The organism is Streptomyces sp. NPDC018947, assembly GCF_044390505.1.
In the GTDB taxonomy this organism is placed as follows: Bacteria; Actinomycetota; Actinomycetes; order Streptomycetales; family Streptomycetaceae; genus Streptomyces.
Genome location: NZ_JBIRZD010000015.1, coordinates 1 through 55,069, shown reverse-complemented (window position 1 = coordinate 55,069; position 55,069 = coordinate 1). Strand labels below are relative to the sequence as shown.

Here is a 55,069-nt window from a genome sequence, read left to right as displayed (position 1 = left end):
GGCGAAGTCCCGCACGGGGGCCCTGCCGTCCCTCCTGCGCGGCCCGAACGCGTACTCGGGGACACCGTCCGACGCCGTGGCGGCCTCGCTGCCGGTCCTCGTCCAGCGCACCAGGTCCTCGTCGGCGGCCGGGTTCATCAGGTCGCGGCTCTCGGCGTCACGGACCAGATCGAGCAGGGTCTCGACATGCCAGCGGCCGGGGAAGAGCAGCACCGCCTCCTCCCGCGCCGCGGCCTCCCGCAAGGCGGCCCGGACGTCCTCGGGGACGTCCTCCTCGGAGAAGGGGTGGCGGCTGGTGCGCCGCTGCGGGATCGCGGCGCGCAGCCGCCGCAGGTCCTCGTCGCGCGAAGCCTCCCCCGGGTCGGCCAGACGCACGGCGGCGAGCAGCAGGCGGTCCCGCGGGTCGGGAAGCAGCCGGGTCCGCGGCGCGCAGGAGGCGTGCGCGGCGGCGACGCGCAGGTTGAACAGCGCCGCCCCGCAGCCGATGTGCAGCGCCCGGTCGCCGGGATCGGACCGGGGCATGGCCCGCTCCGGGTCGGCGTACAGGAGCAGCAGACGCTCGGCGGCCACGTAGCGGAAGCGCCACGGCTGGGCGTTGTGCATGGACGGCGCGGCGGTGGCCTCGGCCACGAACGCGGTCACCGTCTTCTCGTCGAGGTGGATCCGGGCCATGGTGTCCTCCTTGCGCCCCGGCCGCGGTGGGCGCGCACCGGGTGTCCGCGTACTCCGCCTGTTCCGCCGGTGCGACGCCGGCGGCCCGGGTCCGGCCCCGGTGTGCGCGGGCGGCCCGCGGCGTCACCACACCTGCGGGACGACCGCCACCGGGCAGGCCGAGTGCTGGAGCAGGGTGTGGGCGACGCGCCCGAGCTGCAGGCCGAAGTGCCCCGGCCCGCGCCGTGTGCCGACGACGACGAGGTCGGCGGCGGCCGAGCGGTCCACCAGCACCCTGCGCGCAGGCCCTTCGACGGCCGCCGTGCGCAGCCGTACGTCCGGGTGTTCCGCCGCCGCCTCGGCGACGAGCTTGTCGATCACGGCCTGAGCGCGCTCCTCGTGCTGCTGCCCGGTGCCCTCACCCGGCGCACCGGGGTCGGCGGCCTCGTACACCGGGCGTTTCCAGGCGCGTACGACGTGCAGTTCACCACCGCGCGCGTCGGCCTCCCGGAAGGCGAACCGGACGGCCTCCCGGCTCGTCACGGGGTCCCCGGCGCCCAGCAGGACGCGCTCGTGGGAGCCGGACAGTGCGGCCCGGTCGCCCCTGACCACCACCACGGGGCAGGAGGAGCGGGCGGCGACGGCCAGGCCGACCGAGCCGAGCAGGGCCCCCTTCAGTCCTCCGCGGCCGCGCGAGCCGGTGACCACGGCGGTGGCGTACCGCCCTTCGTCCAGGAGTGCGGACGCCGCCTCGGCGGGCACCGTCGCGGTGGACACCTTCAGGGCCGGTTCGTGGTGCCGGACGCGTTCCACGGCGGAGCCGAGGATGTTGTCCGCCATCACCCGTTCCGCCGGGCGCCCCTGGCCCGTGCTCGGCAGCGCCCCCTCGTACCGCTCCCACAGGGACGCGTAGACCAGGCGCAGCGGAAGGCCGCGGCGCACGGCCTCGTCCACCGCCCAGTCGACGGCCCGGAGGCTGCCGTCCGACCCGTCGACGCCCACGACCAGGGGAAGTGTCATCGTCCCCACCGCCTTCTCTCTGTCACCTCGTGCGGGAAGGGGCTGTCCCTTCACGGTCCCACCGCGGCCGCCCGTATCGGCAGAGGCGATCAGGCCCCTGTGCGGGACCTTCGGCCCGGGGCACGAGTACCGAAGGTGTTGCCGCCGAAGCATCCGCGTTCCCCCCGCCGCGGCGCGGGCCTCGCCCGGGCGGCCCGGATCGTCCGCCAGGAGGCCGTGGGCGGGCTCCTCCCCCGCCCGTCGACTGGCGCGGCCGGGCGGCGCCGGGCAGCGTGGACACACGGCCCACACTTCTGCGAGGTGACCATGCAGTCCTCCGAGGCGGTACCAAGAGTGGTCGTCGGTGTCGACGGGTCCCCGTCCTCGCACGCCGCGCTGCGCTGGGCGGACCGCTACGCGCGGACCGTCGGCGGCGTCGTGGAGGCGGTCCACGTCTGGGACACCCCGTCCGCCGCGGGCTTCACCGGACCGGCCATCGACCCGGACTTCGACCTCCAGCAGGCGCGGGAGCGCTTCGCGGAGGAGCTGGGCGCGGTCTTCCCGGACGAGCGGCCGCCGGGGCTGAAGGAAGTCCTCGTCGAGGGCGACCCCTCGGAGGCGCTGATCCGCGCGTCGGAGGGGGCCGACATCCTCGTGGTGGGGCGTCGGGGCCGGGGCGCCTTCGCCAGGGCGATGCTGGGTTCGGTGAGCCAGCGGTGCGCCCAGCACGCGGCCTGTCCCGTGGTCGTCGTCCGCCAGGAGAAGGATCCGGCGCACTGATCCCTCCCGCCGCCCGCCCCGCCGTCCCCCGGCACGCCCGGACCGGGGCCGATCGGCCCGGACGGACCGTGAACCGTGCCCGAACGGCCCCTGCACCCCGGCCCGTCCCGGCGCCAGGCTGGAGACGACGGCCGGAGGTGGGCACGATGCGTGAGGACACAACGATGCGGCGGTTCCTGTGGCGGTGGCGCCGCAATCCGCTGCGCCGCCGCGAGGACGTGCTCGAGGGCTGGATCCTGCTGATCACCTGGCTCGTCGTCGTGGTGGCGGGCCCCGTCGCGGGAGTGCTCGGATCCCAGGCCACCGCGAGCGCGGCGGCACAGCGGCGCGCGGAGCGCCACGAGGTCACGGCCACCCTCGCCGCGGACGCCGTCGGTCACGGCAGGGTCGGCGCGGCGACGGGGGACCGTGCCGGGGCCACCGTGCGCTGGACGGCGCCCGACGGGACCCGGCACTCGGGCAGGGCCTCGGTCGACGAGGGGCTGAAGGCCGGCTCGCGGGTGACGGTGTGGATCGACCAGCGGGGCCACCTGGCCGCCGCGCCGCCCACAGCGGCCCAGGCGGAGGTGGACGCGGCCTTCATGGGTGCCGCCTCGTCCGTCGCCGTGGTGGCCGCGGCGGCCGCCGGGTACTACGGGGCGCGGGTGGTGCTGGACCGGCGGCGCCGTGGCACCTGGGAGAACGAGTGGCAGCGGATCGGGTCCCTGTGGGGGCGGGCGGCGAGCTGAGCGGGGTGCACCGCGAGGCGGTCGCGGGGCACCCCGGTGCGGACGTGGGTACCCGTGGGCGCGACGGGACGTCCGGTCGGCCGCTCCGAAGGAAGGGGCACGGTCATGACGCGACCAGTGGTGGCGGGAGTCGACGGCTCCCCGTCGAGCCGGAAGGCGGTCGGGTTCGCGGCGCACGAGGCGGCACTGCGCGGCGCGGAACTGCGGCTGGTGCACGCCTTCGGCGGGGCCGTCCCGCACGTGACTCCCGGCGCCCCGCATTGGCATCCCGGCGCGACGGGCACGCGTGAGCTGGTGGACGGCACCCTCACGGAGGCGGAACGGCTGGCGCACCGGGTGGCTCCGCGGGTCGAGGTGTCCCGCGAGGTCACCGTGGGCGAGCCGCTGACGGTGCTGGAGATCGCCTCGCGCACGGCGTCCCTCGTGGTGGTCGGCAACCGTGGGCTGAGCACCTTCGGCAGCCTGCTGCTCGGCTCGACCGCCGGGCACCTGGCCGCCCACGCCCGCTGCCCGGTCCTGGTGGTCCGGGGACGGGACGACCCGGACGGGCCCGTCCTGGTGGCCGTCGACGAGGGATCCGCCTCCGCGGCCGCCGTGGGGTTCGCCTTCGCCGAGGCGTCCTTGCGCCGGGCGGACCTGCTGGCGGCGCACGTGACCGGGGAAGGCGATCCGGACGCCTACGACGGCCCCGCCGACCCGCCGTTCGTGACACGCGACGAGAGGCGCCTCCGCGCGAACGCCGAGCACGTGATCGACGCCGCGCTGGCCGGAGCCCGCGACCGGTATCCGGACGTGCCCGTGCGTCGCCTGCCGCTCGTGGGTCACGTACGCCGGTCCCTCATCGACGCGAGCGCGGACGCCCAGCTCATGGTCGTCGGCGCGCGCGGCAGGGGCGGTTTCGCCGGCCTGCTCCTGGGGTCGGTCGGCCACGCGCTCCTGCACCACGCGCGGTGCCCCCTCGTCGTCGTACGGGTGGCGCCCGCCGCATCCGGCTGAGCGGCGCCGCGGGGACCCCACGGACGGACCTCGGGCGTCTCATCCGGTGCCGGTGGCGACCAGGTCCCGCCGGGGGCCGCCCAGTACGACCTTGAGGGCGCCGGTGTCGGCGGCGCGGGAGAAGACGTCGTAGGCCTCCTCCATGCGTTCGAGCGGGAAGGTGTGGGTCACCAGTTCGGCGAGGGGCAGCCGGCCGGCCGCGGCCATGCGCAGCAGCGTGGGGGTGGAGTGGGTGTCGACGAGACCGGTGGTGATGGTCACGTCCTTGATCCACAGGTCTTCCAGGTGCAGCGTCGCCGGCTTGCCGTGCACACCGACGTTGGCGACGCGTCCGCCGGGACGCACCATGCGCGTGCACGTCTCGAAGGTCTCCGGCACGCCCACCGCCTCGACGACGACGTCCGCGCCGAGTCCCCCGGTGAGGTCCATGACCAGTTGCTCGGGCGCCTCCCGGGTGTCGGCCACGGCCTCCGCGCCGAGGCTCCTGGCCGCCTCCAGCCGGGCGGGGGCCACGTCCACGGCGATGACGCGTTCCGGCGCGAACAGGCGGGCCGTGGCGACGGCGGCCAGTCCCACGGGCCCGGCGCCCACCACGACGACCGTGTCCCCGGGGCGTACGCCTCCCTTGAGGACACCCACTTCGTAGGCCGTCGGGAAGATGTCCGCGAGCAGCACGGCGTCCGCGTCGGTGACCGTGCTGGGCAGGGGGTGCACGGAGAGATCGGCGTACGGAACGCGGACGTACTCCGCCTGGGTTCCGTCGATCAGGTGTCCGAGGATCCAGCCGCCGTCCTCCAGGCACTGGCCGTACACGCCCTCCCGGCAGTAGCGGCACCTGCCGCAGGCGGTGATGCAGGACACCAGCACCCGGTCCCCCGGGCGCACGGTGCGCACGTCGCCGCCCGCCTCGACCACCTCGCCGACCGCCTCGTGGCCGAGGACGGTGCCGGGACGGACCTCGGGGACGTCCCCCTTCAGGATGTGCAGGTCGGTCCCGCAGATCGTGACGGCGTCGACCCGGACGACCACGTCGGTGGCCTCCTTGAGCTGCGGGTCGGGCACTTCCTCCCAGGCGGAGCTCCCGGGACCGTGGAACACGTAACCCTTCATCTCGTTCCTCACCCTCTCGCTGATGGTCCGAGGTGCAGGGGAGGCATCGCCGCCGAGGGCTCCCAGGGAGCCGGCGCGACGGCGGACGCCCACCCCTCCAGCTTCACGGAACCGGCGGAGGTCCGCTCGCCCGGGGCCCCGAAGGCCCGTCGCCGGCGCACTCCGGGCCCCTGTGACGCGCGCCCGGGACCGCGCGAACCGATCGCTCAGGCCCCGACGCCCCCTGTATCCGCGGGGGACGCGGCCGCCGGGGCCGACGCCGGCTCCTCCGGTCAGGAGAAGCGCTGGTGACGGCCGTTGGAGCGGACATGGGGCCTGAGTGAGGTCGTGAGTCCGGTCGTCGGTCTGTGGACGGGATCCACGCGACGAGGTGTGCTCGCCGGCCGGTCCGACGCCCCGTGCTCGTCGTCGCGGGCGGGCGCGGGCGGCGGTCGGGCGGGCCGTCTTCGGCACGGCGGCCCTGTGCCCGCGCTCCCTCGGCCTGGGCCGATCGGGCCTGCCGGGGCGACGTTCTGTGCCACGATTCGACCAGGTTCGAAGGGGAGGGTCGCGGGCCGGCGCGACCGGGCAGCGGGAGGGTCATGATCGAGCTCACCGTCGACGCCGCGGGGCTCGCGCGCTCCCGCCTCGCCGTCTCGCCGTTGCACGAGGTCGTCGCGACGCTGCTGCCCTGGGGCCTGGAGCCGTCCCCCGACGCCGATCCGTGGGTCGCCCGCGCGCGGCGCGTACTGCGCCGGGCCCGCCTGCCGCTGCTGTCCGAGCTGGCCCTGGACGGGTCCGGATACGTGCCCGACTTCCTCAGCCCGCATCCCTCCGGGCCCTCCCCGACGGTCGAGGAGCAGTTGGAGCAGGTCCGGTGCACCCCGCCCGAGCGCGTCCTGAGCGAACTGGAGGCGTTGCGCGTCGGGCGGCCGCTGAACGGTCTCGCCGGTTCCGAGCTGCCGACGGGCGTGCGGCGGGCCATGGCGCGCGGCGGTGCGCACGTGGCCCGGCAGGCCGCGACGGAGATGCGGCGCTACTGGGAACTCGTCTTCGCCCCGCACTGGGAGGCCGCCAAGGCCGCCCTCGACGCGGAGGTCGGCCGCTGTGCCGGGGTCCTGGCCGGGCACGGCGCGGCGCGGCTCTTCAACTCCCTGCATCCCGACATCGCGTGGGCCGACGGAACCCTGCGTGTCGAGAGCCGTCTGCGGATCGCGCTGCCGGTGCCCCTGGTGGTCGTCGTGCCGTCGCTCGTCGCGCCCCGGCCGGGCGTGGGCGTGGACCCGACGCGCGAGGAGAGCCGGCCCCCGACGCTGGTCTGTCCCGTACGTGCCGGGGCCATCGCCGGCACCATCGCCCCGGCCGCCCCTTCCGTCGAGATGGCCCAGTTGCTCGGCCCGACCCGCGCCGGGCTGCTCGCCGCGCTGACACACCCCGCCTCCACCGCGCAGTTGGCGGCCCGTCACTTCCTGAGCCCGGCGACGGTCTCCTACCACCTGGGTGTGCTGCACCGGGCGGGCCTCGTCGTCCGCGCCCGGTCCGGCCGATCGGTGCTGTACCGCCGTACGCCCGAAGGGTCCCGGCTGGCGAAGAGCCGGTAGGCGGGCGCGGAACGGCGGGCCCGCCCGCTTCCCCCCGTGCTCGCAGCGGCGGCCGGAACACGGCTAAGATCCTCGACGCCGAACGGGCGAAGGGGGATCGGGTGGTCGACGTGCCGCGGCTCGAGATGAGAATCCCACGGGGGAAGTCGCCCCGTCGGAGGCTGTCGGCGTTCCTCGGGCTCTGCGCCGGGTGCGGCGTGCTCTCGGTCGTGCTGAGGGTCTTCCACGTGCCCGGCAGCACGGCGGCGGGTGCGTGCGCCGCGGCCCTCCTGCTCGCCTCCGCGCTGGCCGCGGCCGCGATGCGGGGCGGCGACCCCGCGTTCACCACGGACGGTGTCCGCCTGAAGGCCTTCGCCTGGGACCGGCGCCAGGTGCTCGTGCCGTGGTCGGAGGTCGACCGCCTGTGGATCGCCCGGCTCGGGGGCGGGGGGTTCGACTACCTGTACGTCCTGCCGCGGGACCCGGACCGCTACCGGCGCGGCGGCGGCTTCCTCCGTGCCGCTCTCATGGCCCGGCTCGCGGCCGACCAGGGCAGCGCCCTGCAGATCCACCTCCCGGCCGACGGCCTCCCCCAGGACCGCGTCCGCGCCGCGGTCCGGGAACTCAGCGCGGGGCGTTGTCACGTGGACTGACCGGCACGTGCCGAGGCCCGGCGCGGCGGAACGTGCGCGGCGCGCCGGGCGGGGCGTGGCGGCAGTCACCGGCCCCGTGGTTCAGGACCCGTGCGTCCGCGGGTCAGCGCGCCCTTCCCCGCGGCTTCAGCGGTGCGTTCGGCAGCTCCGGGGCGGGCAGTGAAGCCCCGTCGTACCCCTCGACCTCACCGAAACGGCTGCCCTTCATCCAGTCCTCGCGGGCCTGGACGATCTCCTCGTGGGTCCGGGCGATGAAGTTCCACCACATGACGATCTCCTCCTCGAACGGCGGCCCGCCGAGCAGCACCGTGCGCGCCCGCTCGTCGGAGTCGTTGCGGAGGGTCAGCGTCGCGGTGCCGGGGGCCACGTAGCCGAGTTCCGCGGGCTTCAGCGGGGTGCCGGCCAGCCGGACGTGCCCGCGGTCCACGAGGAGCCCGTGCTCGAAGCCGGGGTCGACGGGCAGGGTGAGCGTGGCGTGCGGTTCGAGGGTGATCTCGGCGCCGAGGAGGGGCGTGAAGGTCCGCACCGGCGAGACGGTGCCGGCCAGGGAGCCCAGGAACACGCTGATCACGGCGCCGTCGATCCGCACGGGCTCGGGGACGTGGTGCTGGAAGTCCCGTGCGGTGTGCCGGTGTTCGTCCGGGAGGGCCACCCAGAGCTGGACGCCGTGCAGGACCGTGGTGCGCGGGGTGGAGACCTCCGAGTGACTGATGCCGTGGCCGCCGGTCATGAGGTTCAGCTCGCCGGGCCGCACCATGGCGTGGCTGCCGAGGCTGTCGCGGTGCTCGATCTCGCCGCTGAACAGCCAGCTCACCGTCTGCAGGCCGGTGTGCGGGTGCGGGGCGACGTCCATGCCGCCCGTGAGCGCGACGTCGTCGGGGCCGTAGTGGTCGGCGAAGCACCAGGCGCCGATGAGGCTCCGGGACCGCTGCGGCAGCGTACGCCTGACCGTCATGGCGCGCGGCCCGCCCAGCGGCACGTCGCGCGGCGTGAGCACCTCGACGCGTGCCGCGCCGTCCCGTTCGCCGTCGTCGGCCGCCCCACAGCGGACTTCCACGGGGCTTGTCTCAGTATTGCTCATGGAAAGCACCTCCCACGCTCATGATATTTTTATTTTCAACTATCCGCAATGGTGAACCATGGCGGTCGCGTCCGAAGGAGCCCCAGGTTGAGCAGCCCAGAGCAGAAGTCCGAGGACCGGCGGATCTTCATCGACAAGCAGAGTCCCGAGCCCTACCAGGCCCTGCTCGGGGTGTCTGAGGCGGTCCGCGCGACGGCCACCGCGGTGGGATTCGACCGCACCTTGGTGGAGCTGGTCAATCTGCGCGTCTCCCAGATCAACGGCTGCGCGTACTGTCTGAGCCTCCACACCCGGGCGGCGCTGCGCGCGGGCGAGACCACGCAGCGCCTCGGCGTGCTGGCCGCCTGGCGGGACACCGAGGTGTTCACGCCCGTGGAGCGGGCGGCGCTGACCCTGGCCGAGGCGACGACCGCCCCGGCCGACACGGCGGCACGCGAGGCCGCAACGAGGGCCGCCCGCGAGGTGCTGACGGACGACCAGATCTCGGCGGTGATCTGGGTGGCCGTCACGATCAACGCGTTCAACCGGGTGTCCACCATGAGCGGACACCCGGTGCGGCCGGAGCGGTGACCTCCCCGTCCGGCCCGCCCGGCGGGACCGGGTGACCGCACGGGGCCGGTGTCAGTGGCCGGCGACGGGGTCGAGGGCCAGTGCGGCGAAGGTCGCCAGCCAGTGGTCGGTGGTGAAGTCGCCGCGCTCCACCGCCGGCAGGCCTGCCGCGAGATGGGCCTCGGCCGCGGCGCCCAGGCGGTCGCGGACCGGGCCGTCGGGCAGGGCGCCCGCGACGGAGCGCAGCGCGGCCGCCCTGGAGAGGGCCAGCCCCAGCAGATGGCCGATCTGCGGGTCGGCGTGGTCGGAGACGACCGGTACGTCCAGCAGCGCGCAGGGGCCGCCGGTGCGCAGCGCGGGCAGGAAGCGGTCGAGCCACGCCGCGAAGCCCTCCCGGGGCAGCACCCTGCGCATCGCGTCGGCCTCGCTCAGGGCCGGGGACAGGAAGTCCTGTCCCGACGGTTCCCAGTGCGCGGGCGCGTCGTGGTCGTCGGCGAACCAGGACAGCAGGCGCTCCCGTACGGCCTGGTCGGTCGCGGCGGACAGCTCTCCCGAGTCGAGCGCGAGGCCCAGCGCGAACGCGCTGTTGGGATGGTTGCCGTGGCGCACCGGGTACGTGGCCTTCGGCAGCCAGTCGGCCAGCAGCCGGTCCACGACCGCCACGGCCGGGGTCAGGGCCCCGGTCCAGCGGGCGCCCGCCTCTCCCCCGTGTGCCCGGCACTCGGCGGCGAGCGCGAGCAGCCAGGCCCAGCCGTAGGGCCGCTCGAAGGAGGGGCGGTCGCGCAGGTAGGCGGCCTCGACGGCGAGGTTGTCCGGGGTGAGGTGCCGGTCGAGCACCTCGACGGCCGGCCCGGTGTCCACCAGCGCGGGCGTGCCGCCGTGGCGGCGCAGCAGGCGGACGAGCAGCCAGTGCATGTGCACCGAGGAGTGCCAGTCGTAGGCGCCGTAGAAGGCCGGGTGCAGGGAGCTCGGCTCGGTCCGCTCGTCGGCGGAGGCGGTCAGGTGGGCCGGGAAGTTGGGGTACTCGCGGGTGATGTTGGTGAGGGCGAGGCGGGCGAACGCGGTCGCGTGGGTGCTGAGCGGCATCAGTGGGTGGCTCCTCCGGTCACCTTGAGGTCGTGGCCCGCGGGGGTGCGGGCGGCGGTGGCCAGCAGGGCGCGCAGGCCCTGGGCGACGGTGGCGGGCGGCAGGGACGGCGCATGGCCGTCGGTGACCTGTTCCGGCGCCCAGGGGACGTGCACGAAACCGCCCCGGACGTGCGGGAACTCGGTGGCGATGAGGTGGCCGAGTCCGTAGGCCACGTGATTGCAGACGAAGGTGCCGGCGGTGTGGGAGACGGCGGCCGGGACTCCGGCCTCGCGCATCGCGGCCACGCAGGCCTTGACGGGGAGGGTGGAGAAGTAGGCGGCGGGGCCGCCCGGCACGACGGGTTCGTCGATGGGCCTGCGTCCCTTGTTGTCGGGGATGCGGGCGTCGTCGATGTTGACGGCGACGCGTTCGACGGTGACGCCGGGGCGCCCGCCCGCCTGGCCCAGGCAGAGCACCAGGTCGGGGCCGGCCGCGCGGACGGCGTCGCGCAGGGCGTCGAGGGACTCGCCGAACACGCAGGGCAGTTCGACGGCGGTGACGGAGAGCCCCTCGGGCGGTTCGGCGGCCACCAGGGACGCCGCCCGCCAGGACGGGTTCACCTCCTCGCCGCCGAAGGGGGCGAAGCCGGTGATGAGGACGCGGGTCAAGGAACTTCCTTACGGGGAGGGTGCGGGCCCGGCGCCGGTTCGCGGCGGGTCAGAACGCGAAGACCGCCATGATCACGGTGCAGCAGACGAGGAGCGCGAGCCCCGTGGGGAGCTGGGCCTTGATCGGTCCGTACTGGTCCTTCAGTTCGAGCAGGGTGGCCGGGACGATGTTGAAGTTGGCGGCCATCGGCGTGCAGAGGGTGCCGGCGAAGCCGGCGAGCATGCCGATCGCCAGGACGGCGGGCTCGTTGCCGTGCATCTGCTGGATCAGCACGGGCCAGCCGATCGCCGCGGTCATCACCGGGAAGGCGGCGAAGGCGTTGCCCATGATCACGGTGAACAGGAACATGCCGACGCAGTACGCGATGACGGCGAGGTACTTGGAGTCGTCCGGAAGGACCTCGTTCACCAGGTCCCCGACCTGGTCGCCCACGCCCGCGGCGGCGAAGATCGAGCCGAGCACGGCCAGGAGCTGGGGCAGCAGCAGGGCGGAGCCCATCGCCTCCAGCATGGAGCGGCCGGAGTGGACCGGAACCGAGACCTTCTTCTCGCCGGTGACGGCCATGCCGACGACCAGGGCGGCGACGCAGCCGAGGCCGAGTCCGAGGAGCGTGGCCTTGCCGGTCTCGAACAGGCCGGACTCGTCCAGCACGGAGGCGCAGACGATCGCCACGAGGGGGATCGTCAGGGCCGGGATGAAGATCTTGTTGCCAAGCCTGGCAGCGGAGGCCTCCCGCTGCTCGCCGGTGGTGGTGACCGGGACGCCCTTGCCGAGGAAGTTGAACCCGGCGAGCACGATCAGGGCGAGGACGGCGACGCCGAGCGGCTCGGCGGGCAGGGTCCAGCCGCCGTTGTCCGCGGTGGCGTTGGCGACGCCGGTGCCGTAGGGGAAGGTGAGTCCGAGCAGGCCCCAGAAGGCGGCGGACGTCCACCGCTTGGGGTTGCTGCGGTCACCGGCCATCTGCACGGCCATGACGACGAAGACGAGGCCTATCAGCCAGTACAGCCATTCGACCTTGATCACTTCTCGGCCCCCTCGGGAAGCGGCAGTTCGTGCTCGGCCTTGGCGAGCGCCATCTCGCGCTCCAGTTGCCGGTCCATGAGCAGCAGGCGGGCGCCGTGGATGAAGAAGGCGCACACGGCGAGCGGGATCGCCCACAGGGCGAGCTGGACCGGTTCGATCTCCTGGTGGTACGTGGAGTTGACGAAGCCGGTGATCAGGAGGATGGAGCCGATCGCGATGAAGCAGTCCTCTCCGAAGAAGACGCCCACGGTGTCGGCCGACGCGGAGTAGGAGCGGACCTTCTCGCGCAGGCGGTCGGGAAGCTTCGCGCCCGTGGAGCGTTCGGCGGCGGCCTCGGCCATGGGTGCCACCAGCGGCCGCACGGTCTGCGCGGGGCCACCGATGCTGTTCAGGCCGAACGCCGCGGTGACCTGGCGGACCAGCAGGTAGACGGTGAGGAAGCGGCCGGCGCTGAGCTTGCCCAGGCGGCCGATGAGAGTGCGGGCCTGCTCGCGCAGGCCGTAGCGCTCCAGCAGGCCGATCACCGGGAGCACGATGGCGTAGACCGTGACCGAGCGGCTGTCGGCGAAGGACCGGCCGAAGGCCGCGAGGACCTCCATCGGGTCCATCTTGCCGAGCAGTCCGGTGACGATACCGGCGACACCCACCACGAGGACGGGGTTGCGGCGCGTGACGAATCCGAGGATCACCACGACCACACCGAGCAGAACGATCATTCGGTGGCCTTCTTCAGGCATCGGGGGCAGGACACGGCCCCGGGAGCTGCTCAGTCGGCGCTTCGGCGGTCTCGGACCGCCACCCGGGTACGTGGTAGATGCACGGACACTAGACGATCGTTCAACGATCTAACAAGAGGTGACGGCTAGATCCTCGACTCTTGTGGAATCGTTCAACAATCCATTACGTTCAGGGCGTGATCGACCTCAACGCAGACCTCGGTGAAGGCTTCGGCCGCTGGACCCTCACCGACGACGACGCCCTGCTCTCCGTCGTCACCAGTGCCAACGTCGCCTGCGGATTCCACGCGGGCGACCCCTCCGTGATGCGGCGCGTCTGCGACCTCGCCGCCGAACGCGGAGTGCGCATCGGGGCCCAGGTCTCCTACCGCGACCTCGCCGGCTTCGGACGGCGCGCCATGGACGTCCCCGCGGAGGAACTGGCCGCGGAGGTCGCCTACCAGATCGGCGCCCTCAGGGTCTTCGCCGAGGCCGCCGGGGCCGAGGTGGCCTATGTGAAGCCGCACGGCGCCCTCTACAACCGAACCGTCCACGACGACGGGCAGGCCCGCGCCGTGGTGGCGGGCGTGCGTCTCGCGGGCGGATCGCTGCCCGTGCTCGGACTGCCGGGCTCACGGCTGCTCGCCGCCGCGGGGGACGCCGGCCTCACCGGCGTCCCCGAGGCCTTCGCTGACCGCGCCTACACGCCCGGGGGCACGCTCGTCCCGCGCCGCGCGGCGGACTCGGTGGTGACGGACGGGGACGCGGTGGTGCGGCGCGCGGTGGCGTTCGCGGTGGACGGCGCCGTCGAGGCGGTGGACGGGACGACCGTCGCGGTCGCCGCCCGCTCCCTGTGCGTGCACGGCGACACCCCGGGCGCCGCCGGGATCGCGGCACGGGTGCGCGAGGCGCTGGAGGCGGCCGGGGTCGGGGTCGGGGCGTTCGCATGAGCGGCACCCCGGCGTCCACGCCTGCCTCGCCGCGCACGGACCGCGCCCCGGTCTCCACGCTCTCCGCCCCACCGCTCACCGACCGCGCCCCGGTGTCCAGGCCCCCCGCCCCTCCGCTCACCGACCGCGCCCCGGCGTCCACGCCCCCCGCCCCACCGCGCACGGACCCCACCCCGGCGCTCACCATCCGTCCCGCCGGGCACCACGCCCTGCTGGTCGAGCTGCCCGACGCCGAGCGCACCGCGGCGTTCCACGCGGAGCTGCTGCGCCGCCGCGCGGCGGGGACGCTGCCGCCGGTGGAGGAGATCGTGCCCGGCGCCCGGACCGTGCTCCTGGACGGGGTGCCGGACCCGGAGGCGCTGGCCCGCCGGATCGCCGGCTGGGACATCGCACCGGGGACGGCGGACGACGGGGAGACGGTGGACATCCCCGTGCGCTACGACGGGCCGGACCTGTCCGACGTGGCGGCCCTGTGGAGCGTCGCCCCGGGCGAGGTCGCCGGCCTCCACTCGTCGCACACCTACCGGGTCGCGTTCTGCGGCTTCGCGCCCGGCTTCGGCTATCTCACCGGGCTGCCCCAAGCCCTGCACGTGCCGCGCCGGGCCACCCCGCGCACCCGCGTCCCGGCCGGGGCGGTCGCGCTGGCCGGCCCGTACAGCGCGGTCTACCCCCGCTCCACGCCGGGCGGCTGGCAGCTCATCGGCACCATGCCGGACCCGGGCGAGCTGTGGGACCCGGCGCGGGAGCGGGCGGCGCTGCTCACCCCGGGGACCCGCGTGCGCTTCGTCCCGGTGCCGGACGAGGAGGGCGCGGCATGACGGCCGGGCTCACGACGGTGCGCGCCGGCGCCCTGACCACCGTGCAGGACGCGGGCCGGCGCGGCCATGCCCACCTGGGCGTCCCCCGCTCCGGCGCGCTGGACGCGGACGCCATGCGGCTCGCCAACCGGCTGCTCGGCAACCACCCCGACGCCGCCGTCCTGGAGACCACCCTGACCGGCTGCGCCCTGCGGCCCGACCGCGACGTCACCGCCGTGGTCGGCGGCGCCCCCTGCCCGGTGACGGTGAACGGGCGGCCTGCGCCCTGGGGCGCGCCGGTACGGGTTCCGGCGGGCGCCGTTCTGGACGCGGGAGCCGTCACCGCGGGCGTGCGCGCGTACGTGGCGGTCGCGGGCGGCATCGCCGTCGAACCGGTGCTCGGCAGCCGCTCCACCGACCTGCTCTCCGGGCTCGGCCCGCGGCCGCTGCGCGACGGCGACGTCCTGCCCGTGGGAGCCCCCGCCGGGCAGGTGGCGCCGCCCGTCGCCGCGCCCTGGCCCGGACCGCCCGCCGAGCTGGTCCTGCCGGTACGCCCCGGCCCGCGCGCCGACTGGTTCGCCCCGGCCGCGCTCGGCACGTTCACCGCGGCGACGTACCGCGTCTCCCCGCACAGCAACCGCATCGGCCTGCGCACCGAGGGGCCGGCGCTGCGGCGGGCGACGGAGGGCGAACTGCCCAGCGAGGGCATGGTCCTCGGTGCCGTGCAGGTCCCGCCGGACGGGCGTCCCGTGGTGTTCCTGCACGACCATCCGACGACGGGCGGCTACCCGGTCATCGCGGTCGTCGCCGAGTCCGCCCTCGCCGCGGCTGCCCAGGCGGCGGTCGGGACGCCGGTGCGCTTCACGTTCGGCTGAGGCGGCCCGTACGGCGTGCGGACATGCCCGGGCCGGGTCAGCCCGCCCCGTCCGCGGCCGTGGTGTCCGTGGGCCGGCCCGCGACGGCCGGACGGCGCGCGTCGCCTCGTCCGCCCAGCCGGGCGAGGGTCAGGGTCACGGTGATGGACGCCGCCGCCATCAGCGTCATCGCCGTCGCGGGCGAGGTCACCTGGGCCAGCGCGCCCGCCACGACGGCGCCGACGCCCTGCAGGGCGGTCATGCCGGTGGCGTGCAGGCCGAGGGCCTGCCCGGTGAGGTCGTCGGGGGTGAGCGCCATCAGCCGCTCCTGGAGGACCAGGCTCGCGGCGAAGCCGACGGAGGCCACGGTGACGGCGACGGCCGACAGCGCCACTCCCGGCCGCAGCACGAAGAACAGGTAGGGCGCCGCCAGCAGCAGGCGCAGCGGGGTGGCGAGCCGGGCACGCACGGCGGGCGGCACCAGGCGGCCCACCGCCAGGTCACCGGCGAACATGCCCAGCGCCCCGCACGCGTACAGCGTCCCGGCGGCCTCGGGGGCGTAGGAGACGTAGAGCGAATCACTGCCGACCACGAGACCGTTGGGGACCCACAGCCCGAGGTACGTCAGGCGGCGCGGGCGCGAGGACCACAGGACCGCGTTGGTGCGCCAGGTCGCCGAGACCGACGGGCGGCCGGAGGACCGGGGCGGGCGGGCCGTGAGGCCGAGCCGGGTGACCAGGGCCGACAGGGCGTACAGCGCCGCCGCGAGGAGCAGACAGGACCGCGGGGACAGGAGCGTCAGCAGGGCGCCGCCCGTCGCGAACCCGGCGACCTGCGTCAGGCCCCAGAGCATGTTGTAGACGGAACGGCCCAGTACGTAGCCGTCCTTGGACAGGATCTCGTTCAGCAGCCCCCCGCGCACTCCGCCGCCCAGCGACGCGACCAGGCCCTGGACGAGCACGACGGCGAAGACGCCCCAGACCGGCAGGCCGGGCAGGGCCAGGACCGCGGTGCCCGCCGCGAAGGCGAGGGAGAGGCCGCACAGGGCGGCGCGCGGGGGCAGGCGGTCGGCGCCCGAGAGCAGGAACGCGCCCCCGAGCAACTGCGCGAGCTGCGGGCCGAACATGCTGACCGCCGACAGGAAGGGGGAGCCGGTGGCCCGGAAGACCAGCGTGCCGAGGGCCAGGCCGCCGATCGTCTGGGCCGCGGCGGAGCCGGCGAAGGAGAGCAGGAACGGGGTGAACTCCGGGGTGCGGAACAGGGTTCGGTAGCTGCGCATGCGCCGCAGTCTCGGCGCGGCCGGCGGGCCGTGGTTACTGTTTCGCCGACACGCGAAAGGTGGGTGAGGCATGGGCCTGTGGCAGATCGGCACCGACACCCTGGCCCGCAGCCGGTTCGTGCTCTCCCCGTTCGCCGAGACCTTCGCCGGCCTGAAGCTGCTGCACACCGGCACCGGAGCGCATCCGGGCGAGGAGTCCTGGCTGCGCGTCCACCTGCCCGGCTACCGCGCGCGTCTCGCCGCCGACCCCGTGTCCGCGCCGCTCGTGCGGGCGGCGCTCGGCACCTCCTGGATCGCCGACTTCTTCTGCCCCACCTCGTGCGAGGGGGAGAGCTTCGAGGAGACCCTTGCCCGGGTGCGGGCGGCCGGGGCCGGGCAGGCGCGGGCCGACCTCCGCGTGTCCCTGCGGGGGCGGTTGCCCGCCGTCCTGGAGCGGGACGACCTGCCCGAGCGGGCGGCGGCGCTTCTGGCGTACGTGTGGGAGGAGACCGTACTGCCGTACTGGGAACACCGGCGGCGCGTCCTGGAGGCCGACGTCGTCGCGCGTACGGCGCGGGTGAGCCGGGGCGGCTGGGCGGCCGTGCTGGACTCGCTCCAGCCGGGGGTCCGGTGGCTCGGGGAGAGCCGGTTCCAGGTCAACGCGCACGCGAATCCACCGCGCCGGATCGCCGCCGGCGCCGAGCTGCTGTTCATGCCGGTGACGCCGCGGACCGGGTGGGTGTCGTGGGAGGGAGGGGAGCGCTACGCCGTCGTCTACCCGTGCCTCGGCGTGCTCGCCGGCGACCACCACCGCCGGCCCGTCCCCGCCGCCCTCGGGGCGCTGATCGGCACCGCCCGGGCCGGAGTGCTCGCGCTGCTCGAAACGCCCCTGAGCACGACGCAGTTGGTGGCCGTGACCGGGCAGGGCCTGGGGTCGGTGGGCCGGCATCTGAGGGTGCTGCTGGACGCGGGACTCGTGGAGCGGCGCCGGTCCGGGCGGTCGGTGCTGTACGTCCGGACGGCGGCGGGCGAGGTCCTCGTGGAGGCGTCCGGCACCGGCGGCGGGCGGGCGTGACGGGGCGCGTGGCGTGGTGCGTGCGGCAGGTCTGCGCGCGTCCGTCGGCGTACGCCCCGGCGCAGCGCCCGGGCGCGAAGGATCACGACGGGATCTCGGCGCCCACCGCGCCCCTGCCCGGTGAACAGGCGCGTGACCTGCGGGGACTTCGGCCGTTTACGTGAGTGGGCCGCTGTTTGAGCCCTTTCCGGACACCGTCGTCCTCACAAGGAGCACCCCCCGCAATGACCGTCCGTCGTGTCTTCCGGCGCGTTGCCGTCGCCGCCGTGATGTCCGCCTCGCTGCTGACGGCGCACTCCCCCGCGCAGGCGGTGGAGCTGCCTCGCGCCTGCCAGTCGGCCCTCCTGGAGTTCCAGGGCAAGTTCCCCGTCCAGCAGTTCACGGCCCCCGACAAGGCCAAGAACGCCCTCCTCGACGAACTGGCCGCGCTCGGCGAGGCCGACCAGCAGGCGTTCACGGAGACCGCGTGCGCGGCCTGGAACACGTGGGCCACCGCGAACGGCGCGGCCGTGGCACGGGACCTGGACAGCCGCTACCAGACCACCGACGGCCTGGTCTGCACGAAGTTCACCACCGCCGCCATCGGCACGTTCAAGAAGTACTCCCCGACCCTTCCCACGGAGACCCGTGGTCTGGAGACCGTGGCCAAGAAGGTCTGGAGCAAGGCCATGGAGAAGCTGTCCGTCGAGGCGACCAACGCCACCTGCCGGCAGTCGTACGGCAATGTGAAGGCCGGCTGGTAACGGAGCCGTCGCACGGGGAGCGGCACGCGTGCCGTTCCCCGTCCCCCGGCGGCCCCGCCCCACGAGGTACCCGGCTACGAGGGGCACCTCGTCCCCTCTGCAACGCCCTTTGTACGCCACCGTGTTGACACCTCGGCGATCACTCGTACGCTACGTTCCGTGACACGACGCATACACGCGATCCTCGCGGCCGGTGCGGCTCTCGCGCTGGCCGCCACCCTGACCTCCTGCGGAGGGGACGAGGGACCCGGCGCGGTGGAGAAGGACCTGGCCGAGCGCTGCGGCGGGCGGATCTCCGCCGGCTCCCTGGATCTGCGTTTCGAGGAGGGCACCGAGGCCGAGGCCCAGGGCGCGTGGCACAAGGACGGCCGCGGCCAGTGCCGGGTGAGTGCCAACGACGAGCGCGACTGGTGGACGCCGTTCTCCATGGAAGTCACCGTCGGCGACAGCGCGGAAGCGGTCGAGGCCCTCAGACGCCGGTCCTGCGCCACCACCCGCGACGATCCCGGTCTGTACCTCGGCTACGCCGACGGAGAAGGGTTCTGCTCGGCCTATCTGAGCCGGGGCGAGAGCGCCGGCTACCAGGCACGGGGCTCCGTGGGCCGGTACTTCGTCGACATCCGCCTGCCCGGCCGGCGGCCCGGCCTGCCCGGCGACCCCGAGAAGAAGGCCCGGGAGACGTTCTCCAGGGTGATGGACGACCTGCGCGACTACTACAAGGTCTGACACATCCTGGCCCGGAACTATGTTGTCCCACCACATACGCCCCTGACCTGCCCGTTCCTACGGTATGGCGACACGCAAACGTCCCCGTCGAACGTCAGGAAGTGGTGCCGATGTCGTCGCCCGCGACCGCTCCGCCAGCCCCGAACAACCTCAAGCGCATCGTCGCCGCCAGCCTCATCGGCACCACGATCGAGTGGTACGACTTCTTCCTCTACGGCTCCGCCGCCGCCCTCGTCTTCAACAAGCTGTTCTTCCCGGACTCCGACCCGCTGGTCGGCACCCTGCTGTCGTTCCTGACGTACGCCGTCGGCTTCGCCGCGCGTCCGCTGGGCGCTCTGGTCTTCGGCCACTACGGAGACCGGCTCGGGCGCAAGAAGCTGCTGGTGCTGAGCCTGCTGATGATGGGCGGGGCGACCTTCGCGATCGGGCTGCTGCCGACGCACGCGACCGTCGGCACGGCCGCTCCCGTGCTGCTGACCGTGCTGCGGCTGGTCCAGGGCTTCGCGCTCGGCGGTGAGTGGGGCGGCGCCGTGCTGCTCGTCTCCGAGCACGGCGACGCCCGGCGCCGCGGTTTCTGGGCGTCGTGGCCGCAGACCGGCGCGCCGGCCGGCCAGTTGCTGGCGACCGGTGTGCTGTCACTGCTGACGGCCGTGCTGTCGGACGCCGCGTTCACGAGCTGGGGCTGGCGCATCCCCTTCCTGCTCTCCGGCGTGCTCGTCATCGTCGGCCTGTGGATCCGCCTGTCCGTCGACGAGTCCCCCGTCTTCAAGCAGGCGCTGGCGAACGCGGAGGCGCGCAAGACGGGCGCCGAGTCGCTGCCGCTGGTCTCCGTGCTGCGCCACCACTGGCGCGACGTGCTGATCGCGATGGGCGCCCGCATGGCGGAGAACATCAGCTACTACGTCATCACCGCGTTCATCCTCGTCTACGCCACCACCGCGGCCGACGTCTCCAAGCAGACCGCGCTGAACGCGGTGCTGATCGCCTCCGCCGTGCACTTCGCGGTCATCCCGGCCTGGGGCGCGCTGTCGGACCGGATCGGCCGCCGGCCCGTGTACCTGCTGGGCGCGGCCGGGGTCGGGCTGTGGATGTTCCCGTTCTTCGCGCTGATCGACTCCGGAAACTTCGGCAGCCTGCTCCTCGCGGTGACCGTGGGCCTGGTGCTGCACGGCGCGATGTACGCGCCCCAGGCGGCCTTCTTCTCCGAGATGTTCGCGACCCGGATGCGCTACTCCGGTGCCTCCATCGGCGCCCAGTTCGCGTCGGTCGCGGCGGGCGCCCCCGCGCCGCTGATCGCCACCGCGCTGCTGTCCGAGTACGACAGTTCGACGCCGATCTCCCTCTACGTCATCGCCTCGGCCCTCCTCACGCTGGTCGCCGTGTGGGTGGCCAAGGAGACCCGCCACCGCGATCTGAGCGACGTCGCTCCGGCGGACCGGGCCGCCGAGGAGCCGGCCGACTCCCCCGCCACCGGTGCGCGTACCGCCTGACGCCTCCCCGCCGCCCGACCCCCGTACGCCCTCGCGTGCGGGGGTCAGTGCTGTGCGGGGCCCGACAACCGGTGGAGTCTGAGGGCCAGTTGTATCTCCAGGGCGCGGGCGGGGCTCTGCCAGTCGTCGCCGAGGAGGCGGCCGACGCGTTCGAGGCGCTGGGCGACGGTGTTCACGTGCACGTGCAGCTCGTCCTTGGTGCGGGCGGGGCTCATGCCGCAGGCGAAGTACGCGTCGAGGGTGCGCAGCAGTTCGGTGCCGCGCCGCTCGTCGTACGTCACGACCTGGCCGATGGTGCGGTCGACGAAGCCCGCGATGTCCCGGTCGCCGGCGAGCAGCAGACCGAGGAAGCCGAAGTCCTCGGCGGCGGCGCCGTCCCCGGAGCGGTTCAGCAGGCGCAGCGCGTCCAGGCAGCGTCTGGCCTCGGCGTAGGCGGCGGCCACGGCCTCGGGGCGGGCCGCGAGATCCCCGACGGGGGCGGAGGCGCCGACGGTGACCGCTTCGTGGACGGCGGTGCCCAGCGCCCGTGCGGTGCGGCGGGCCAGGTCCGTCGCGGTGCCCCGGGCGTCGAGGGGCAGGAGCAGGACGGTGCCGCCGTCGCGGGCGGCGGCCAGTCCGTGCCGGGTCGCGGCGAGGTGGGAGGCGGCGGCCCACAGACGCCGGCGGGCGTCCGCCTCCTGGTCGGCGTCCGGCGCGGTGGCGTCGAGGCGGGCGGCGAGGACGACGTGCGTGGCGTCGAGGTCGGCGCGCAGCCGGGCGGCCCGGTCGCGCAGCAGGCGCGGGTCGCGGTCGCGGGCGTCGAGCAGGTCGTCGAGCAGTTCGCCGCGTACGCGCTGCTCGGCCTCGGCCGCCGAGCGCCGGGCGAGCAGCAGCAGGGAGGTGACCATCGCCGCGCGTTCCAGGGTGAGCTGGTCGACCGGGTCGAGTCCGGGGTGGCCGCGCAGCACGAGGGCGCCGAGCAGTTCGCCGCCGGCGGAGACCGCGGCGATCCAGTCGTCCTCGTGCCGCACCGCGTGTCCTTCGGCGTGGGAGGACTCCAGGGCCCCCGCGGGTGCCGCGGCGGCCTCGGTGAACTCGACGGTGCCCGCGAGGACCTGGGAGACCGCGGCGGCCACGTCGTGGACACCGCCGCCGCGCAGGACCAGTTCGGCGAGCCGGTCGTGGACGTCGGAGGCGCGTTCGATGACGCCGCTGCGGTCCCGGATGATCTCGTTGGCCCGTTCCAGCTCGGCGAGGGCCGAGCGGGTCTCGGCGAGCAGGTTCGCCGTGTCGATGGCGGCGGCCGCGAGGGCGGCGAAGGAGCCGAGCAGGGCGATCTGCTCGCGTTCGAAGACCCGGGCACGACGGTCCGCGGCGAACAGCACGCCGATGACGTGGTGCCCCAGCATCAGGGGGACGCCCAGGATCGCGACGAGTCCCTCGTCCCGCACCCCCGCGTCGATGTTGTGGGTGTGCTGGAAGCGGGCGTCCTTGAAGTAGTCGTCGGTGACGTAGGGCCGGGCGGTCTGCGCGACGAGTCCGCCGAGCCCCTCCCCCATGCCGAGCCTGAGCTGCTGGAAGCGCGCCGCGACCGAGCCCTCGGTGACCCGCATGTAGGTGTCGCCGCGGGCCGGGTCGTTCAGGCTGAGGTAGGCCACGTCCGTACCGAGCAGCGAGCGGGCCCGCTGCACGATCGCGCGCAGCACGGCGTCCAGGTCGCGCAGCCCGGCGAGGTCGTGGGCGGTCTCGAACAGCGCGGACAGCTCGGCCTCCCGGCGGCGTCGGCCCTCCAGCTCCGAGCGGACGCGCAGGGCGAGCAGCTTGGCCCGTTCCAGCGCGGCGATCCGCTCGGCGGGGCCGCCCTCCGCGCGGGCGAGCAGCACCGGCTGCTCGTAGGCGTCGGCCGAGGCGCCTCTGGCCAGCAGTTCCAGGAAGGGCGTCTCGGCCTCGCCGGGCGTTCGGTCCGCGGCCCGCGGGGAGGGCGCCCGGGCGCCCGGGTCGAGAGGCTCGGCGGACTGCGCGTGATCACGGGGCATGGACACAGGATCACCCATCGCACGGTCGTCCCGGCAGCCCTGTGGACAACCTCGGCCGCCGGGACGGCACGGCCGGGCGCGCGGGCCTTCCTGCCGCTCAGTGCGCGGTCCAGCCGCCGTCCAGGACGAGGGACGTGCCGGTGACGAACGACGCCTGGGGGGCGCACAGGTACGCGACGGCCTCGGCGACCTCCTCCGGTTCGATGAGCCGGCGGACCGCGCTGTCCCGCAGCAGTACCTCGGACAGCACCTGCTCCTCGGGGATGCCGTGCGCCCGGGCCTGGTCGGCGATCTGCTTCTCCACGAGCGGGGTGCGCACATAGCCCGGGTTCACGCAGTTGGAGGTGACGCCGTGTGAGGCCCCCTCCAGGGCGGCGGTCTTGGAGAGCCCCTCCAGCCCGTGCTTGGCGGAGACGTAGGCCGCCTTGTAGGCGGAGGCGCGCAGGCCGTGCACGGAGGAGATGTTGACGATGCGGCCCCAGCCCTGCCCGTACATGTGGGGCAGGGCGCCGCGGATGAGCCGGAAGGGCGCCTCCAGCATCACGGTGAGCACCGTGTGGAAGACGTCCGGCGGGAACTCCTCGAGGGGCCGCACCATCTGCAGTCCGGCGTTGTTGACCAGGACGTCGGTGCCGGCGGCGGCGTGCTCGGCGGCGTCCAGGTCGGTCAGGTCCAGGACGTGGGGTTCGACGGTGCCCGTGAGGCCGCCGGCCCGTTCGGCGAGCGCGTCCAGCCCAGCGGCGTCCCGGTCCACCGCTCTGACCTTGGCGCCGGCGGCGGCCAGCCGTAGTGCGCAGGCGCGGCCGATGCCGCCGGCGGCGCCGGTGACGAGGGCGGTGCGGCCACCGAGGTCGAGCGGCGTGACGTGCGGGGGCGGGAGGGCGCTGGACGAGGTCATGCCTTCGACCCTAGGCAGCGCCCCTGCCCCGCCCCATGTGGGCACGACCTATATTTCAGATGGAACCAGTGGGTTCGTACCATGCGGGTGCGTCGGCCAGCGCCTGCTTGATCCGCAAGTGCCCGAACTCCCCGAGGTCCGGCAGGGCGTCCACCGCGAACCAGCCCACGTCCAGCGACTCGTCGTCGTTGACGCGGGCCTCGCCGCCGACGGCACGGCAGCGGAAGGTGACGTCCATGAACTGGCAGACGTCGCCGTTCTCGTACGTGACCGGGTTCACGGCCTGGACGAGGACCAGCCGCTCGACGACGCACCGCACGGCGGTCTCCTCCTCCACCTCGCGCACGGCGCAGGCGGCCGGCTGCTCCCCGGGGTCCGGGATGCCTCCGATCAGCGACCAGCGCCCGTTGTCGGCCCGCCGGCCCAGCAGCACCCTCCCCTCGTCGTCGAAGACGACGGCGGTGACCCCGGGGAGCCACAGCAACTGGTGTCCGGCCGAGGCGCGAAGATCGCGGATGAAGTCGGGAGTAGCCATGCGCCCGACCTTAACGGGCCGGTGGGGCCGCTCCCGGCGACTTCACGGGGCGTGCGACGGGCGTACGGCTACACGTCACGGGCGCGCCGCCCGCGCACGCCGGCGCCGACGGCCCAGCCGAGCCCGCCGGCCGCCACCAGCACCAGGGCGATCTCCGGGGCGGTGCCCAGCCGGGTGGCGGGCGTCTCGGAGGACCGCAGCGGCACCTCCTGGACCAGGGAGTCCGCCACGAACATGCCGGTCTTCTGCGTGATCCGGCCGTCCGGCATGATGATCGCGCTGACGCCGCTGGTGACCGGCACGGTGACGGTCCGGCTGTGCTCCACCGCGCGGATGCGGGACATGGCGAGCTGCTGGTAGGTCATCTCGCTGCGGTCGAAGGTGGCGTTGTTGCTGGGCACGGAGATGAGCTGGGCGCCGTCGGCGACCTCGGAGCGCACGGCCCAGTCGAAGGCGGCCTCGTAGCAGGTGACGAGGCCGACGCGGGTGCCGGCCATGGTGAAGACGCCGGGTTCGGTGCCGCGGCTGAAGTCCCGGCTGACCATGGACGTCCACTCGTCGTTGATCGCCCCGATGAGCGAGCGCAGCGGCAGGTACTCGCCGAAGGGCTGGATCTGCCGCTTGTCGTAGGTGTCGACGGGGCCCTTGTCCGGGTCCCACAGGATCTGCTCGTTGAGCAGCTTGCCGTCGCGTTCCACGACGCCGCCGACCGAGACGGGCACGCCGACCGCCTTGACGGCCCGGTCGATGACGTCATGGGCGTCGGGGTTGGCGAACGGGTCGATGTCGGAGGAGTTCTCCGGCCAGAGCACGAAGTCGGGCCGCTCGGCCTTGCCCGCCTCGATCTCGGCGGCGAGGCGTTCCGTCTCGCGCGCGTGGTGGTCGAGCACGGCGCGGCGCTGGGCGTTGAAGTCGAGTCCGGCGCGGGGCACGTTGCCCTGGACGACGGCGACGGTGGCGGTGCCGTCCTCCGCCTCGTCGCTGACCAGCGGGCGGGCGGCCACGGCGGCCACGACGGGGACGGCGACGCTCAGCAGGGCCGCTGCCGCCGCTCCCCTCTTCACGGTGCGGGTGCGGCGGGTCGCCACCGCCAGGCGGACGGCCTCGTACAGGCCGAAGCCGCACAGGACGACCGCGAAGCCGAGCACCGGTGTGCCGCCGACCGCGGCGAGCGGCAGGAACACGCCGTCCGCCTGCCCGAAGGCGATCTTGCCCCAGGGGAAGCCGTGGAAGGGCACGCGCGCGCGTGCCGCCTCCCCGGCGATCCACACCGCGGCCGCCCACACCGGCCAGGCCGGCAGCTTCGACACCGCGGCGACGCCCGCGCCGACCAGCGCGACGAAGAGCGCCTCGATGGCGACCAGGGCGAGCCAGGGGCCGGGGCCGACCTCCACGCCGGTCCACACCAGCAGCGGCAGCAGGAAGCCCAGCCCGAAGAGGTAGCCGAGACCGAGGCCCGCCTTCCAGCCGCGTCCGCGCAGCACCAGGCCGAGGACGGCGAAGGCGGGCAGGGCCAGCCACCACAGGGTGCGCGGCGGGAAGCTGACGTAGAGCAGCACTCCGGAGAGCGCGGCCGCGGCGGCCGGATACAGCCGCGCGGCGAGGCGCGAGGCGGGTGTGGCCTGCGGCTTCAGCCGGTCCGGCTCGTCGACGGAGGTTGCGGTGACGGTCACCCCCCGGAGTGTACGGCGCGTGTCCTCGCCACCCGCATCGCGGTTCGGGGGCGCCCGGCCGTACGAGAGAACCGCCGCCTCCTCGGGTGGGGGCGGCGGTCCGCTCGTTCCGTCAGGCCCGGCCGGGTTGTCCGACGGGGCAACCGGTCACAGGGTCAGCAGGACGCGATGGGCGATGCTGTTGTCCCTGAGCGGTTTGAGCACCAGGCGCACGAGGACCAGGGCGTTGTCGTCGCCCGCGATCCGGTTGGCGCTGAGCTCGCCGCAGGACAGGCACTGGTGGATGATCATCCACTCGCCGTCGGGCCGTGCCGACACGCTCAGCGCCTCCATGCGCCCGCGGCAGTCCGCGGCCCTGTCGCCCGGGACCCGGCGGTCGACGTGCAGGCTGACCAGGCAGTTCGGGCAGTGGTTGCGGTGCGTGGTGCCGGGTGCGTCCAGGGACACGTCCAGCCGGCAGCCCACGCACCGGAAATCGTTCGCCCGGTGTCCTCCCTGGCGGTGGAGGACGTCCTTGTGCCGCTGCGGGCGCCGTGGTGCCTGAGCGCGCGTGCGGGGCTTTCTGCCGCGTCTTGGCATGATCGTCCCTCCTTCCGGCTCAGAGCTCGCCGAACACTTCGAGCGGGAAGGGCGGCTGCGCCAGTGGCCGTACGGCCATGCGCATCAGGATGAGCTGGTTGTCGTCCGTGCAGACCGGGTTGGAGGTCAGCTCGTCGCAGCGCACGCAACGGTGGACGACCATCCAGTCGCCGTTGCGCAGGACCGCGATGGCGATGGGGGACATCCGGCCGTGGCAGTCGCTCGGGCCGCCCTCGACGTGGTCGAGGACGTGCAGGGAGTGCAGGCAGGAGGGGCAGTGGTTGCGCCGTGTGCCGTCGCCGGCGGCGGCGGACACGGTCAGACCGCACCACGCGCAGACGAAGGTGCCGGTCAGGACGTTGCGGGGAGTGCTGGGGAGAGTCTTCTTGGTGCTGGACACCCGGAGTGCTCCTTGCTGAGTGGTCTGTGAGGACAGCAAGAGCAGGCCGAGCGGCCTCGACGAGGAGGCCCACCCCCGCGCCGCGGCATGAGCGCGGGACACGGTGGCGTGGGCTGGATCAGGACCGCCGAGAACACGTCCGGTCACCGGCCGGGGACGGCCTTCGGGGATCGGACGGTCAGACGGAGCGAGGCGCGCTCAGCGCGGGCCGGGGCATAAAGTCTCTTTTCCAGGGCGCGGCGCGCCCAGCGCAGGTCGACAGGACTCGCCGGGAGCCTAACCACGGCCCCGGCCCGCGTGCCAGCGAATTAATACGGGGGGTGAAGCCGTGCCCCGGGACCGTCAGAGCCGCACCATCACCTGCTCCAGTGCCTTGCGGCGGATGTCGGGCACCCGCGCGTCGTCGGCCGGGTAGCCGACCGGGATGACGTAGGCGGCGCGTTCCTCGGGCGGGCGGTCGCAGACGTCGTTGAGGAAGCGCATGGGGCTGGGGGTGTGCGTGAGGGTCGCCAGTCCCGCCTGGTGGAGGGTGGCCAGCAGCAGTCCGACGGCTATCCCCACCGACTCCTTCGTGTAGTAGGGGCGCGGGGAGCCGGGTCCCTTGTGGACCTCGAAGACCACGATCACCACGGGCGCGGTCTCCAGGAACGGCTTCCTCCAGTCGGTGCCGATCGGCGCCAGGGCCTGCAGCCACTCTGCGGAGGCGCGGCGGCCGTAGAACTCCCGCTCCTCCGCCTCGGCGGCCTCGCGCAGCCGGCGCTTGCGCTCGGGGTCGGTGAGGACGGCGAAGCGCCACGGCTGGACGTTCGCGCCGCTGGGCGCGGTGGCGGCGGTGCGGATCGCCCACTCGACCACGCCCTCGGGCAGGGGGCGGTCGGAGAAGTCGCGCACGGTCCGGCGGCGGGCCATCACCTCGTGGAACGTACGGGCCCGCGCCTCGGCCTCCCCGGCCGGTACGGCAAGCGGCCGGTGCGGAACAGTGGGGTGGGCGGGCGCGGCGGCCGGCGCTCCGCTCAGCTCATTGGTCTGGTCCATGGGGACAGCACAGCACGCCCGCCGGGCCCCGTAAACAGTGCGTCAGTGAGCGGGGCCGGGGGTTTTCGGACGCAGGCGGTCCTTGATGACCTGGACGGCGGCTTCCGCGTCGTCCACCGTGATGGTGAAGGTGTGGCCGTCCCACAGCCGCAGCACGACGCCCTCGCCGCGCCGTACGACGACGGCGGTGCCCTTCTCGGGCCGCCAGCGGTAGCCCCAGCCGCCCCAGTGGCGGGGGGTGACGTGCGGGACGAACTCGGCGCCGACCACGTGAGAGAGGGGGATGCGGCGGCGGGGCAGGCCGATGTGGCCGCAGCGCACCTCGAGGCACTCCTCGTCGACCCTGAGCGCGACGTGCACGAACGCCAGCGTGCCGAAGAGGACGAGCAGCCCGGCCGCGATGCAGCCGACGACGGCCATGGTCAGCGGGGCGATGCCGGACTCCCACGCCGAGTCGACGGCCAGCGCGATGCCGAGCGCCATGCAGGCGGCACCGATGAGCGCCAGCAGCCACTGGACGCGGTTGGTGGCTCGTCCGGTCCAGACGTCCGGTGCGGGGGTGCTCTCGCCGGGGCGCTGACTCATGGATATGAGGTTACTCAGGTTTCGCTGCGCGGGTACCTCGTCGCACAGGGTGACTGGGCCGAGCGGGCGTGAGGTCAGCCCGCGGGGGTGGCCGTCCGCATCAGACGGCCCTCCTCATAGGCCGAGGCGGGCGCCGGCAGGGTGCCCTCGCGTCCGCTCAGCAGCACGGTGAGGGTGCCCTCGGCCGGGGCTCCCGGGTCGGGCCTCGCACCGATCCGGCGCAGTGCCTGGGCGGCGACCGCCCCGGCGGAGCCGTGCAGGACCAGGCGCGGGCCTCCGGGGCGCTGCACGGCGGCCCGGATGCGTTCGGCGACGAGTTCGTAGTGGGTGCAGCCCAGGACGACGGTCGTCACGTCGCAGGGCGTGAGCGCCGCAGCGGCGGCGACGGCTTCGGTGATCGCCGTCTCGTCCGCGTGCTCGACGGCCTCGGCGAGACCGTGACAGGGCACCTCGGCGACCTCGGTGCCGGTGGCGAACTCCTCGATCAGTCCGCGCTGGTAGGGGCTGCCGGTGGTGGCGGGCGTCGCCCAGATGGCCACGGGGCCGCCGCCGGCCGCGGCGGGCTTGATCGCCGGGACGGTGCCGATGACCGGCAGGCCGGGCTCGAAGCGGGCGCGCAGGGCGGGCAGTGCGTGCACGGTGGCGGTGTTGCAGCCGACGATCAGGGCGTCCGGGCGGTGCTCGGCGGCGGCCTCGGCGACGGCCAGGGCCCGCCGGGTCAGGTCCTCGGGGGTGCGCGGGCCCCAGGGCATGCCGTCGGGGTCCAGGGAGAGGATGAGATCCGCGTCCGGCCGCAGGCGCCGTACCGCTGCGGTGGCCGCCAGCAGACCGATTCCGGAGTCCATGAGCGCGATCTTCACCAGGCCACGATAGACGATGGGCCCGCACACGCCGCGTCGTGGGGCAGACTGCGCACGTGAGCGCCGATGTGTGGACTTCCGTCACGACCGTCGTGTCCGCCCTGTCCCTCGCCGCCTGGCTGTGGCTGCTGCTCGCCCAGGGCTTCTTCTGGCGCACCGACGTCAGACTGCCCCGGCGCGCGGAGCCGGACGGGTGGCCCGCGGTGTGTGCCGTCGTCCCGGCGCGCGACGAGGCGGCGGTGCTCGCGGCGAGCCTGCCGTCGCTGCTCGCCCAGGACTACCCGGGGCGGGCGGAGGTCTTCCTGGTCGACGACGGCAGCACGGACGGCACCGGTGACCTGGCGCGAGACCTGTCCCGGCGGCACGGGGGCCTGCCGCTGACCGTGGCCTCGCCCGGGGAGCCGCCGGCGGGCTGGACGGGCAAGCTCTGGGCGGTGCGGCACGGGATCGCGCTGGCAGGCGCGCGGGAGCCGGAGTACCTGCTGCTGACGGACGCCGACATCGCGCACTCCCCCGACAGCCTTCGCCGGCTGGTGGCCGCCGCCCGCACCGGCGGGTACGACGTGGTCTCCCAGATGGCACGGCTGCGCGTCGAGAGCGCGTGGGAGCGGCTGGTGGTGCCGGCCTTCGTCTACTTCTTCGCGCAGCTCTACCCGTTCCGGCGGATCGGGAGGAGGGGGACGCGGACGGCGGCCGCCGCGGGCGGCTGCGTGCTGCTGCGCGCCGATGCGGCCGAGCGGGCGCGGATCCCCGACGCCATCCGGCACGCGGTCATCGACGACGTGGCACTCGCCCGCGCGGTCAAGGACAGCGGCGGCGGGGTGTGGCTGGGGCTGGCCGACGGGGTGGACAGCGTGCGACCGTACCCGCGGCTGGGCGACCTGTGGCGGATGGTCTCGCGCAGCGCCTACGCGCAGTTGCGGCACAACCCGCTGCTGCTCGCCGGAACGGTGGCCGGGCTGGTGCTGGTGTACCTGGTGCCGCCGGCGGCGGTGGCCGCGGGCGTGGCGGCCGGGAGCGCGGCGACCGCGGCGTGCGGGGCCGGCGCGTGGCTGGTGATGGCGGGGACGTACCTCCCGATGCTGCGGTACTACCGGCAGCCGCCGTGGCTCGCTCCGCTGCTGCCGTTCACCGCGTTCCTGTACCTGCTGATGACCGTCGACTCCGCGGTGCAGCACTACCGGGGGCGCGGTGCGGCCTGGAAGGGCCGCACCTACACCCGTCCGGGCGCCGTGCCCGACGAGGGCTGAGGACCCGCGCCGGGTGGCGTCACTTGCGGCCCGGGGTCCAGTTCATGCCCCAGCCGTAGGCGTGGTCGACCGTCCGCTGCGGGCTCACCCCGCGCTCGGGCACCAGGTAGCGGGCCTCGCGCTGGACGACCAGGTCGTTGCCGGTGTTGGTGATCAGCGCGAGGGCGCACACCGTCGAGGGGACCGTGCACTCGTCGAGGGAGAAGTCGATCGGGGCGCCGAACTGGGGCTGGAGGGTGACCGTGGCGTGCAGGTCGGCGAAGGAGCGCGCGCCCTCGTAGATGGTCACGAAGACGAGGATGCGCCGGAAGTCCCTCTGGTGGTCGAGGTTGACGGTGAGGTTCTCGCCGGCCGCCACGGCGCCGGTGCGGTCGTCGCCGTCGAGGTGGATGTACGGCGGCCGGTGCAGGGCGCCGAAGGCGTTGCCGAGTGCCTGGACGACGCCCTTGCTCCCGTCGCCGAGTTCGTACAGGCAGCACAGGTCGAGGTCGAGGTCGTCGTGCATGGCGACCGGGCGGCCGAGCTTGCGGGCCCAGCCCGAGAACTGCTTGCGCACCTGCCAGTTGAGGTTCACGCGCATGGCGCCCGAGGTGCCGCCCTGCTTGGTGAGGGAGACGGAGGGCGCGGCCTTGGTGAGCGTGACCTTGGTCAGGCGGACCGGGGGCGTGGCGGGCGCCGTCGCCGGGGGCGGCGGGGTGGCCGCGGGCCGCGTCACGGAGGGCGCGGCGGGCGGCGCGGCCGGGGGCGTGGCGGCCGCGGGGGCCGGGGGCGTCTGCTGCGGCTCGTCGACGGTGATGCCGTAGTCGGTGGCCAGGCCCTCGAGGCCGCTGTCGTACCCCTGGCCGACGGCGCGGAACTTCCAGGCGCCCTGCCGGCGGTAGAACTCGCCGAGCACGAAAGCCGTTTCGACGGTGGCACCCGGGTTGTCGAAGCGGGCGACCACGGTGTCGTGCGCCGCGTCGCGCACCTCGACGCGGAGGCCGGGGACCCGTCCGAAGGAGCCGCCGTCCGAGGAGGCGGCGACGACGACGGTCTCGATCTGGGGCTCCACGAGCGCGAGGTCGACCAGCAGGCTGTCGGTCACCTGACCGCCGGTGTCCCGCTTGCCCTCGTGGCGGACCGCGCCGGAGGTATGCGCCGGCTGGTTGTAGAAGACGAAGTCCGCGTCGGAGCGGACCTTTCCGCCGACCAGGAGCAGCGCCGAGGCGTCGGCGTCGGGCACACCGGGGCCGGACCGCCAGCCCAGTTCGACGCGCAGCGCCGTTGTCGGCACCGGGGTGTTCTGGCCTTTCGACATTGACATGTCCGCCCCCATCACGTGTCACGGCGCCGGGCCGGGCCCCGGCGGTTCCGTCGAGTTTCCCCGCCCAACCTATTCTCCCGTCCGCGCGGCGCTCGCGGGGAGTACCGAAGAGGTCCGGTCAACCACCGGTAACCCGCCTGGAACTTGGGCTTTACACCAAAAACACGTTTCACGCCGCCCCATTTCCCCGATTTCGCTCGGATTGGGGATGTCAGGTCACTGCGAGCACGGAAAACAACCCTCTTATCGGTCTCCCCAACCAGCACATCGTGGGCTTAACTTATGGCCATGACCTCCCCCCGCTCCTCTTATGGCGGCGGCTACTACTCCGCCTCGTTCCCGGACACCCCGATCTACGACTCGCTCGTCGCCGAGCGGGGCACCCCGCAGATCGCCCCGATCCGGGTTCCGGCCGCGTACGACGCTCCGAGCAGCCATCTGCCGGCGCTCCCCTCGGCCCTGCCCGCCCTTCCGGCGGCCCCCTCCCAGCCGGCCTACGGCTATCCGCAGCAGCAGATGCCGCAGCCCGCACCGCTCCAGCACGCGCCCGCCGCGTACATCCCGCAGCAGGCGAGCGCACCGCGCGGATACCCCGGCCCCCAGCAGCAGCCGCAGCCGCCCCGCCCGGCCGCGCCCGGCCCAGCGGGGTACGAGGCGATGCGTCCCGCGGCACCGCGGCCCGCCCCGGCGCCCTATCAGGACCCGTACAACAGCCAGCAGTACCCCGGGTACTGATCCGTTCCCCGGGGGTCCGGCGCCGCCTGGCACCATGACCCCATGGGGAACACGCGACTGCAGTCGATCCACGTCCATCCGGTCAAGGCGTTCCGGGCCCTCGCGCCCGGCCGGGCCGTGGTCGAGCCCTGGGGGCTGGCCGGAGACCGCCGCTGGATGCTGGTCGACGACAGGGGAAAGGTCGTCACTCAACGCGAGCAGCCGCGTCTCGCCCTTGCCGCCGCCGAGCTTCTGCCCGGCGGCGGCATTCGGCTCTCGGCGCCCGGACGCACACCGCTGACCGTGCCCGTGCCGCAGCCGGCGGAGACGGTCCCGGTGGAGATCTTCCGCGACAAGGTCGAGGCGGTGCCGGCGCGGGACGACGCCGCGCACGCCTGGTGCAGCGCCTACCTCGGGGCGAGGGTGCGGCTGGTGCACCTGGACGAGCCCGCCACGCGCCGGCCCGTCGACCCGCGGTACGCACTGCCCGGCGAGACCGTCTCCTTCGCCGACGGATATCCGCTGCTGCTGACCACGACGGCCTCGCTCGACGCCCTCAACTCCCTGATCGCCGAGGGCCGTCACGCGGCGGAGGGGCCGCTGCCCATGAACCGCTTCCGGCCGAACCTGGTCGTCTCCGGCACCGCCGCCTGGGCCGAGGACGGCTGGTCGCGCGTCACCGTCGGCGAGGTCGCCTTCCGGGTCGCCAAGCCGTCCGGACGCTGCGTGGTCACGACCACCGACCAGCACTCCGCCGAACGCGGCAAGGAGCCGCTGCACACCCTCGGGCGCCATCGCCGCATCGACGGCAAGCTGGTCTTCGGACAGAACCTGGTGCCGCTCGGGCCCGGCACGATACGGGTCGGCGACCCGGTGACGATCGCCGAGTGACGCACCAGACACGCCCGCATCCCCGAGGAGGGGAACCCGCTCCGCGGTCCCGGCGTTGGACTTCATGAGACGAGGATGAGAAAGAGGCGGCCGGGCAAGCCGAGTGAGGCACCGTCAGGTCCTGCCCGGCCGGCTCCGGGCCGGACGTGTCGACGGGGCCGCGGGAGCGGGAAGGGGGTCGGACGGTGCGGGCGATCAAGGGGCTCTGGCGCTGGCGTCACAACCCGCTGTGCCGCCCCACCGACCTCGCCGAGGGCTGGGTCGCGCTGGCCGCCCTGCTGCTGATCCTCACCCTGGCGCCCCTGACCGGCGTGCTCGTGGGCGGCGCGGCGCAGGACGCCCTTCAGCGGTCCGTGCGGGACCAGCACGAGTCGCGCCACCGGGTGACGGCCTCCGTCGTCCGTGAGCTGGAGCGGTCCGCGCCGGCCGTCGAGCCGGAGGTCGTCGTGGTCCCGGAGCGACGCAGCCGTGTCCTCGCCCGGTGGACGGCGCCGGACGGCTCGGAGCACCGCGAGGACGTCCTGACGACCCTTCAGGACCCCGCGCCCGGGGACCGGTTCCGCATGTGGACCGACGAAGGGGGCCGGATCGTGGCCGGCCCGCTGGACCCCGCCACCGCCACCACGCACGCGGTGACCGCCGGGGTCGGCGCCGCCCTGCTGGCCGCGGCCGTGATCGAGGGCGTGCGGCGGATATCCGTGTGGCGCATGGTCCGACGGCGCCACGACCGCTGGGGGCGGGAGTGGGACCGGGCGGGTCCGGACTGGGGCCGGACCGGCACCGGTAGCTGACGGGCCGCCTCCTCTGGTCAACTCACCGTCCGCGCGCACGCTACGGTGGACCGGCCGAACGGATCGGCGACATCCCGCGCGAGCGATCAGTACGACGAGGTGGGGGCACAGCAACGCCATGGCACAGGGCACGGTCCAGGTGACGCACACCGGAACCTCGCGGTGGCGGCGCCGCACGGGTGAGTACGCTTCGCTCGCCGCCGCCCTGGAGGCCGCGGCCGAGGGCGACGTCCTCACCATCGCCCCCGGGACCTACCGGGAGAACCTCGTCGTCCAGCGGGCGGTGACCCTGCGCGGGCCCGAGGGAGCCCAGGGCTCGGTGCGGATCGCGCCCGTCGACGGGGTGCCGCTCACCCTGCGCGCCTCGGCCGTCGTGCAGGACCTGTACGTCGAGGGCCAGGACGCTGCGGCGCCCGCCCTCCTCGTCGAGGAGGGCACCCCCGAGCTGCTGGGCGTGCGGGTCGTCACGCGTTCCGCGTCCGGCATCGAGGTCCGCGGCAGCGCCCGTCCGACGGTGCGGCGCTGCTCCGTCGACAATCCGGCGGGCATCGGCATCGCCGTCCTCGACGGCGGGGGCGGGGTGTTCGAGGAGTGCGAGGTCGTCTCGGCCGGCCAGGCCGGTGTCGCCGTGCGCTCCGGGGCGCACCCCCGGCTGGAGCGCTGCCGGATCCATCACGCGGCGGGTTCCGGCCTGACGGCGACCGGCGAGCACTCGGCCCTGGAGGCGGTGGGGTGCGAGATCTACGAGGTGCGGGGCAGCGGTGTCCAGATCACCGGCCGCGCCACCGCGCACCTGACCGACTGCGACGTGCACCGCACCACGGGCGACGGCGTCACGCTCGACACCGACGCGGTGCTCACGCTCGCCGACTGCCGCATCCACGACATCCCGGAGAACGCGGTCGACCTGCGCTCCCGCTCCGTGCTCACCCTGACCCGCACCAGTGTGCGGCAGTTCGGGCGCAACGGCCTGTCGGTGTGGGACCCGGGCACGCGCGTGGACGCCAACCAGTGCGAGATCTTCGACAGCACCGGCGACTACCCGGCGGTCTGGGTCAGCGACGGCGCCACCGCCGTCCTCGACTCCTGCCGGGTGCACGACGTGCCGGACGCGCTCTTCGTCCTGGACCGCGGTTCCCGCGCGGACGTCGTCGACAGCGACCTGTCGCAGGTACGCAACACCGCCGTGTCGGTCAGCGACGGCGCCACCGCTCAGCTCGACGACTGCCGCATCCGGGACGCGGCGACGGGCGCCTGGTTCCGCGACCACGGCAGCGGCGGCACGCTGAACAACTGCACCCTGGACGGCAACCGCACCGGCGTGATCGTCACCAAGGGCGCCGACCCCACCATCGAGCGCTGCACGGTCGACTCCCCCTCGGAGGCCGGTGTGTACGTGTCGGCGGGCGGGCGCGGCAGCTTCGTGAACTGCCGGGTGACCGGCAGCGCCGGCTACGGCTTCCACGTGATCGACGGCTGTCGCACGACGCTGCGCAAGTGCCGCACCGAGCGGTGCGCGCGCGGCGGTTTCGAGTTCGCGGACGGTGGTCCGGACGGGTCGTCCGAGACGGGACCGCTCGTCGAGGACTGCGCCAGCGACGAGAGCGGCGGGGGCATCGCGCCGCCCCCCGCGCGGGAGACGGCCGTGCAGACGGTGAGCCCCTCCCTGGGCCTGCTGGGCTCGATCCCCGGGCAGCGCAGCACCGAGCAGGAGCCGCTGATAGCGGGCCCGGCGCCCGAGGAGCCCGCGCGGACCTCGAAGGCCGTCCTCGGTGAACTGGACGCGCTGGTCGGCCTGGAGAGCGTCAAGCGGGAGGTCCGGGCGCTGACCGACATGATCGAGGTGGGCCGGCGCCGGCAGCAGGCGGGGCTGAAGGCGGCGTCGGTCAAGCGGCACCTGGTCTTCACCGGCTCCCCCGGCACCGGCAAGACCACGGTCGCCCGGCTGTACGGCGAGATCCTGGCCTCCCTCGGCGTCCTGGAGAAGGGCCACCTCGTCGAGGTGTCCCGGGTCGACCTGGTCGGCGAGCACATCGGCTCCACGGCGATCCGCACCCAGGAGGCGTTCCAGCGGGCGCACGGCGGTGTGCTGTTCATCGACGAGGCGTACGCGCTGTCCCCCGAGGACGCGGGCCGGGACTTCGGCAAGGAGGCCATCGACACGCTGGTGAAGCTGATGGAGGACCAGCGGGACGCCGTCGTCGTCATCGTCGCGGGCTACACGGCGGAGATGGAGCGGTTCCTGTCCGTCAACCCGGGCGTGGCGTCCCGTTTCTCGCGGACCATCACCTTCGGCGACTACGGGCCGGAGGAACTGCTGCGGATCGTGGAGCAGCAGGCCGAGGAGCACGAGTACCGGTTGGCGCCGGGCGTGCCCGAGGCGCTGACCCGGTACTTCGCGGCGATCCCCAAGGGCCCGGCGTTCGGCAACGGCCGCACCGCCCGCCAGACCTTCGAGGCGATGGTGGAGCGGCACGCGAGCCGGGTCGCCCAGCTCCCGGACCCGAGCACGGACGACCTGACGCTGCTCTACGCCGAGGACCTGCCCGAGCTGCCCGGACGGTGAGGGCGGGCGCCGGGCCCTAGCAGTCGGCGGGGCCGCCGTCCGCTCCCGGTACGCGCGCCTGCCCGGCCGGCCGCGCCGTGGGGACCTCGGGGCGCAGCCGGGCCAGCAGCCGTCGGCGTTCCTCGGCGAAGGCCGGGTCGGCCTGGTAGTCGGAGTGGCCGAGGATCGGCGCGGGCAGCGGGTGCAGTTCGGTACGGCCGTACGTCAGCGGGTCCTTGAGCGGTTCCCGGTCGACGGCCGGTCCGCTGTCGCCGGGCAGCCGCACCGGACCGCCGATGGGGTCGGTGAGCCGGTGGAGGTTGCGCCAGCAGTCGACGTCCCGGTGCAGGGAGCCGAGCGCGTCGGGCCCGAAGTGGGCGGGGAACCAGCGGCCGTACAGGCGCTCCAACGGGGAGCCGTAGGTCAGCAGGGCGACGCGCCGGCGGGCGGAGGGCGCCAGTTGCCAGGCCGCGGCTGCGGCGAGCACGCTGCCCTGCGAGTGGCCGGAGATGACCAGCCGTCCGCCGGTGGCCCGGGTCCAGGTCGCCATGCGCCAGGTCAGGTCGGGCACCGCGCGCTCGGCGTAGCAGGGCGGCGCGAAGGGGTGGGCGGCGCGGGGCCAGAAGGTGCCGACGTCCCACAGGATGCCGATGGTGCGCCGTGCGGAGGCGTCCTTGTAGGCGCGCCTGCCCCAGGTGACGAACAGGATGAAGCCTAGGCCGATGAGCCAGGAGCCCAGTGCCTGCGCGGTCTGCGCGGCGCCGTGGACGACGGGGTACGTGCCGCGGGCGGCGTCCGCCGGTGCCCGGTCGGTCGTCAGGGCGCCCACCAGGGCCGCCGCGCCCAGCAGCAGGGTGGTGACGGAGACGATGGCGACGATGAGGGGGCCCTGGTCGGTGAGCCCGGCCATGGCGCGGGCGGTCGCGATGCGGCGGGTGCGGGCCGGGTCCCCGGTCTCGCCCGGGTGTTCGTCCTCCACGGCGGCCCGCTCGGCCCGGGCCAGTCGCCAGGTGCGGCGGGCGAGCGTTGCGCACAGCAGCAGGACGACGACGAGCAGCGGCGGGATGACGGACGCCTGCCAGGTCAGCAGCACGGGCGGGCCGTCGAGGAAGGCCCCGGTCCCGTCCAGCCAGTCCGACACCCGTTGCGCGACCCCGCCGGTCATCACGCCGCCCAGCGCGCAGGCCAGCATGGCGACGGCGGGTCCGCCGAGGCCGCGGATCGCGGTGCGGGCACCGGGCAGGGTGCGGTGCAGCGCGTGGGCGGTCGCGGCGAGGGCGATCACCAGCAGCCCCTGCACCAGGGTGATGGCGCCGAAGGTCGCGTCCCCGGGCAGCCGGCCCGCGGACGTCCAGCCGGGGCGGGACCAGCCGGCGTACACGAGGGTGAGGACGAGCAGGACGAGGGCCGCGAGCGGCAGGCGTCGTACGAGGTGCCGGTCGAGTTCCCGGTCGAGGCGGTTCTCGCTGCGGCCCCGGCGGCAGGTGACGCCGACCACCGCGATCGTGCCGGCGGCCAGGGCGGCCTCCAGGAGCCATCCCAGCGTGTCCAGCAGGGCGGGCCCGCCGGGCGCGCGGTCGAAGCGGGCCGCCGGCACACCGACCGCCGCGGCGACCGTCAGCAGGCCCGCCGCGGTGTGCGCGGCGCGCAGCCGGGCCACCAGCCGCCGCCCGTACCAGAAGCCGGGCCGGTTCAGCGCGGTGCGGCCGGCGTCCTCCTGAGGGTCGGTGGAGCGGTCCATCGGCTGCTGCGACTCGTACGCCCGCCAGGTGCGCAGGGACAGGTACCAGAGCAGTCCGGTGAGCGCGGCGGGCACGGCGGCCGCGAGGGCGAGCCTGCGGCCGGGCGTGCTCCACCAGCCGCCGTCGGACGCCGCCGGTGACAGGAAGCCCAGCCAGGAGTGCCGTTCGGCGCACGCGGACGTGCCCGCGCACTGCCAGGCCACGAGGTCGATCGCGACCTCGCAGGCCGCGGCGACCAGCAGCACCGTGAGGGTCAGTCCCGTGAGCCGCACCAGCAGCCCGTAGAGACGGACCGTCCGGATCCGGCCACGCGCGGTGGGACGCATCCAGTGCGCGAGGTTGACCACCATGAACGGCAGGAGCAGCAGCCACAGGGCGCGGGTGCCGTTGCCGGAGGTGAGGTTGCACCAGACGTAGGCCTCGGGCACCGGGCGGTCCCGGTAGTCCTCGGGGCGGGACTCGGCGTCGGCGTCCTCGGTGCGCCGGAAGACGGCGGCGACGTGGTCGCCGGTGATCCGCACGGTGCGCGGGTCGTCCAGCATCTCGGCAGGCGTCGTACCGCCCACGCCGTGCACCAGGAGTTCCAGAGCGGTGCCGGTCTCCCCGGGCCGCGGTCCGGGGACGGCGCCGCCGGTGCCGCCGTCCGCTCCGGACCGTTCCTGCGTCTGTTCCACTGTCCCTGCTCCCCCGGTGACGCGCCGTCGGCTGTGTCCGTGCCGGCACAAGGATCCCGACTTCCCGCCCGGCGCGCACCCCTCGGCACGGAATCTCCCCGAGCCGTGTGACGGACGGCCCCGGAAGCGGTCCGGAAAGTGGCATGTTCGCGTCCGGCGGCCGGTGGCGCGGGCCGTGGCGGGGCGTGCGAGGATGGGACGCCCATGCACCGAGATGGCGGGATTTCCCCGTCGGAGCGGGTGCGGGGGGCGTGTCGGACGGTTTTGCGGCGAAAGGACCGAAGCGTACGTGAGTGAGAATCCGAACCTCCTCGCGGAGCAGCGGCGCGCCCTGATCCTCGACGAAGTGCGCCGCCGGGGCGGTGTCCGGGTCAACGAGCTGACCCGCAAGCTCGGCGTCTCGGACATGACGGTCCGCCGCGACCTCGACGCGCTGGCACGGCAGGGCGTGCTGGAGAAGGTGCACGGCGGTGCGGTGCCGGTGGTCGAGGCGAGCACGCACGAACCGGGGTTCGAGGCCAAGTCGGGTCTGGAACCGACCGCCAAGGAGGACATCGCGCGGGCCGCGGCCGAGCTGGTCGCGCCGGGCGCGGCGATCGCCCTGTCGGGCGGTACGACGACGTACGCGCTGGCGCACCGGCTGGTGGACGTGCCGGACCTCACCGTGGTGACCAACTCGGTGCGGGTCGCCGATGTGTTCCACGTGGCGCAGCGCACCTCGGGCACGCGGCAGGGCACGGCCACGGTGGTGCTGACCGGCGGTGTGCGCACCCCCTCGGACTCGCTGGTGGGGCCGGTCGCCGACCAGGCGATCGCCGCGCTCCACTTCGACGTGCTGTTCCTCGGCGTGCACGGGATATCGGCCGAGGCCGGTCTGTCGACGCCGAATCTCGCCGAGGCGGAGACCAACCGCCGGCTGGTGCAGTCGGCCCGGCGCGTGGTGGTGGTCGCCGACCACACCAAGTGGGGTGTGGTCGGCCTGAGTTCGTTCGCGGCTCTGGAGCAGGTCGACACGCTGGTGACCGACGGCGGACTGCCCGCGGAGGCGCGGGCGGAGATCCCGGAGCATCTGCGGCTGATCGTGGCGGGCGAGCCGGAGAGCGTCGACTGACCCCTCGGGCGGCCCGGCGACCGGTCCGCCCGGCCGTCCGTCGGTTCGGGCCCCGGCGGCTACTCGGGCCAGGCGCCCGTGCTCAGCAGTGTCTCGATCGCCTCGGTGTACGGGGCGATGTCCAGGCCCTGTTCGGCGAGCCACGCGTCCGAGTAGTACTTGTCGAGGTACCGGTCGCCCGGGTCGCACAGCAGCGTCACCACGCTCCCCCGGCGCCCCTCGGCCACCATCTCGGCGACGATCTTCAGGGCGCTCCACAGCCCGGTGCCCGTGGACCCGCCGGCCTTGCGGCCGATGGCCCGCTCCAGGGCGCGTACGGCCGCCACGCTCGCGGCGTCGGGCACCTTCATCATGCGGTCGATGGCGCCGGGCACGAAGCTCGGCTCCATGCGGGGGCGGCCGATGCCCTCGATACGGGAGCCGCAGTCGCAGGTGACGTCCGGGTCGCCGGTCGTCCAGCCGTCGAAGAAACAGGAGTTCTCCGGGTCGGCGACGCAGATGCGGGTGTCGTGCTGCATGTAGTGCACGTAGCGCGCGAGGGTGGCCGAGGTGCCGCCCGTGCCCGCCGTGGCGACGATCCACGCCGGCTCGGGGAACCGTTCCAGCCGGAGCTGCCGGAAGATCGACTCGGCGATGTTGTTGTTGCCGCGCCAGTCCGTGGCCCGCTCGGCGTAGGTGAACTGGTCCATGTAGTGGCCGCCGGTCTCGGCCGCGAGGCGGGCGGACTCCTCGTACATCCGGCGCGAGTCGTCCACGAAGTGGCACTGCCCGCCGTGGAACTCGATCAGGCGGATCTTCTCGGCGCTGGTCGTGCGCGGCATGACGGCGATGAAGGGCACGCCGATCAGCTTGGCGAAGTACGCCTCGGAGACGGCGGTCGAGCCGCTGGACGCCTCGATCACGGGGCGGCCGGGCCGGATCCACCCGTTGCACAGCCCGTACAGGAACAGCGAGCGGGCGAGCCGGTGCTTGAGGCTGCCGGTGGGGTGGGTCGACTCGTCCTTCAGGTAGAGGTCGATGCCCCAGGGTTCCGGCAGAGGGAAGAGGAGCAGGTGGGTGTCGGCCGACCGGTTCGCGTCCGCCTGGACCTTGCGCACGGCGTCTTTCAGCCACGACCGGTAGTCGGCGTCGCTGCGGTCGACGTCGGGGGTGGCGCCGGTCCGGGACTGCTGGGGGGTGCTCACGACGGGGCTCCTTAGGCTGTGCGCCGACGGCGCCTCGCGCGGCCGGACCACCCGATCATAAGCACCTTCCTCACGCTTCTCACCTGCATAAACACACCTTTGGGGGCGTCAAAGACAGTGCTGGGGCACCGTGCGCGGCGCGGTGGGGGCGCACGCGCGCGAGTGCTCCGGGCGCCCCCGGAAAGCGGCGGCGCGTACTGGTGCTCGGCGACGGGGGCGGGCACACTGCACCCGGCGGGACCTGGATCCCGTCACGGGCGCACACTGGAGCAGGACACGAGCCGGTACCGGGGCCCTCGCGGCGGCCCGGTCCGGCACACCGACGCGCACGAGGGGGGCGACGGCATGGCGGAGCCGGAGTTCAGGGCCACGGGGGTGCGGATCGGCAGGCGGCTGCGCTCGCTCACCCGGGCCGGACAGGTCCGGATCAGCGGCGGCAGGCTGGAGTTGCTCACCAGCTACGGCTCCGAGATAGACAGCGCGCCGGTGCAGGCGGTGCGCGCGTCCCGGCCCTGGTTCGCCCCGGAGGACCGGGCGCTCGCCGATCTCAACGGCACGCGCTACCTGCTGACCCTGGGCGAGCGCGACCCCGCTCCGGGCGAGCCGGGGCCGCCCGCGGCACGCCGTTTCATCGAGGCCGTGCGCCGGGCGGCGGGGCGTCCGGCCTGAGATGTCCGTGACTTGCGGTGCATCACCCCTTGCGTCACGCTGGTTTCACGTCACTCTGGGTTTACCGGCGATAACGCTGCGAACCAGCCCGCCGGCCATGACAGCAGGCGGCGATGCGCCGCGTGCGCCCTGCTGGATCCGAACTCCGTGTTCTTCCGGACCTCTACGTCGGGGAGTCGCAGCCGTGATCAACCCAAGCAGACACTGCACGGTGGAGCTCCAGGCCCTGCCGTCGCGGATCGGCCAGGTCCGCAGAATCGTATCTGCGCAATTGCGCTACTGGCATCTGGACTCCCTGATCGACCGGGCGGCGCTCGGCGTGACGGAGTTGCTGACCAACGTCCATCTGCATGCCACACCCGACAAGACGTGCACCGTGGAGATAGAGCTGCTCCTGGACCGCCTGACGGTCTCGGTGCGCGACCACGATCCGCGGCTGCCCGTGGTGGACGACGCCGCGCCGCTGGCCACCTGCGGGCGGGGGCTCGCGATGGTGGCGGCGATGAGCGAGAGCTGGGGCGCCCGGCCGGACGGCGAGTCCGGGAAGGTCGTCTGGTTCTCGTTGCCGGCCGCCGCGCCCGCGCCGACTGTCACCGCCCGCCCGCCCCGCCGCCTGGTCGAGGAGGTGCCGGCCGCCGCGTTCGCGGAGGTCGACCACGCCGTCGCACTGGGCGGCCCGCAACCCGCTCCCGCCCGGTCGGCCGTTGCCGGCTGACCGGGCGGTGACCGCTCGCTGCCGCGGGCGGGGCGGACGCGCCGGTCGCCGGTGGTGTCACCGACGGCGGGCGCGCCCGTCGCGGGGCGCCTCGCAGACGCGAGTGCAGCTCGGGTAGGGGCCATTCGGAGGCCACTGCCGAGGCACCGGCGTGCGGCGTCCGGCCCGGGCCGGACAGCGCCCGAGCCGGAGACCGGGAGCCGGCGACCGGCCCCGGGGCCGTCACTCCGTGGCGATGGCCCGCAGGACGTGCAGGCGTGCCGCGCGGCGGGCCGGGCGCAGGCCCGCGAGCGCCCCTGCCATGAGGCCGACCAGGGCCACCACCGCGAGTTGCACGGGCGGCACGGCGAAGGCGAAGGCGCTGTCCGAGGCACCGTCGGAGGCCTTCACCAGCACCCAGCCGAGGAAGGCGCCGAGACCGAGTCCGCCGGCCGTGCCGAAGGCCGCGACCAGGACCGACTCCCAGCGGACCATGGCCCGCATCTGGGAGCGGGTCTGCCCGACGGCCCGCAGCAGGCCCAGCTCGCGGGTGCGTTCGTGCACCGCCAGCGTCAGGGTGTTGGCGATGCCGAGGAGCGCGATGAGCACGGCGAGCGCGAGCAGGGCGTAGACGAGGGTGAGCATCATGTCGATGCCGCCCGCCGACGACTGCGCGTACTCCCCGCGCGTCTGCACCTCGGGGTTGCCGTACCGGTCGGCGACCTTCTCCACCGCCGCCTTGCCCGCGTCCGTGCCCACGCCGTCCTTGAACGAGACGGCGACGAGGCGGTCGGAGTCCTGGGTGCGGTGCGGGGCCCAGGCGGCGCGGGTGATGACGTAGTCGCCGGCGAGTTCGGACCGGCCGTAGACCGCGCGGACGGTGAAGGTCCGGCTGCGTCCGTCGGTGAAGGTCAGGCGTGCCGTGTCGCCGGTGCTCAGCCCCCGCGCGTCGGCCTCGCTCCGGGTGACGGCGATGCCGTCGGTGCCGAGCGTGCCGAGTGAGCCGTGGACCGTGCCGAGGTCGAGGGCACGTTCCAGGGCGGCCGGGTCGGTGACGGTCAACGCCCTGCCCTGCCCGTCGACTTGGGCCACGCCCTTGCCGAGGCCGACGGCGGTGTCCACCTCGGGCAGCCGCTGGACCGCGTCGGCGAGCCGGGGGCTGAGCCCGCTGCCGCCCGCGCCGAACGACGGGGCGCTGACAGCGACGTCGCCCGCGAAGGACCGGGACACGGTCTGGTCCATGGTCGCCTTGAGCGAGGCGCCGAACACCGTGAACAGCGAGACGACGGCCACGCCGATCATCAGCGCCCCCGCGGTGGCGGCCGTGCGCCGGGGACTGCGCAGGGCGTTGCGCCGGGCGAGGGCGCCGGGGACGCCGCGCAGCCGGTCCAGCGGCGCGCCGAGCACGCGTACCGCGGTGCGGGAGACCACGGGGCCGAGGGCCACGAACGCGGCCATGGCCAGTACGGCGCCCGCTCCCGCGAGCCACACGGACGGGGAGATCAGGACTCCGCTCAGCGTCACCGCGAGGGCGAGTGCGATCAGCACGGTGCCAGTGACCGCTCGTCGGCGGGAGGCGCCGGAGGTGTCGACGGCGGTCTCGCGCAGCGCGGCCAGGGGTGCGGTGCGGCCGGCCCGGACGGCGGGCAGCAGGGCCGAGCCGAGGCAGACGACGACCCCGACGGCGAGCGGCAGCAGCATCGACAGGGCGCCGATCACGAGGGCGCCGTCGGGGAACGGGAATCCGATCGCGGGGAACAGCGCCTGGAGTCCGGCCGCGATGGCGATGCCGCCGGCGAGTCCGGCGGCGGACGCGGTGAGGGCCACGGCGGAGGCCTCGGCGAGGGTGACGGCGGTGACCTGGCGGCGGGAGGCGCCGAGGGCGCGCAGGAGGGCGTTCTCGCGGGTGCGCTGGGCGACGACGATGGCGAAGGTGTTGTGGATGGAGAAGGTCGCCACGAGCAGCGCGATGCCGGAGAAGACGAGCAGGAAGGTCGTGAACAGGGACAGGAACTGACTGGAGATCATGTCGGTGTTCTCCGCGGCCGCCTCCTGTCCGGTGATGGCCTCGACTCCGTGGGGCAGTACGGGAGTCAGCCGGTCGACGAGTTCCCGCTGGCCGATCCCGGGCGCCGCGCGTACCTGGATGCTCGCCGCCTCGCCGGGCCGCGCGGTGAGGTACTTCTCCGCGTCGGCGCGGGTCATGCCGGTGAAGGTCACCTGGGCCATGCCGTCCTCGCCGCCGAAGGTCGCCAGGCCGACGACGGTGACCCGGACCGGGTCGGGGGTGCGCAGGGTGGTGGTGTCCCCGATGCGCAGACCGCCCTTCTCGGCGGCGCCCCGGTTGACGACGACCTCGCCGGAGTGCTGCGGGGCACGGCCCTCGGCGAGGCGGTACGGGTTGAGCCGCGGGTCGGTGATCCAGTTGCCGGCCAGGGTGGGCGGGCCCTGGCCGCCGACCGGGTCGCCGTCCGCGCCGACGAGCTGGCCGGCGCCCTGGATGCTGGGCGCGGCGGCGGCGACGCCGGGGACCTTCTCGACGGCGCCCGCCAGGCCGGTGGGGACCGGCTGCCGCACGCCCTGGCTCTCGCCGGGTGTGGTGATGGCGCCGGCGCTGCGGACCACCGCGTCCGTGCCGCTGGTGGCGCTGCCGAAGAGGGTGTCGAAGCTCGCGCGGAGGGTGTCGCCCATGACCAGGGTGCCGGTCAGGAAGGCGACGCCGAGGAAGACGGCGAGGAACGTTCCGGCGAAGCGGCGTCGGTGCGCCCCGAGCGAGGAGAGGCTCAGGCGGACGGAGGCGTTCATGACGGCACCTCGAAGGCTTTCATCCGGTCCAGGACCTTGTCGGCGGTCGGCGCCTGCATACGGTCCACGAGGCGTCCGTCGGCGAGGAAGACGACCTCGTCCGCGTGGGCGGCGGCCACCGGGTCGTGGGTGACCATGACGACCGTGCGGCCCGTGTGGCGCACGGTGCGGCCGAGGAGGCCGAGCACCTCGCCGCCGGAGCGGGAGTCGAGGTTGCCGGTGGGCTCGTCGGCAAAGACGACCTCGGGCCGCCCGGCGAAGGCGCGGGCCACGGCGACGCGCTGCTGCTGGCCGCCGGAGAGTTCGGCGGGCCGGTGGTGGAGGCGGTCGCGCAGCCCGACGACGTCGATCAGCGCGTCGATCCACTCGGTGTCGCCGCGGCGGCCGGCGAGGTCGAGGGGCAGGGTGATGTTCTCGGCGACGGTCAGGGTCGGCACCAGGTTGTACGCCTGGAACACGAAGCCGACGCGGTCGCGGCGCAGCAGGGTGAGCCGACGGTCGTCGAGGGTGCTCAGGTCGGTGTCGCCGATGTGGGCGGCGCCCGAGGTGAGGGTGTCGAGTCCGGCGGCGCAGTGCATCAGGGTCGACTTGCCGGAGCCCGAGGGGCCCATGACGGCGGTGAAGCGCCCGGCCGGGAATTCCACGCTCACCCCGTCGAGGGCGCGTACGGCGGTGCCGCCACCGCCGTACACCTTCACGGCGTCGACGACCCGGGCGGCGGCACGGGTGGCGGTCGTCGTGGTCATGCCGCACCGCCCTTGCGGGTCCGGCCGAACTGCTCGTCCAGCACGGACAGCCGGCGCCAGTACTCGTCCTCGTCGATCTCGCCGGAGGCGAAGCGGTGGCCGAGTACGGCGATGGGCGAGTCGTCCGGGACGGGCTGCCGCCAGGGGCCGCGGCGGCTGCGCCACACGGTGCGGCGCAGCAGGGTGACGGTGCCGCCGATGACCAGGGCCCACAGCAGCGGGAACAGGAGGATCCACGGGCCGGGCCCGCCGTCGGCGAAGTCTGCCAGGGTCTGCATGTCGTCCAGCTCCTCGGTTGCGATGTCCTTCGTGTCGCTTCCGAGCGTCGCGCCGGCAGGGGGTCCGGGTCGTCGTACGGCCGGCGGCCGTGCGCCTACCGCGCGGGGAGTAGGCGGGGCCGGTGAAGCCTGCTCCACCAGGAGCGCCGTGAGGGGACTGCAGGCCCTAGGCTCGGGCCCATGCTGAGACTCGGATATCCCGTCATCGGCGTCACGGACGTGCCCCGGGCGGTGGCGTTCTGGACGGCCGCGCTCGATCTGGTCCCCTCCAAGGAGCTGAAGAGCGAGCGCTGGCGGACGCTGGAGTACGCCGACGGCTCGGGTCGGGCCCTCGCCGTGATGCACAGCACGTCCCCCGTGGAGCCGTATCCCCGCATCCACGTGGACCCGTTCACGGACACGGCGGAGGAGCAACAGGCGGAGGTACGGCGGCTGATCGGGCTGGGCGCGCAGGCCGTCGACTGGGACCGCTACCCGCCCGGCTCCGACTTCGTGGTGCTCGCCGACCCGGACGGCAACCGGTTCTGCGTCGTCGACCTAGGCGGCGCGCAGAACGGCGGCGAGCAGTCGGCGACCTGATCCGACGCGGTCCGGAACCCGTCGTCCGGATCACGCGGCGGACGCGGGGCCGATCCGGACGGCAGGCCTAGGCGAGCGCGCCCAGCGGGTCGTCCAGGACCGGCTGCCAGGCCAGCTCGGCGGCGCCGACGAGGCTGTTGTGGTCCAGGGTGCACGGCAGGATCGGCACGCTGCCGCTCTGCCCCCACAGGCTGCGGTCGGCGACGACCGCCCGCAGCCGCCCGGGGTCGGCGTCCAGGAGGGCGCGGTGCAGCCCGCCGAGGATGATGCGGTCCGGGTTGAGGATGTTCACCAGGCCCGCGAGCCCGGACCCCAGACGGTCGATGAGGGATTCGGCGGCGGCACGGACGGCCGGGTCGTCGTACCGGTCGCGGATGAGGTCCTTGGACTGCTGGAGCAGGGACACCTCGGGGCCGGGCTCGCGTCCGGCGGCCGTGAGGAAGGCCAGCGGGTCGGTCTCCACGTCCAGGCAGCCGCGGCTGCCGCAGTGGCAGGGGCGGCCCTCGGGGTTCACGGTGAGGTGCCCGACCTCCAGGGCGAGGCCCGAACTGCCGCTGTGCAGGCGGCCGTCGAGGACCAGGGCGCCGCCCACCCCCCGGTGGCCGGTGGCGACGCAGAGCAGGTCGCGGGCGCCGCGTCCGGACCCGTGCCGGTGCTCGGCGAGGGCCGCGAGGTTGACGTCGTTCGCCGCGAACGCGGGGCCGTCGAGGCCGGCGGCGCGCACCTGCTCGGCGAAGATCCGGCGCACCGGCGCACCGGCCGGCCAGGCCAGGTGCAGGGGGTTGAGGGCCAGGCCCTCCGGTTCGGCGACGGCGGACGGTACGGCGAGTCCCGCGCCGACGCAGCGCCGCCCGGTCTCCCGCAGCAGCTCCGCGCCCGCCTCGACGACCGAGCCGAGCACCTTCGCCGGGTCGGCGTCGATGACCTCGCAGCCGGGCGCGGTGGCGACGATCCGGCCGCCGAGGCCGACCAGCGCCGCTCTGAAGCCGTCGGCGTGGACCTGGGCGGCGAGGGCGACGGGCCCGTCCTCGGCGACCGCGAGGCGGTGCGAGGGGCGGCCCTGCGATCCGGCCGCCGCGCCGGGCCTGGCGTCGACCCGGATCAGGCCGAGGGCCTCCAGTTCGGCGGCGACGGCGCCGGCCGTGGCGCGGGTGACGCCGAGTTCCGCGGTGAGGACGGCCCGGGTGGGGGCGCGTCCGGTGTGCACGAGCTCCAACGCGGGTCCGAGCGCGCCGCGCCCCCGGTCCAGCCGCGTCCTCGAGGTGGTCCCTTCCCCCGCCGTCCGGGGGTCCGCCTTGCCGCTCATGAGGGGGAGTCTCCCATGATCCGCGGGCCCGGCGTGCCTAGAGCCCGCTGACCCGGAGCGTGATGTTCAGCCGCCCGGTGAGCCCCAACTCGGGCGGTGCGGTGCCCGCGTGCACCCGTGGCACCCCGTGGTACGCGAGCCGGGACGGGCCGCCGAAGACGAACAGGTCGCCGCTGCGCAGTTCCACGTCCGTGTAGGGGCGGGTCCGGGTGCCGGGGTTGCCGAAGCGGAAGACGCAGGTGTCGCCGAGGCTGAGGGAGACCACGGGGGCGTCCGCCCTCTCGTCGCTGTCGCGGTGCATGCCCATGCGGGCGTCGGCGCCGTAGAAGTTGATCAGCGCGATGTCGTAGGCCGCCGCGGACGCCTCGCCGCCCAGCGCGTCGGTCGCCGCCCGGCGGCCCAGGTCGCCGAGCCAGGCGGGGAAGGGTTTCACCGGGGCGCCGTCGCCGTCGACGACCGTGCGGGAGTAGCCGTACGGGTACCAGTGCCATCCCAGGCAGACCTGCCGGGCGGTCATGGTGCCGCCGCCCGGGGTGCGGACGGTACGCAGCCCGGCGGGCGGGCGGGCCCAGTCGCGGCAGGCCCGCAGCAGCTCGCCCTGGCTTCCGGCGTCCAGCCAGTCCGGCAGGTGTACGGCGCCGGGGGCGACCTCGGCGCGGGGCCGGGGGAACAGCTCGGCGTCCATGTGTTCCATCCTGCCCGACCGGCCCGGCGGCCGTGCTGTCCGGTGTGCCGCCGGGTCGGCGCGGGCGGTCGTGCGTCGCCGCCCGCGTCCCTGCCGCCGGTGTCCGCTGCCCGGTCGGGCCGTCCGGTCGGCTCTGCCCCGCCGCGCGTCCGGGCCGCCGGCCCCGGCCGCCCGCGTGGCCGTACCGGCGCCCCCCCCGGCCGCCCGCTCCCCTGCCCCGACACGGCCTGAGCTGCGGCTCCGCTAGCCTGGACGCACGATGAACGACCGCAGCGACCGTATGACGACTCCGTGGGGCGAGCGCGCGCTGGCCCGCTTCCCCGAGGACCCGCGCGACCGGCTGCGTGCCTGGGACGCCTCCGACGAGTATCTGCTCGGGCATCTGGCGGACCAGGAGGTCCCCCTGTCCGGCACGGTCGTGGTCGTCGGCGACCGCTGGGGGGCTCTCGTCACGGCGCTGGCGGAGCACCGGCCGGTGCAGATCACCGACTCGTACCTCTCCCAGGAGGCGACCCGGGCGAACCTGGCGCGCAACGGCGTCGAGCCCGGCTCGGTACGGCTGCTGACCACGCAGGACCCGCCACCCGCCCGGATCGACGTGCTGCTGGTGCGCGTGCCCAAGAGCCTGGCGCTGCTGGAGGACCAGTTGCTGCGGCTGGCGCCCGCCGTCCACGAGGGCACGGTCGTCGTCGGCACCGGGATGGTCAAGGAGATCCACACCTCGACCCTCCAGCTGTTCGAGCGGATCCTCGGCCCGACCCGCACCTCGCTCGCCGTGAAGAAGGCGCGGCTCGTCTTCTGCACCCCCGACCCCGCACGGGAGCGCCCGGCCGGTCCCTGGCCGCTCAGCTACTCGCTCCCCGACGGGATCGGCACGCTCTCCGGCCGGACGGTCGTCAACCACGCAGGCGTCTTCTGCGCCGACCGGCTCGACATCGGCACACGCTTCTTCCTCCAGCACCTGCCGGCCGCCGGGAAGGCCCGGCGGGTGGTCGACCTGGGCTGCGGCAACGGCGTGGTCGGCACTGCGGTGGCCCTGGCCGATCCCGGCGCGGAGGTGCTGTTCACCGACGAGTCCTTCCAGGCCGTCGCCTCGGCGGAGGCCACGTACCGGGCGAACGGGGCGCCGGGGCACGCGGAGTTCCGGGTCGGCGACGGACTGGCCGGGGTGCCGGACGGCAGCGTGGACCTCGTCCTCAACAATCCGCCGTTCCACTCCCACCAGGCGACGACCGACGCCACCGCCTGGCGGATGTTCACCGGGGCGCGGCGGGTGCTGCGGCCCGGCGGCGAACTGTGGGTGGTCGGCAACCGGCACCTCGGCTACCACGTCAAGCTGCGGCGGCTGTTCGGGAACAGCGAACTCGTCGCGAGCGACCGGAAGTTCGTGGTGCTGAAGGCCGTCAAGGGCCGGACCGGGCGACCAGTCGGGCGAGCGCGGTGACCGTCCGCACCATGGCCTCTCTCCCCACGGTGAGGTAGCGGCGCGAGTCGACGGCGTCCGGGTGGGAGGCCAGGTACTCCCTGATCGCGCCGGTCATGGCGATGTTCAGCGCGGTGCCGACGTTGACCTTGGCGATGCCGCCCGCGACGGCCGCGACGAGTTCGCCGTCCGGTACCCCGGAGGAGCCGTGTAGCACGAGCGGCACGTCCAGCCCTCCCGCGAGTTCCTTGAGGAGGTCGTGGTCGAGGCTCGCGGTGCGCGTGGTCATGGCGTGGCTGCTGCCGACGGCGACGGCGAGGGCGTCCACCGCGGAGTCGGCGACGAAGGCACGGGCCTCGGCGGGGTCGGTGCGGGCGCCGGGGGCGTGGGCGTCGAGCGGCGCCTCACCGTTCTTGCCGCCCACCTCCCCCAGCTCGGCCTCGATCCAGAGCCCTTGCGCGTGGGCCCAGTCGGCGGCGGCCCGCGTCGCCGCGAGGTTTTCCGCGTACGGCAGCCGGGAGGCGTCGTACATCACGGAGCTGAATCCGGCGTCCGGTGCCTGGCGCAGCAGTCCGTCGCTCTGCACATGGTCGAGGTGGAGGGCGACGGGCACGGCGGCGGCCTCGGCGGCGGCGACGGCGGCGCGGGCCAGCGGCAGCAGACGGCCGTAGCGGAACTTCACCGCGTTCTCGCTGACCTGGAGCACGACGGGCGTCCCCGCGGACTCGGCGCCGGCGACGACGGCCTCGATGTGTTCCAGGGTGATGACGTTGAAGGCGGCGACGGCGCAACGCGCGGCGGCGGCACGGGTGATCAGGTCGCCGGTGGTGGCGAGGGGCACGGGGTCTCCTTTCCCGGGCGGAGCCGGGTGCCCGGGCCCCCGAGGGGGCGGGAGCCCGGGCGGGGCGGGTGTCAGGGGGCGAGGATCACCGAGCGGGTGAGGTGGCGGGGGCGGTCCGGGTCGAGGCCGCGGGCGGCGGCCACGGCGACGGCGAGCCGCTGGGCGCGGACCAGTTCGGCGAGCGGGTCGAGCCCCGAGGGCACCCACAGCGCGCCGGTGTCCCGGACCTGTTCGGCCAACCCCTCGGGGGCCTCGCCGAACATCCAGGTCGCCGTGCCCGAGGTGCTGATGCTGATGGGCCCGTGCCGGTACTCCATCGCCGGGTACGCCTCGGTCCAGGACAGCGAGGCCTCGCGCATCTTCAGCCCGGCCTCGTTCGCCAGCCCCACCGTCCAGCCCCGGCCGAGGAAGGTGAACTGGGTGCACTCCACGAGCCCTTCGGGCAGCTCGGCCCCGAGCGCGGTGCGTGCGTCGGCGACGGCGGCCTCGGGGTGCAGGCCCAGGTGGGCGCGGAGCAGGGTCAGCGCGGTGGTCGCGAACCGGGTCTGCACCACGGAGCGTTCGTCCGCGTAGTCGAGGACGACCACGTCGTCGGCGGCGGTCATCACGGGCGTCTCGGGGTCGGCGGTGAGGGCGACCGTGCGGGTGCCGCCCTTCAACGCGCCGAGCAGCTCCAGCACTTCGGTGGTGGTGCCGGAGCGGGTGAGGGCGACGACGCGGTCGTAGGCGCGTCCCCGCGGGAACTCGGAGGCGGCGAAGGCGTCGGTCTCGCCCTGGCCGGCGCCCTCGCGCAGCGCCGCCGCCGACTGGGCCATGAAGTACGAGGTGCCGCAGCCGACGATCGCCACCCGCTCCCCGGGGGCCGGAAGCGCCGCGGTGTGACCGGCCGCCTGCTCGGCGGCGCGGATCCAGCACTCCGGCTGGCTGTTGAGCTCGTCCTCGACGTACGTCATGCGGCACACTCCCGACCGGTCCCTGGACGGACCTGACTCACTTGATTGTTCCTGCAAGATATAGCGAACTTTCGAGCACTATCAAGCAAACCAGGCTGAAGGGGTCGTGCGCTAGGGTCGGTCGGAGGTCGAGGAACGGAGGCGCGGATGTCGCGCGACGCCCGGTGGAAGGCGCTGCTGGAACTGCTCGTCGAGCGCGGCCGGCTGGACGTCGACGAGGCGGCGTCCGAACTGGAGGTGTCGGCGGCGACGATCCGGCGCGACTTCGACCGGCTGGCCGAGCAGCAGATGCTCGTGCGCACGCGCGGGGGCGCGGTCGTGCACGGGGTGTCGTACGAGCTGCCGTTGCGGTACAAGACGGCCCGGCGCGCGTCCGAGAAACAGCGCGTCGCGCAGGCGGTGGCCGCGCTGGTGGCGCCCGGCGAGGCGGTCGGGCTGACCGGCGGCACGACCACCACCGAGGTGGCACGCGCCCTGGCCGTGCGTCCGGACCTGGCCTCCGGCACGCCCGCGCTGACCGTGGTCACGAACGCGCTGAACATCGCCAACGAGCTCGCGGTTCGGCCGCAGTTCAAGATCGTGGTGACCGGCGGGGTGGCCCGGGCGCAGTCGTACGAGCTGATCGGGCCGCTCGCGGACGGGGTGCTCGGTCAGGTCACGCTGGACGTGGCGGTGCTGGGGGTCGTCGGCTTCGACGTCGCGCACGGCGCCGCGGCCCACGACGAGGCGGAGGCCGCGATCAACCGGCTGCTGTGCGAGCGCGCCGAGCGGGTCGTGGTGGCCGCGGACTCGACCAAGCTGGGCCGGCGGGCGTTCGCCCGGATCTGCGCCGCGGACGCGGTGGACACCCTGGTCACCGACAACGCGGCCGACCCGGATGCCGTCCGCTCGTTCGAGGAGGCGGGGATCCGGGTCGTCCTGGCGTAGCCGACGCCGTCAGTGGCCGTGGCCGTCGCCGTGCCCCTCGGTGGCGGCCGGCGCGGACTCCCGACCGGCGGGTGCCGATCCGGCCCGCACGGTGAACGCCGCGGTGTGGACCTTGCCCTCGTGCCGGAAGTCCAGGAACAGGCGGTAGGTGCCGCCGCTGGGCGCGGTGGCCGTGAAGGAGATCTCCGGGCCGGGCTTCGTCCTGCCGTCGCCGGGTTCGCCGTTCGGGTGGACGTGGAGGTAGGCGAGGTCACCGGAACGCAGGGCGACGAGGTGGCCGTAGGCGCCGAGGTAGGGCTGGAGGTCGGTGACGGGCCGTCCGTCGCGGGAGACCTTCAGCTTCAGCTCGCCGGCCTTGCCGGGGTTCAGGGTGCCCGCGAGTTCGACCTGGTAGCCGTCGGCCGAGGCGGTGCGGTCCGGTGCCGGAGGGGTCGCGGGCCGGTAGGTGCCGCCGGCCGCGAGGTCCGCCCCGAGGGTGAGGCTCTCGGCGCCCTTCTTCGCCGGGGTGAAGTCGGCGAAGACGCGGTAGCCGCCCGCCCGGGGCAGGTCCACGGGGGTGCTCCAGGTGCCGTCCGCGGCGCGGGTGGGGTGCAGGTGACGGTAGGTGGTCAGATCGCGTGAGGCGACGATGAGGTGGAGTTCCTTGTCGTGCTCGCGCTTGAAGGCGGTGACGGCCTTGCCCTGGTCGTCGCGGACGGTGAAGCGCAGTTCGGCGCGCCGACCGGCGGTGACGTGCGGGGTGGCGAGGTCGAGGGTGTAGCCGTTCTCCGAGATCTGCAGGCCGCCGGCCGGCTCGCTCTCGTGCCCGCCGTCCCCGCCCGCGTCGGCCGACGGCTCGTCCGCGTGCTTCTCGTGGGGCGCGGGCGGGGCGTCCGCGACGACCGGGTCGACGACCCTGCCCACGCCGTACGCCGTCCCGAAGGTCGCGGCCAGCGCGGCGGCGAACGCGGTGATCCTCAGTCCGGTGTTCAGTCCCGTACTCATGGCGGTCGTCTCCTCGATCACTGAGCGCCCGGCTCCGGCGGACGCCTCTTCATGCACTTCACCATACCCCCGAGGGGTATCGAGTCAAGTCGAGGGCCGGGCTTGCTTTCGATACCCCCCGGGGGTATATATGACTCGGCAGGCATACCCCGGCCCCCGTAGGAGGGGCATTCATCCGCAGGAGGACCCCATGGCTTCCACCGTTGGCGCCGTCAGCACCACCTACGCGGTCTCCGGGATGAGCTGCGGGCACTGCGAGGCCACGCTCACCCGGGTGATCGGCGAGCTGGACGGCGTGACCGCCGTCGACGTCCGGGTGGCCGCCGGTCTGGTCACCGTCACCTCGGCCGCCGAGCCGGACGACGCCGCGATCGCGGAGGTCGTCGACGAGGCCGGCTACGAACTGACCGGCCGCGCCGCCTGACAGGCACGCACTCCCCGCATTCCCCCGCGCGGCGCCGTAATCGCCGCACCGCCGGGACCCGCACCCCGGGTCCCGGCCGCCGACCCCGCATCAGGAGCAGTCATGACGACCAGTACGACCAGTGCACCGACCGAGGTGGAGCTCGCCATCGGTGGTATGACCTGCGCTTCGTGCGCGGCCCGGATCGAGAAGAAGCTGAACCGGATGGAGGGGGTGTCGGCGACCGTCAACTACGCGACGGAGAGGGCGAGGGTGAGTTTCTCCGGTGGTGTGTCGGTGCCGGAGTTGATCGCGACGGTGGAGGCGACCGGGTACACGGCGCGTGAGCCGGAGCCGGCGGGTGCGCGGTCGGGGCCGGGGGCGGGTGCGGCGGGTGGGGAGGCCGGGCCGGACGGTCTGGCGGGGTTGCGGCAGCGGCTGGTGACGGCGGTGGTGCTGACGGTGCCGGTGATCGCGATGGCGATGGTGCCGGCGTTGCAGTTCGCGTACTGGCAG

At 74.4% G+C, this 55,069-nt stretch carries 55 protein-coding genes (1 of these 55 cut by a window edge); 26 read left to right on the top strand and 29 right to left on the bottom strand.

Annotation, left to right across the window (positions count from 1 at the left end; translation table 11 throughout):
* Window positions 1-672: the 5' portion of an Acg family FMN-binding oxidoreductase gene (locus ACH499_RS26215; protein ID WP_399018718.1), read on the bottom strand. 321 nt of this gene lie to the left of the window's left edge; 672 of the gene's 993 nt are visible here — the first part of the coding sequence; the start codon lies at window positions 670-672; the stop codon falls past the left edge of the window.
* Between the two features lie 123 nt (window positions 673-795).
* Entirely contained in the window at window positions 796-1,671 is an 876-nt protein-coding gene (locus tag ACH499_RS26210; protein WP_399018716.1) for a universal stress protein, read from the bottom strand.
* A 306-nt stretch (window positions 1,672-1,977) separates the two neighbouring features.
* Between ACH499_RS26210 and ACH499_RS26205 the strand changes: the two genes are divergently transcribed.
* The 3 genes from ACH499_RS26205 to ACH499_RS26195 all read left to right on the top strand — a co-directional run bounded on the left by ACH499_RS26205 (window position 1,978) and on the right by ACH499_RS26195 (window position 4,154).
* The gene (locus ACH499_RS26205) at window positions 1,978-2,430 is read left to right on the top strand and encodes a universal stress protein (protein WP_399018929.1); all 453 of its coding nucleotides are present in this window, start codon (window positions 1,978-1,980) and stop codon (window positions 2,428-2,430) included.
* 146 nt (window positions 2,431-2,576) lie between these two features.
* On the top strand, window positions 2,577-3,158 hold the full coding sequence (locus tag ACH499_RS26200; RefSeq protein WP_399018714.1) for a hypothetical protein: 582 nt from the start codon (window positions 2,577-2,579) through the stop codon (window positions 3,156-3,158).
* A 105-nt stretch (window positions 3,159-3,263) separates the two neighbouring features.
* Entirely contained in the window at window positions 3,264-4,154 is an 891-nt protein-coding gene (locus ACH499_RS26195; protein WP_399018711.1) for a universal stress protein, read from the top strand.
* Window positions 4,155-4,193: 39 nt separating this feature from the next.
* On the opposite strand, the gene ACH499_RS26190 is transcribed toward ACH499_RS26195, so the two are convergent.
* A complete protein-coding gene (locus tag ACH499_RS26190) occupies window positions 4,194-5,264 on the bottom strand; it encodes an alcohol dehydrogenase catalytic domain-containing protein (protein WP_399018709.1) in 1,071 nt (356 codons plus the stop codon).
* A 581-nt stretch (window positions 5,265-5,845) separates the two neighbouring features.
* Here ACH499_RS26190 and ACH499_RS26185 point away from each other — a divergent pair.
* Window positions 5,846-6,844 (top strand): ArsR/SmtB family transcription factor, encoded by a 999-nt coding sequence (locus ACH499_RS26185; protein ID WP_399018707.1) that lies wholly within the window; start codon window positions 5,846-5,848, stop codon window positions 6,842-6,844.
* A gap of 197 nt (window positions 6,845-7,041) precedes the next feature.
* Window positions 7,042-7,476 carry a hypothetical protein gene (locus ACH499_RS26180; protein WP_356201457.1) on the top strand — a complete coding sequence of 145 codons (435 nt, stop codon included), beginning with the start codon at window positions 7,042-7,044 and terminating at the stop codon, window positions 7,474-7,476.
* A 103-nt stretch (window positions 7,477-7,579) separates the two neighbouring features.
* Here ACH499_RS26180 and ACH499_RS26175 read toward each other — a convergent pair whose 3' ends face one another.
* Window positions 7,580-8,557: a pirin family protein gene (locus ACH499_RS26175; RefSeq protein ID WP_356201459.1), complete on the bottom strand. Its 978-nt coding sequence runs from the start codon at window positions 8,555-8,557 to the stop codon at window positions 7,580-7,582.
* Window positions 8,558-8,644: 87 nt separating this feature from the next.
* Between ACH499_RS26175 and ACH499_RS26170 the strand changes: the two genes are divergently transcribed.
* Entirely contained in the window at window positions 8,645-9,127 is a 483-nt protein-coding gene (locus ACH499_RS26170) for a carboxymuconolactone decarboxylase family protein (RefSeq protein WP_399018704.1), read from the top strand.
* 51 nt (window positions 9,128-9,178) lie between these two features.
* On the opposite strand, the gene ACH499_RS26165 is transcribed toward ACH499_RS26170, so the two are convergent.
* The 4 genes from ACH499_RS26165 to ACH499_RS26150 are packed head-to-tail and all read right to left on the bottom strand — an operon-like array spanning window position 9,179 to window position 12,582.
* The gene (locus tag ACH499_RS26165) at window positions 9,179-10,192 is read right to left on the bottom strand and encodes a DUF2891 domain-containing protein (protein WP_399018702.1); all 1,014 of its coding nucleotides are present in this window, start codon (window positions 10,190-10,192) and stop codon (window positions 9,179-9,181) included.
* Window positions 10,192-10,842, bottom strand: a complete 651-nt coding sequence (gene pcp, locus ACH499_RS26160; RefSeq protein ID WP_365597892.1) for a pyroglutamyl-peptidase I — start codon at window positions 10,840-10,842, stop codon at window positions 10,192-10,194. Before pcp ends, ACH499_RS26165 begins: the two co-directional genes overlap by 1 nt.
* A 49-nt stretch (window positions 10,843-10,891) precedes the next feature.
* On the bottom strand, window positions 10,892-11,866 hold the full coding sequence (locus tag ACH499_RS26155; RefSeq protein WP_356201467.1) for a DUF979 domain-containing protein: 975 nt from the start codon (window positions 11,864-11,866) through the stop codon (window positions 10,892-10,894).
* Window positions 11,863-12,582, bottom strand: a complete 720-nt coding sequence (locus ACH499_RS26150) for a DUF969 domain-containing protein (RefSeq protein WP_356201468.1) — start codon at window positions 12,580-12,582, stop codon at window positions 11,863-11,865. Before ACH499_RS26150 ends, ACH499_RS26155 begins: the two co-directional genes overlap by 4 nt.
* A 197-nt stretch (window positions 12,583-12,779) precedes the next feature.
* Here ACH499_RS26150 and ACH499_RS26145 point away from each other — a divergent pair, with 197 nt between their 5' ends.
* From ACH499_RS26145 to ACH499_RS26135, 3 genes are read left to right on the top strand one after another with little or no spacing between them, the layout of a single operon-like run.
* A complete protein-coding gene (locus ACH499_RS26145; RefSeq protein WP_399018699.1) occupies window positions 12,780-13,532 on the top strand; it encodes a LamB/YcsF family protein in 753 nt (250 codons plus the stop codon).
* The gene (locus ACH499_RS26140; RefSeq protein ID WP_399018697.1) at window positions 13,529-14,350 is read left to right on the top strand and encodes an allophanate hydrolase subunit 1; all 822 of its coding nucleotides are present in this window, start codon (window positions 13,529-13,531) and stop codon (window positions 14,348-14,350) included. The genes ACH499_RS26145 and ACH499_RS26140 overlap by 4 nt, the downstream gene beginning before the upstream one ends.
* Window positions 14,347-15,204, top strand: coding sequence for a biotin-dependent carboxyltransferase family protein (locus tag ACH499_RS26135; protein WP_356201472.1), 858 nt, complete (start codon window positions 14,347-14,349; stop codon window positions 15,202-15,204). The genes ACH499_RS26140 and ACH499_RS26135 overlap by 4 nt, the downstream gene beginning before the upstream one ends.
* A 37-nt stretch (window positions 15,205-15,241) precedes the next feature.
* Here ACH499_RS26135 and ACH499_RS26130 read toward each other — a convergent pair whose 3' ends face one another.
* Window positions 15,242-16,462, bottom strand: a complete 1,221-nt coding sequence (locus ACH499_RS26130) for an MFS transporter (protein ID WP_399018695.1) — start codon at window positions 16,460-16,462, stop codon at window positions 15,242-15,244.
* Between the two features lie 70 nt (window positions 16,463-16,532).
* Here ACH499_RS26130 and ACH499_RS26125 point away from each other — a divergent pair, with 70 nt between their 5' ends.
* From ACH499_RS26125 to ACH499_RS26110, 4 genes are all read left to right on the top strand, one after another.
* Window positions 16,533-17,516: an ArsR/SmtB family transcription factor gene (locus ACH499_RS26125; RefSeq protein WP_399018693.1), complete on the top strand. Its 984-nt coding sequence runs from the start codon at window positions 16,533-16,535 to the stop codon at window positions 17,514-17,516.
* A gap of 224 nt (window positions 17,517-17,740) precedes the next feature.
* The gene (locus ACH499_RS26120) at window positions 17,741-18,259 is read left to right on the top strand and encodes a hypothetical protein (protein WP_356201475.1); all 519 of its coding nucleotides are present in this window, start codon (window positions 17,741-17,743) and stop codon (window positions 18,257-18,259) included.
* Between the two features lie 159 nt (window positions 18,260-18,418).
* On the top strand, window positions 18,419-18,985 hold the full coding sequence (locus ACH499_RS26115) for a hypothetical protein (protein WP_399018691.1): 567 nt from the start codon (window positions 18,419-18,421) through the stop codon (window positions 18,983-18,985).
* A 110-nt stretch (window positions 18,986-19,095) separates the two neighbouring features.
* On the top strand, window positions 19,096-20,475 hold the full coding sequence (locus ACH499_RS26110) for an MFS transporter (protein ID WP_399018689.1): 1,380 nt from the start codon (window positions 19,096-19,098) through the stop codon (window positions 20,473-20,475).
* A gap of 44 nt (window positions 20,476-20,519) precedes the next feature.
* Here the strand turns inward: ACH499_RS26110 and ACH499_RS26105 are convergent, their stop codons facing one another.
* The 9 genes from ACH499_RS26105 to ACH499_RS26065 form a co-directional block, all read right to left on the bottom strand.
* Window positions 20,520-22,490, bottom strand: a complete 1,971-nt coding sequence (locus ACH499_RS26105; protein WP_399018687.1) for a helix-turn-helix domain-containing protein — start codon at window positions 22,488-22,490, stop codon at window positions 20,520-20,522.
* A gap of 97 nt (window positions 22,491-22,587) precedes the next feature.
* Window positions 22,588-23,388 carry a 3-hydroxybutyrate dehydrogenase gene (locus tag ACH499_RS26100; RefSeq protein ID WP_356201481.1) on the bottom strand — a complete coding sequence of 267 codons (801 nt, stop codon included), beginning with the start codon at window positions 23,386-23,388 and terminating at the stop codon, window positions 22,588-22,590.
* 55 nt (window positions 23,389-23,443) lie between these two features.
* Complete coding sequence (locus ACH499_RS26095) at window positions 23,444-23,923, bottom strand: NUDIX domain-containing protein (RefSeq protein WP_356201483.1); 480 nt, start codon at window positions 23,921-23,923, stop codon at window positions 23,444-23,446.
* A 68-nt stretch (window positions 23,924-23,991) separates the two neighbouring features.
* Window positions 23,992-25,596 (bottom strand): apolipoprotein N-acyltransferase, encoded by a 1,605-nt coding sequence (gene lnt, locus ACH499_RS26090; RefSeq protein WP_356201484.1) that lies wholly within the window; start codon window positions 25,594-25,596, stop codon window positions 23,992-23,994.
* A 147-nt stretch (window positions 25,597-25,743) separates the two neighbouring features.
* Window positions 25,744-26,175, bottom strand: a complete 432-nt coding sequence (locus ACH499_RS26085; protein ID WP_365597930.1) for an RNHCP domain-containing protein — start codon at window positions 26,173-26,175, stop codon at window positions 25,744-25,746.
* 19 nt (window positions 26,176-26,194) lie between these two features.
* Entirely contained in the window at window positions 26,195-26,575 is a 381-nt protein-coding gene (locus ACH499_RS26080; RefSeq protein WP_365597933.1) for an RNHCP domain-containing protein, read from the bottom strand.
* Between the two features lie 342 nt (window positions 26,576-26,917).
* The gene (locus ACH499_RS26075) at window positions 26,918-27,610 is read right to left on the bottom strand and encodes a nitroreductase family protein (protein WP_356201489.1); all 693 of its coding nucleotides are present in this window, start codon (window positions 27,608-27,610) and stop codon (window positions 26,918-26,920) included.
* A gap of 42 nt (window positions 27,611-27,652) precedes the next feature.
* Entirely contained in the window at window positions 27,653-28,195 is a 543-nt protein-coding gene (locus tag ACH499_RS26070; RefSeq protein ID WP_356201490.1) for a hypothetical protein, read from the bottom strand.
* A gap of 74 nt (window positions 28,196-28,269) precedes the next feature.
* A complete protein-coding gene (locus ACH499_RS26065) occupies window positions 28,270-29,055 on the bottom strand; it encodes an aspartate/glutamate racemase family protein (protein WP_356201492.1) in 786 nt (261 codons plus the stop codon).
* Between the two features lie 38 nt (window positions 29,056-29,093).
* Between ACH499_RS26065 and ACH499_RS26060 the strand changes: the two genes are divergently transcribed.
* Window positions 29,094-30,305, top strand: a complete 1,212-nt coding sequence (locus tag ACH499_RS26060) for a glycosyltransferase (RefSeq protein ID WP_399018682.1) — start codon at window positions 29,094-29,096, stop codon at window positions 30,303-30,305.
* Between the two features lie 19 nt (window positions 30,306-30,324).
* Here the strand turns inward: ACH499_RS26060 and ACH499_RS26055 are convergent, their stop codons facing one another.
* Window positions 30,325-31,602 (bottom strand): TerD family protein, encoded by a 1,278-nt coding sequence (locus ACH499_RS26055; protein WP_399018927.1) that lies wholly within the window; start codon window positions 31,600-31,602, stop codon window positions 30,325-30,327.
* Between the two features lie 294 nt (window positions 31,603-31,896).
* Here ACH499_RS26055 and ACH499_RS26050 point away from each other — a divergent pair, with 294 nt between their 5' ends.
* The 4 genes from ACH499_RS26050 (at window position 31,897) to ACH499_RS26035 (ending at window position 36,570) form a co-directional block, all read left to right on the top strand.
* The gene (locus tag ACH499_RS26050; protein WP_356201495.1) at window positions 31,897-32,343 is read left to right on the top strand and encodes a DUF6643 family protein; all 447 of its coding nucleotides are present in this window, start codon (window positions 31,897-31,899) and stop codon (window positions 32,341-32,343) included.
* Window positions 32,344-32,385: 42 nt separating this feature from the next.
* Window positions 32,386-33,213 carry an MOSC domain-containing protein gene (locus tag ACH499_RS26045; RefSeq protein ID WP_399018680.1) on the top strand — a complete coding sequence of 276 codons (828 nt, stop codon included), beginning with the start codon at window positions 32,386-32,388 and terminating at the stop codon, window positions 33,211-33,213.
* Between the two features lie 185 nt (window positions 33,214-33,398).
* On the top strand, window positions 33,399-34,004 hold the full coding sequence (locus tag ACH499_RS26040; RefSeq protein WP_399018678.1) for a hypothetical protein: 606 nt from the start codon (window positions 33,399-33,401) through the stop codon (window positions 34,002-34,004).
* 118 nt (window positions 34,005-34,122) lie between these two features.
* Window positions 34,123-36,570, top strand: a complete 2,448-nt coding sequence (locus tag ACH499_RS26035; RefSeq protein WP_399018676.1) for a right-handed parallel beta-helix repeat-containing protein — start codon at window positions 34,123-34,125, stop codon at window positions 36,568-36,570.
* Window positions 36,571-36,586: 16 nt separating this feature from the next.
* Here the strand turns inward: ACH499_RS26035 and ACH499_RS26030 are convergent, their stop codons facing one another.
* Window positions 36,587-38,965 (bottom strand): hypothetical protein, encoded by a 2,379-nt coding sequence (locus ACH499_RS26030; RefSeq protein WP_399018674.1) that lies wholly within the window; start codon window positions 38,963-38,965, stop codon window positions 36,587-36,589.
* 289 nt (window positions 38,966-39,254) lie between these two features.
* Between ACH499_RS26030 and ACH499_RS26025 the strand changes: the two genes are divergently transcribed.
* Complete coding sequence (locus tag ACH499_RS26025) at window positions 39,255-40,076, top strand: DeoR/GlpR family DNA-binding transcription regulator (RefSeq protein WP_399018672.1); 822 nt, start codon at window positions 39,255-39,257, stop codon at window positions 40,074-40,076.
* Between the two features lie 59 nt (window positions 40,077-40,135).
* Here ACH499_RS26025 and ACH499_RS26020 read toward each other — a convergent pair whose 3' ends face one another.
* Window positions 40,136-41,260 (bottom strand): PLP-dependent cysteine synthase family protein, encoded by a 1,125-nt coding sequence (locus tag ACH499_RS26020; RefSeq protein ID WP_399018666.1) that lies wholly within the window; start codon window positions 41,258-41,260, stop codon window positions 40,136-40,138.
* A gap of 345 nt (window positions 41,261-41,605) precedes the next feature.
* Here ACH499_RS26020 and ACH499_RS26015 point away from each other — a divergent pair, with 345 nt between their 5' ends.
* Window positions 41,606-41,929, top strand: coding sequence for a hypothetical protein (locus ACH499_RS26015; protein WP_356201507.1), 324 nt, complete (start codon window positions 41,606-41,608; stop codon window positions 41,927-41,929).
* Window positions 41,930-42,140: 211 nt separating this feature from the next.
* Window positions 42,141-42,644: an ATP-binding protein gene (locus ACH499_RS26010; RefSeq protein ID WP_399018925.1), complete on the top strand. Its 504-nt coding sequence runs from the start codon at window positions 42,141-42,143 to the stop codon at window positions 42,642-42,644.
* A gap of 222 nt (window positions 42,645-42,866) precedes the next feature.
* On the opposite strand, the gene ACH499_RS26005 is transcribed toward ACH499_RS26010, so the two are convergent.
* The 3 genes from ACH499_RS26005 to ACH499_RS25995 are packed head-to-tail and all read right to left on the bottom strand — an operon-like array spanning window position 42,867 to window position 46,452.
* Window positions 42,867-45,428, bottom strand: a complete 2,562-nt coding sequence (locus ACH499_RS26005; protein WP_399018664.1) for an ABC transporter permease — start codon at window positions 45,426-45,428, stop codon at window positions 42,867-42,869.
* Window positions 45,425-46,174 carry an ABC transporter ATP-binding protein gene (locus ACH499_RS26000; protein ID WP_399018662.1) on the bottom strand — a complete coding sequence of 250 codons (750 nt, stop codon included), beginning with the start codon at window positions 46,172-46,174 and terminating at the stop codon, window positions 45,425-45,427. Before ACH499_RS26000 ends, ACH499_RS26005 begins: the two co-directional genes overlap by 4 nt.
* Entirely contained in the window at window positions 46,171-46,452 is a 282-nt protein-coding gene (locus tag ACH499_RS25995; RefSeq protein ID WP_399018660.1) for an SHOCT domain-containing protein, read from the bottom strand. Before ACH499_RS25995 ends, ACH499_RS26000 begins: the two co-directional genes overlap by 4 nt.
* 180 nt (window positions 46,453-46,632) lie before the next feature.
* Here ACH499_RS25995 and ACH499_RS25990 point away from each other — a divergent pair, with 180 nt between their 5' ends.
* Window positions 46,633-47,031, top strand: a complete 399-nt coding sequence (locus ACH499_RS25990) for a VOC family protein (protein ID WP_399018657.1) — start codon at window positions 46,633-46,635, stop codon at window positions 47,029-47,031.
* A 67-nt stretch (window positions 47,032-47,098) separates the two neighbouring features.
* Here the strand turns inward: ACH499_RS25990 and ACH499_RS25985 are convergent, their stop codons facing one another.
* Window positions 47,099-48,337: an ROK family protein gene (locus ACH499_RS25985; protein ID WP_399018655.1), complete on the bottom strand. Its 1,239-nt coding sequence runs from the start codon at window positions 48,335-48,337 to the stop codon at window positions 47,099-47,101.
* Window positions 48,338-48,374: 37 nt separating this feature from the next.
* Window positions 48,375-49,022: an alpha-ketoglutarate-dependent dioxygenase AlkB family protein gene (locus ACH499_RS25980; RefSeq protein ID WP_399018653.1), complete on the bottom strand. Its 648-nt coding sequence runs from the start codon at window positions 49,020-49,022 to the stop codon at window positions 48,375-48,377.
* A gap of 280 nt (window positions 49,023-49,302) precedes the next feature.
* Between ACH499_RS25980 and ACH499_RS25975 the strand changes: the two genes are divergently transcribed.
* Window positions 49,303-50,466 (top strand): methyltransferase, encoded by a 1,164-nt coding sequence (locus tag ACH499_RS25975; protein ID WP_399018923.1) that lies wholly within the window; start codon window positions 49,303-49,305, stop codon window positions 50,464-50,466.
* Here ACH499_RS25975 and ACH499_RS25970 read toward each other — a convergent pair.
* Window positions 50,426-51,286, bottom strand: a complete 861-nt coding sequence (locus ACH499_RS25970) for a ketose-bisphosphate aldolase (protein ID WP_399018651.1) — start codon at window positions 51,284-51,286, stop codon at window positions 50,426-50,428. The two genes, ACH499_RS25975 and ACH499_RS25970, sit on opposite strands and share 41 nt — an antisense overlap.
* A 71-nt stretch (window positions 51,287-51,357) precedes the next feature.
* Window positions 51,358-52,239, bottom strand: a complete 882-nt coding sequence (locus ACH499_RS25965; RefSeq protein ID WP_399018649.1) for an SIS domain-containing protein — start codon at window positions 52,237-52,239, stop codon at window positions 51,358-51,360.
* 147 nt (window positions 52,240-52,386) lie between these two features.
* Here ACH499_RS25965 and ACH499_RS25960 point away from each other — a divergent pair, with 147 nt between their 5' ends.
* Window positions 52,387-53,166: a DeoR/GlpR family DNA-binding transcription regulator gene (locus tag ACH499_RS25960; RefSeq protein WP_356201524.1), complete on the top strand. Its 780-nt coding sequence runs from the start codon at window positions 52,387-52,389 to the stop codon at window positions 53,164-53,166.
* A 9-nt stretch (window positions 53,167-53,175) separates the two neighbouring features.
* Here the strand turns inward: ACH499_RS25960 and ACH499_RS25955 are convergent, their stop codons facing one another.
* Window positions 53,176-54,138: a hypothetical protein gene (locus tag ACH499_RS25955; RefSeq protein ID WP_399018920.1), complete on the bottom strand. Its 963-nt coding sequence runs from the start codon at window positions 54,136-54,138 to the stop codon at window positions 53,176-53,178.
* 202 nt (window positions 54,139-54,340) lie between these two features.
* On the opposite strand from ACH499_RS25955, the gene ACH499_RS25950 reads away from it, so the two are divergent.
* Window positions 54,341-54,574 carry a heavy-metal-associated domain-containing protein gene (locus ACH499_RS25950; RefSeq protein WP_399018647.1) on the top strand — a complete coding sequence of 78 codons (234 nt, stop codon included), beginning with the start codon at window positions 54,341-54,343 and terminating at the stop codon, window positions 54,572-54,574.
* A gap of 102 nt (window positions 54,575-54,676) precedes the next feature.
* Window positions 54,677-55,069 (top strand): cation transporter (locus tag ACH499_RS25945; protein WP_399018645.1); only part of this gene is annotated, 393 nt, incomplete at its 3' end.

Bases quoted from the DNA above. Each gene is read 5' to 3' on its own strand.
- ACH499_RS26070 (WP_356201490.1), bottom strand. From the start codon at position 28,195: ATGAGTCAGCGCCCCGGCGAGAGCACCCCCGCACCGGACGTCTGGACC.
- ACH499_RS26015 (WP_356201507.1), top strand. From the start codon at position 41,606: ATGGCGGAGCCGGAGTTCAGGGCCACGGGGGTGCGGATCGGCAGGCGG.
- ACH499_RS26110 (WP_399018689.1), top strand. From the start codon at position 19,096: ATGTCGTCGCCCGCGACCGCTCCGCCAGCCCCGAACAACCTCAAGCGC.
- ACH499_RS26140 (WP_399018697.1), top strand. From the start codon at position 13,529: ATGAGCGGCACCCCGGCGTCCACGCCTGCCTCGCCGCGCACGGACCGC.
- ACH499_RS26195 (WP_399018711.1), top strand. From the start codon at position 3,264: ATGACGCGACCAGTGGTGGCGGGAGTCGACGGCTCCCCGTCGAGCCGG.
- ACH499_RS25975 (WP_399018923.1), top strand. From the start codon at position 49,303: ATGACGACTCCGTGGGGCGAGCGCGCGCTGGCCCGCTTCCCCGAGGAC.
- ACH499_RS26135 (WP_356201472.1), top strand. From the start codon at position 14,347: ATGACGGCCGGGCTCACGACGGTGCGCGCCGGCGCCCTGACCACCGTG.
- ACH499_RS26055 (WP_399018927.1), bottom strand. From the start codon at position 31,602: ATGTCGAAAGGCCAGAACACCCCGGTGCCGACAACGGCGCTGCGCGTC.
- ACH499_RS25960 (WP_356201524.1), top strand. From the start codon at position 52,387: ATGTCGCGCGACGCCCGGTGGAAGGCGCTGCTGGAACTGCTCGTCGAG.
- ACH499_RS26210 (WP_399018716.1), bottom strand. From the start codon at position 1,671: ATGACACTTCCCCTGGTCGTGGGCGTCGACGGGTCGGACGGCAGCCTC.
- ACH499_RS26185 (WP_399018707.1), top strand. From the start codon at position 5,846: ATGATCGAGCTCACCGTCGACGCCGCGGGGCTCGCGCGCTCCCGCCTC.
- ACH499_RS26130 (WP_399018695.1), bottom strand. From the start codon at position 16,462: ATGCGCAGCTACCGAACCCTGTTCCGCACCCCGGAGTTCACCCCGTTC.
- ACH499_RS26120 (WP_356201475.1), top strand. From the start codon at position 17,741: ATGACCGTCCGTCGTGTCTTCCGGCGCGTTGCCGTCGCCGCCGTGATG.
- ACH499_RS26005 (WP_399018664.1), bottom strand. From the start codon at position 45,428: ATGAACGCCTCCGTCCGCCTGAGCCTCTCCTCGCTCGGGGCGCACCGA.
- ACH499_RS26085 (WP_365597930.1), bottom strand. From the start codon at position 26,175: ATGCCAAGACGCGGCAGAAAGCCCCGCACGCGCGCTCAGGCACCACGG.
- ACH499_RS26100 (WP_356201481.1), bottom strand. From the start codon at position 23,388: ATGACCTCGTCCAGCGCCCTCCCGCCCCCGCACGTCACGCCGCTCGAC.
- ACH499_RS25965 (WP_399018649.1), bottom strand. From the start codon at position 52,239: ATGACGTACGTCGAGGACGAGCTCAACAGCCAGCCGGAGTGCTGGATC.
- ACH499_RS25950 (WP_399018647.1), top strand. From the start codon at position 54,341: ATGGCTTCCACCGTTGGCGCCGTCAGCACCACCTACGCGGTCTCCGGG.
- ACH499_RS25995 (WP_399018660.1), bottom strand. From the start codon at position 46,452: ATGCAGACCCTGGCAGACTTCGCCGACGGCGGGCCCGGCCCGTGGATC.
- ACH499_RS26190 (WP_399018709.1), bottom strand. From the start codon at position 5,264: ATGAAGGGTTACGTGTTCCACGGTCCCGGGAGCTCCGCCTGGGAGGAA.
- ACH499_RS26175 (WP_356201459.1), bottom strand. From the start codon at position 8,557: ATGAGCAATACTGAGACAAGCCCCGTGGAAGTCCGCTGTGGGGCGGCC.
- ACH499_RS26125 (WP_399018693.1), top strand. From the start codon at position 16,533: ATGGGCCTGTGGCAGATCGGCACCGACACCCTGGCCCGCAGCCGGTTC.
- ACH499_RS26050 (WP_356201495.1), top strand. From the start codon at position 31,897: ATGACCTCCCCCCGCTCCTCTTATGGCGGCGGCTACTACTCCGCCTCG.
- ACH499_RS26165 (WP_399018702.1), bottom strand. From the start codon at position 10,192: ATGCCGCTCAGCACCCACGCGACCGCGTTCGCCCGCCTCGCCCTCACC.
- ACH499_RS26075 (WP_356201489.1), bottom strand. From the start codon at position 27,610: ATGGACCAGACCAATGAGCTGAGCGGAGCGCCGGCCGCCGCGCCCGCC.
- ACH499_RS26035 (WP_399018676.1), top strand. From the start codon at position 34,123: ATGGCACAGGGCACGGTCCAGGTGACGCACACCGGAACCTCGCGGTGG.
- ACH499_RS26205 (WP_399018929.1), top strand. From the start codon at position 1,978: ATGCAGTCCTCCGAGGCGGTACCAAGAGTGGTCGTCGGTGTCGACGGG.
- ACH499_RS26045 (WP_399018680.1), top strand. From the start codon at position 32,386: ATGGGGAACACGCGACTGCAGTCGATCCACGTCCATCCGGTCAAGGCG.
- ACH499_RS26150 (WP_356201468.1), bottom strand. From the start codon at position 12,582: ATGATCGTTCTGCTCGGTGTGGTCGTGGTGATCCTCGGATTCGTCACG.
- ACH499_RS26200 (WP_399018714.1), top strand. From the start codon at position 2,577: ATGCGTGAGGACACAACGATGCGGCGGTTCCTGTGGCGGTGGCGCCGC.
- ACH499_RS25980 (WP_399018653.1), bottom strand. From the start codon at position 49,022: ATGGACGCCGAGCTGTTCCCCCGGCCCCGCGCCGAGGTCGCCCCCGGC.
- ACH499_RS26000 (WP_399018662.1), bottom strand. From the start codon at position 46,174: ATGACCACGACGACCGCCACCCGTGCCGCCGCCCGGGTCGTCGACGCC.
- ACH499_RS25985 (WP_399018655.1), bottom strand. From the start codon at position 48,337: ATGAGCGGCAAGGCGGACCCCCGGACGGCGGGGGAAGGGACCACCTCG.
- ACH499_RS25990 (WP_399018657.1), top strand. From the start codon at position 46,633: ATGCTGAGACTCGGATATCCCGTCATCGGCGTCACGGACGTGCCCCGG.
- ACH499_RS26105 (WP_399018687.1), bottom strand. From the start codon at position 22,490: ATGCCCCGTGATCACGCGCAGTCCGCCGAGCCTCTCGACCCGGGCGCC.
- ACH499_RS26095 (WP_356201483.1), bottom strand. From the start codon at position 23,923: ATGGCTACTCCCGACTTCATCCGCGATCTTCGCGCCTCGGCCGGACAC.